Origin of the sequence: Bradyrhizobium sp. 132 (assembly GCF_023074185.1) — a bacterium.
Lineage (GTDB): Bacteria > Pseudomonadota > Alphaproteobacteria > Rhizobiales > Xanthobacteraceae > Bradyrhizobium.
Genome location: NZ_JADPKY010000114.1, coordinates 1 through 56,407, shown reverse-complemented (window position 1 = coordinate 56,407; position 56,407 = coordinate 1). Strand labels below are relative to the sequence as shown.

At 63.8% G+C, this 56,407-nt stretch carries 51 protein-coding genes and 1 pseudogene (1 of these 52 cut by a window edge); 27 read left to right on the top strand and 25 right to left on the bottom strand.

Annotated features, from left to right (window positions below):
* Positions 1–1,008 carry the 5' portion of a type II toxin-antitoxin system HipA family toxin gene (locus tag IVA74_RS24275; protein ID WP_247348822.1) on the bottom strand. 237 nt of this gene lie to the left of the window's left edge, so the window shows 1,008 of its 1,245 coding nt (coding positions 1–1,008); it begins with the start codon at positions 1,006–1,008; its stop codon lies beyond the left edge, outside the window.
* Positions 1,001–1,312 (bottom strand): helix-turn-helix transcriptional regulator, encoded by a 312-nt coding sequence (locus IVA74_RS24270; protein ID WP_247348820.1) that lies wholly within the window; start codon positions 1,310–1,312, stop codon positions 1,001–1,003. The genes IVA74_RS24275 and IVA74_RS24270 overlap by 8 nt, the downstream gene beginning before the upstream one ends.
* Before the next feature lie 827 nt (positions 1,313–2,139).
* Here IVA74_RS24270 and IVA74_RS24265 point away from each other — a divergent pair.
* Positions 2,140–2,466, top strand: a complete 327-nt coding sequence (locus IVA74_RS24265; protein ID WP_247348817.1) for a hypothetical protein — start codon at positions 2,140–2,142, stop codon at positions 2,464–2,466.
* On the opposite strand, the gene IVA74_RS24260 is transcribed toward IVA74_RS24265, so the two are convergent.
* Positions 2,411–3,769 carry an integrase arm-type DNA-binding domain-containing protein gene (locus tag IVA74_RS24260; RefSeq protein ID WP_247348859.1) on the bottom strand — a complete coding sequence of 453 codons (1,359 nt, stop codon included), beginning with the start codon at positions 3,767–3,769 and terminating at the stop codon, positions 2,411–2,413. The genes IVA74_RS24265 and IVA74_RS24260 overlap by 56 nt on opposite strands.
* A gap of 577 nt (positions 3,770–4,346) precedes the next feature.
* Here IVA74_RS24260 and IVA74_RS24255 point away from each other — a divergent pair.
* The gene (locus IVA74_RS24255; RefSeq protein ID WP_247348815.1) at positions 4,347–4,619 is read left to right on the top strand and encodes an AbrB/MazE/SpoVT family DNA-binding domain-containing protein; all 273 of its coding nucleotides are present in this window, start codon (positions 4,347–4,349) and stop codon (positions 4,617–4,619) included.
* 159 nt (positions 4,620–4,778) lie between these two features.
* On the opposite strand, the pseudogene IVA74_RS24250 reads toward IVA74_RS24255, so the two are convergent.
* The 7 genes and pseudogenes from IVA74_RS24250 to IVA74_RS24220 all read right to left on the bottom strand — a co-directional run bounded on the left by IVA74_RS24250 (position 4,779) and on the right by IVA74_RS24220 (position 11,541).
* Positions 4,779–6,628 (bottom strand): annotated as a pseudogene (locus tag IVA74_RS24250) (caspase family protein).
* 122 nt (positions 6,629–6,750) lie between these two features.
* A complete protein-coding gene (locus IVA74_RS24245; protein WP_247348811.1) occupies positions 6,751–7,428 on the bottom strand; it encodes a hypothetical protein in 678 nt (225 codons plus the stop codon).
* Positions 7,429–7,608: 180 nt separating this feature from the next.
* Positions 7,609–8,169 carry a hypothetical protein gene (locus IVA74_RS24240; RefSeq protein WP_247348809.1) on the bottom strand — a complete coding sequence of 187 codons (561 nt, stop codon included), beginning with the start codon at positions 8,167–8,169 and terminating at the stop codon, positions 7,609–7,611.
* 23 nt (positions 8,170–8,192) lie between these two features.
* The gene (locus IVA74_RS24235; RefSeq protein WP_247348807.1) at positions 8,193–9,779 is read right to left on the bottom strand and encodes a hypothetical protein; all 1,587 of its coding nucleotides are present in this window, start codon (positions 9,777–9,779) and stop codon (positions 8,193–8,195) included.
* Between the two features lie 200 nt (positions 9,780–9,979).
* Entirely contained in the window at positions 9,980–10,462 is a 483-nt protein-coding gene (gene greA, locus IVA74_RS24230) for a transcription elongation factor GreA (protein WP_247348805.1), read from the bottom strand.
* Between the two features lie 91 nt (positions 10,463–10,553).
* Complete coding sequence (locus tag IVA74_RS24225) at positions 10,554–11,042, bottom strand: hypothetical protein (RefSeq protein ID WP_247348804.1); 489 nt, start codon at positions 11,040–11,042, stop codon at positions 10,554–10,556.
* Positions 11,043–11,202: 160 nt separating this feature from the next.
* Positions 11,203–11,541 carry a hypothetical protein gene (locus tag IVA74_RS24220; RefSeq protein ID WP_247348802.1) on the bottom strand — a complete coding sequence of 113 codons (339 nt, stop codon included), beginning with the start codon at positions 11,539–11,541 and terminating at the stop codon, positions 11,203–11,205.
* Between the two features lie 245 nt (positions 11,542–11,786).
* Here IVA74_RS24220 and IVA74_RS24215 point away from each other — a divergent pair, with 245 nt between their 5' ends.
* Together IVA74_RS24215 and IVA74_RS24210 are read left to right on the top strand one after the other, a co-directional pair.
* Entirely contained in the window at positions 11,787–12,020 is a 234-nt protein-coding gene (locus IVA74_RS24215; RefSeq protein ID WP_247348800.1) for a DUF3551 domain-containing protein, read from the top strand.
* A gap of 316 nt (positions 12,021–12,336) precedes the next feature.
* Positions 12,337–13,872 carry a heme peroxidase family protein gene (locus IVA74_RS24210; RefSeq protein ID WP_247348798.1) on the top strand — a complete coding sequence of 512 codons (1,536 nt, stop codon included), beginning with the start codon at positions 12,337–12,339 and terminating at the stop codon, positions 13,870–13,872.
* A gap of 64 nt (positions 13,873–13,936) precedes the next feature.
* On the opposite strand, the gene IVA74_RS24205 is transcribed toward IVA74_RS24210, so the two are convergent.
* The 3 genes from IVA74_RS24205 to IVA74_RS41010 form a co-directional block, all read right to left on the bottom strand.
* Complete coding sequence (locus IVA74_RS24205; RefSeq protein WP_247348796.1) at positions 13,937–14,455, bottom strand: hypothetical protein; 519 nt, start codon at positions 14,453–14,455, stop codon at positions 13,937–13,939.
* Positions 14,456–14,638: 183 nt separating this feature from the next.
* Positions 14,639–16,186 carry an acetolactate synthase large subunit gene (locus IVA74_RS24200; protein ID WP_247348794.1) on the bottom strand — a complete coding sequence of 516 codons (1,548 nt, stop codon included), beginning with the start codon at positions 16,184–16,186 and terminating at the stop codon, positions 14,639–14,641.
* A 47-nt stretch (positions 16,187–16,233) separates the two neighbouring features.
* Entirely contained in the window at positions 16,234–16,359 is a 126-nt protein-coding gene (locus IVA74_RS41010) for a hypothetical protein (protein ID WP_256467659.1), read from the bottom strand.
* Positions 16,360–16,452: 93 nt separating this feature from the next.
* Between IVA74_RS41010 and IVA74_RS24195 the strand changes: the two genes are divergently transcribed.
* Both IVA74_RS24195 and IVA74_RS24190 read left to right on the top strand, forming a co-directional pair.
* Positions 16,453–17,031 carry a L,D-transpeptidase gene (locus tag IVA74_RS24195; protein WP_247348793.1) on the top strand — a complete coding sequence of 193 codons (579 nt, stop codon included), beginning with the start codon at positions 16,453–16,455 and terminating at the stop codon, positions 17,029–17,031.
* Positions 17,032–17,114: 83 nt separating this feature from the next.
* Complete coding sequence (locus IVA74_RS24190; protein ID WP_247348792.1) at positions 17,115–17,930, top strand: DUF2927 domain-containing protein; 816 nt, start codon at positions 17,115–17,117, stop codon at positions 17,928–17,930.
* Positions 17,931–17,964: 34 nt separating this feature from the next.
* Here IVA74_RS24190 and IVA74_RS24185 read toward each other — a convergent pair whose 3' ends face one another.
* Positions 17,965–18,771, bottom strand: a complete 807-nt coding sequence (locus tag IVA74_RS24185) for a class I SAM-dependent methyltransferase (RefSeq protein WP_247348791.1) — start codon at positions 18,769–18,771, stop codon at positions 17,965–17,967.
* 89 nt (positions 18,772–18,860) lie between these two features.
* Positions 18,861–19,988 carry a threonine synthase gene (locus IVA74_RS24180; RefSeq protein WP_247348790.1) on the bottom strand — a complete coding sequence of 376 codons (1,128 nt, stop codon included), beginning with the start codon at positions 19,986–19,988 and terminating at the stop codon, positions 18,861–18,863.
* Positions 19,989–20,098: 110 nt separating this feature from the next.
* On the opposite strand from IVA74_RS24180, the gene IVA74_RS24175 reads away from it, so the two are divergent.
* The 4 genes from IVA74_RS24175 (at position 20,099) to upp (ending at position 24,247) form a co-directional block, all read left to right on the top strand.
* A complete protein-coding gene (locus IVA74_RS24175) occupies positions 20,099–20,734 on the top strand; it encodes a VOC family protein (RefSeq protein ID WP_247348789.1) in 636 nt (211 codons plus the stop codon).
* Between the two features lie 281 nt (positions 20,735–21,015).
* A complete protein-coding gene (locus IVA74_RS24170) occupies positions 21,016–22,272 on the top strand; it encodes a GTP cyclohydrolase II (RefSeq protein ID WP_247348788.1) in 1,257 nt (418 codons plus the stop codon).
* A gap of 7 nt (positions 22,273–22,279) precedes the next feature.
* Complete coding sequence (locus IVA74_RS24165; protein ID WP_247348787.1) at positions 22,280–23,518, top strand: URC4/urg3 family protein; 1,239 nt, start codon at positions 22,280–22,282, stop codon at positions 23,516–23,518.
* A 99-nt stretch (positions 23,519–23,617) separates the two neighbouring features.
* Positions 23,618–24,247, top strand: a complete 630-nt coding sequence (upp, locus tag IVA74_RS24160; RefSeq protein WP_247348786.1) for a uracil phosphoribosyltransferase — start codon at positions 23,618–23,620, stop codon at positions 24,245–24,247.
* 8 nt (positions 24,248–24,255) lie between these two features.
* On the opposite strand, the gene IVA74_RS24155 is transcribed toward upp, so the two are convergent.
* Both IVA74_RS24155 and IVA74_RS24150 read right to left on the bottom strand, forming a co-directional pair.
* On the bottom strand, positions 24,256–25,365 hold the full coding sequence (locus IVA74_RS24155; protein WP_247348784.1) for a M48 family metallopeptidase: 1,110 nt from the start codon (positions 25,363–25,365) through the stop codon (positions 24,256–24,258).
* A gap of 3 nt (positions 25,366–25,368) precedes the next feature.
* On the bottom strand, positions 25,369–26,523 hold the full coding sequence (locus IVA74_RS24150) for a YjgN family protein (RefSeq protein ID WP_247348782.1): 1,155 nt from the start codon (positions 26,521–26,523) through the stop codon (positions 25,369–25,371).
* Between the two features lie 302 nt (positions 26,524–26,825).
* Here IVA74_RS24150 and IVA74_RS24145 point away from each other — a divergent pair, with 302 nt between their 5' ends.
* Entirely contained in the window at positions 26,826–28,091 is a 1,266-nt protein-coding gene (locus IVA74_RS24145; RefSeq protein ID WP_247348780.1) for a cytochrome P450, read from the top strand.
* 31 nt (positions 28,092–28,122) lie between these two features.
* Complete coding sequence (locus IVA74_RS24140) at positions 28,123–29,397, top strand: cytochrome P450 (protein WP_247348778.1); 1,275 nt, start codon at positions 28,123–28,125, stop codon at positions 29,395–29,397.
* 242 nt (positions 29,398–29,639) lie between these two features.
* Here the strand turns inward: IVA74_RS24140 and IVA74_RS24135 are convergent, their stop codons facing one another.
* Entirely contained in the window at positions 29,640–30,560 is a 921-nt protein-coding gene (locus tag IVA74_RS24135; RefSeq protein WP_247348776.1) for a LysR substrate-binding domain-containing protein, read from the bottom strand.
* A 125-nt stretch (positions 30,561–30,685) separates the two neighbouring features.
* On the opposite strand from IVA74_RS24135, the gene IVA74_RS24130 reads away from it, so the two are divergent.
* The 4 genes from IVA74_RS24130 to mdlC all read left to right on the top strand — a co-directional run bounded on the left by IVA74_RS24130 (position 30,686) and on the right by mdlC (position 35,591).
* Positions 30,686–31,855 (top strand): acyl-CoA dehydrogenase family protein, encoded by a 1,170-nt coding sequence (locus IVA74_RS24130; protein ID WP_247348774.1) that lies wholly within the window; start codon positions 30,686–30,688, stop codon positions 31,853–31,855.
* A gap of 9 nt (positions 31,856–31,864) precedes the next feature.
* Positions 31,865–32,968 (top strand): CaiB/BaiF CoA-transferase family protein, encoded by a 1,104-nt coding sequence (locus tag IVA74_RS24125; protein WP_247348772.1) that lies wholly within the window; start codon positions 31,865–31,867, stop codon positions 32,966–32,968.
* A gap of 15 nt (positions 32,969–32,983) precedes the next feature.
* The gene (locus IVA74_RS24120; RefSeq protein WP_247348770.1) at positions 32,984–33,835 is read left to right on the top strand and encodes a MaoC family dehydratase N-terminal domain-containing protein; all 852 of its coding nucleotides are present in this window, start codon (positions 32,984–32,986) and stop codon (positions 33,833–33,835) included.
* Positions 33,836–33,968: 133 nt separating this feature from the next.
* Entirely contained in the window at positions 33,969–35,591 is a 1,623-nt protein-coding gene (mdlC, locus tag IVA74_RS24115) for a benzoylformate decarboxylase (RefSeq protein WP_247348768.1), read from the top strand.
* 172 nt (positions 35,592–35,763) lie between these two features.
* Here mdlC and IVA74_RS24110 read toward each other — a convergent pair whose 3' ends face one another.
* A complete protein-coding gene (locus tag IVA74_RS24110; RefSeq protein WP_247348767.1) occupies positions 35,764–36,558 on the bottom strand; it encodes an SDR family oxidoreductase in 795 nt (264 codons plus the stop codon).
* 55 nt (positions 36,559–36,613) lie between these two features.
* A complete protein-coding gene (locus IVA74_RS24105) occupies positions 36,614–37,309 on the bottom strand; it encodes a hemolysin III family protein (RefSeq protein ID WP_247348766.1) in 696 nt (231 codons plus the stop codon).
* Positions 37,310–37,493: 184 nt separating this feature from the next.
* On the opposite strand from IVA74_RS24105, the gene IVA74_RS24100 reads away from it, so the two are divergent.
* Positions 37,494–38,963 (top strand): YcjX family protein, encoded by a 1,470-nt coding sequence (locus tag IVA74_RS24100; RefSeq protein ID WP_247348765.1) that lies wholly within the window; start codon positions 37,494–37,496, stop codon positions 38,961–38,963.
* On the top strand, positions 38,960–39,988 hold the full coding sequence (locus IVA74_RS24095) for a TIGR01620 family protein (RefSeq protein WP_247348764.1): 1,029 nt from the start codon (positions 38,960–38,962) through the stop codon (positions 39,986–39,988). Before IVA74_RS24100 ends, IVA74_RS24095 begins: the two co-directional genes overlap by 4 nt.
* A 33-nt stretch (positions 39,989–40,021) precedes the next feature.
* Here the strand turns inward: IVA74_RS24095 and IVA74_RS24090 are convergent, their stop codons facing one another.
* Complete coding sequence (locus IVA74_RS24090) at positions 40,022–41,551, bottom strand: glycosyltransferase family 39 protein (RefSeq protein WP_247348858.1); 1,530 nt, start codon at positions 41,549–41,551, stop codon at positions 40,022–40,024.
* Positions 41,552–41,894: 343 nt separating this feature from the next.
* On the opposite strand from IVA74_RS24090, the gene IVA74_RS24085 reads away from it, so the two are divergent.
* From IVA74_RS24085 to IVA74_RS24070, 4 genes are all read left to right on the top strand, one after another.
* Positions 41,895–43,628, top strand: coding sequence for an adenylate/guanylate cyclase domain-containing protein (locus tag IVA74_RS24085; protein WP_247348763.1), 1,734 nt, complete (start codon positions 41,895–41,897; stop codon positions 43,626–43,628).
* A 322-nt stretch (positions 43,629–43,950) separates the two neighbouring features.
* Positions 43,951–45,150 (top strand): molybdopterin-dependent oxidoreductase, encoded by a 1,200-nt coding sequence (locus IVA74_RS24080; RefSeq protein ID WP_247348762.1) that lies wholly within the window; start codon positions 43,951–43,953, stop codon positions 45,148–45,150.
* A gap of 11 nt (positions 45,151–45,161) precedes the next feature.
* Positions 45,162–45,470 (top strand): cytochrome c, encoded by a 309-nt coding sequence (locus IVA74_RS24075; protein ID WP_247348761.1) that lies wholly within the window; start codon positions 45,162–45,164, stop codon positions 45,468–45,470.
* Positions 45,471–45,678: 208 nt separating this feature from the next.
* A complete protein-coding gene (locus IVA74_RS24070) occupies positions 45,679–45,879 on the top strand; it encodes a cold shock domain-containing protein (RefSeq protein WP_007596519.1) in 201 nt (66 codons plus the stop codon).
* Between the two features lie 171 nt (positions 45,880–46,050).
* On the opposite strand, the gene IVA74_RS24065 is transcribed toward IVA74_RS24070, so the two are convergent.
* Complete coding sequence (locus IVA74_RS24065; RefSeq protein WP_247348759.1) at positions 46,051–46,512, bottom strand: Lrp/AsnC ligand binding domain-containing protein; 462 nt, start codon at positions 46,510–46,512, stop codon at positions 46,051–46,053.
* A 114-nt stretch (positions 46,513–46,626) separates the two neighbouring features.
* On the opposite strand from IVA74_RS24065, the gene putA reads away from it, so the two are divergent.
* The 3 genes from putA (at position 46,627) to IVA74_RS24050 (ending at position 51,924) form a co-directional block, all read left to right on the top strand.
* Entirely contained in the window at positions 46,627–49,626 is a 3,000-nt protein-coding gene (putA, locus tag IVA74_RS24060; protein ID WP_247348757.1) for a bifunctional proline dehydrogenase/L-glutamate gamma-semialdehyde dehydrogenase PutA, read from the top strand.
* A 300-nt stretch (positions 49,627–49,926) separates the two neighbouring features.
* Complete coding sequence (locus IVA74_RS24055) at positions 49,927–51,132, top strand: CoA transferase (RefSeq protein ID WP_247348755.1); 1,206 nt, start codon at positions 49,927–49,929, stop codon at positions 51,130–51,132.
* A 144-nt stretch (positions 51,133–51,276) separates the two neighbouring features.
* Positions 51,277–51,924, top strand: a complete 648-nt coding sequence (locus IVA74_RS24050; RefSeq protein WP_247348754.1) for a glutathione S-transferase family protein — start codon at positions 51,277–51,279, stop codon at positions 51,922–51,924.
* Positions 51,925–51,933: 9 nt separating this feature from the next.
* On the opposite strand, the gene IVA74_RS24045 is transcribed toward IVA74_RS24050, so the two are convergent.
* The 3 genes from IVA74_RS24045 to IVA74_RS24035 all read right to left on the bottom strand — a co-directional run bounded on the left by IVA74_RS24045 (position 51,934) and on the right by IVA74_RS24035 (position 54,769).
* Positions 51,934–52,104 carry a hypothetical protein gene (locus IVA74_RS24045; protein ID WP_247348861.1) on the bottom strand — a complete coding sequence of 57 codons (171 nt, stop codon included), beginning with the start codon at positions 52,102–52,104 and terminating at the stop codon, positions 51,934–51,936.
* 21 nt (positions 52,105–52,125) lie between these two features.
* Positions 52,126–53,676, bottom strand: a complete 1,551-nt coding sequence (locus tag IVA74_RS24040) for a hypothetical protein (protein WP_247348752.1) — start codon at positions 53,674–53,676, stop codon at positions 52,126–52,128.
* A 94-nt stretch (positions 53,677–53,770) separates the two neighbouring features.
* On the bottom strand, positions 53,771–54,769 hold the full coding sequence (locus tag IVA74_RS24035) for a hypothetical protein (RefSeq protein ID WP_247348857.1): 999 nt from the start codon (positions 54,767–54,769) through the stop codon (positions 53,771–53,773).
* Between the two features lie 289 nt (positions 54,770–55,058).
* On the opposite strand from IVA74_RS24035, the gene IVA74_RS24030 reads away from it, so the two are divergent.
* Positions 55,059–55,430, top strand: a complete 372-nt coding sequence (locus IVA74_RS24030; protein ID WP_247348750.1) for a Crp/Fnr family transcriptional regulator — start codon at positions 55,059–55,061, stop codon at positions 55,428–55,430.
* Entirely contained in the window at positions 55,427–56,239 is an 813-nt protein-coding gene (locus IVA74_RS24025) for an MBL fold metallo-hydrolase (RefSeq protein ID WP_247348749.1), read from the top strand. Before IVA74_RS24030 ends, IVA74_RS24025 begins: the two co-directional genes overlap by 4 nt.
* Positions 56,240–56,407: the final 168 nt, after the last annotated feature.

Genomic DNA, 56,407 nt, shown 5'->3' with positions numbered 1-56,407 from the left:
ACCATCTTTCGGGATATACGAAATTGTTGAGAGCACGTCGTAGATTGGCGCCAACGTAGGCCTCCGTCCGTCTCCAGGATACAGTAACGACCAATTCTTGAGATGCATGTCGCCATTGCCGGTGATCGCGGTGAGCGCAAGACGACGGACAAATTCGATCGCGGAATCGAACGAGACACCGCTGTTCAGCGCGGCCGCGATATTGTGATACGCCGCACCGGTATATTTCTCGGACGGATAGCGGCCGAAGACCTGTGCAAAGTCCTCCATATGCACGCGCGCTGCATCGGCACCGCGATCGAAGCGACGGACAAGAAGCACTTTGCCCGTGGACATGGTGTTAAACTCTTCCGGAATGCCGGCGAAATCCGTCTTTTCGACGAGCTCACGTGCAGGCACTTCCATCCCTAGCGCTTCCGCTAAGGCTAGGATCGCGAATTCGTTTTCCGAAAGCCCAATGTGGGTGAGGGAGGGAAATTTCGCGATGTACTGCCCTTGCTCATCGTCGACGGCCAGCGTGATCCCCCCTTCTTTTCCGGTATTTTTGATGACGGAGAGCTTCATCTGGACACCGGCGAGCGAAAAGCGCGCCTTCTTCTTGCCTTCTGATTCTGGCCCGGCCAGAACGGGAACGCCGTCGCTCGGCAACGCTCGTACCGCTCCCGGTAGATTTGTCCCCAGTGCTGCCAAGAGATCGAAGTCGTTTCCAGGTCTTACTGACGCTGCGTGGTGCTTTTCCATTGCTTCGCGCAGTTTCTCTTCGGGCAGCAAGTTCGCGAAGAACGGCGGCAGCGCGCCGCGTATGGGTTTGGGATCCCGGCGGAGGCTGCCATCCGCCGAGCGAAGCGACAGGCTGAAAATCGGAGGGTCGTTCAAGCTCCGATACGCGGGCAAGAGATTGAATGCGCTGTAGTCGCCCGGCGTTCGCACGAGCGTGCCGACGGCAAGATCGTTTAATGAGATGTCGAGCGATTGGATACGTTCAGCCGCGAGGACAGGCTTATTCATGCTCCTCCTCAACATCTGACGTGAACGCAGGATGGTCATCATCGCCCGTAGCTGGCTGCAGCATTGATTGAATAGCCGGTACCATCGCTTGCGGAATCAGCATCATTTCCATGCCAAGGGCGCGAGCAACGTTGACGAGTGTCGTTGCGCGCGCTGCAGCGGCACCCGTTTCAATGTCGCGATAGCGGGGCCTGCTAATGTTCGCCCGGAGGGCGACTTGCTCCTGGGACAGGCCAGCAGCCCTTCGCGCTCTGCGAAAGTGCAGGCCAAGTTCCTCGAGCAGCGGGCTTGGAGCCGAAGCCATGATATGTTCCCGGATCATTAACCCCGAAATGATATGTAAACAGATCGCAGATCGCAGTCAAGCGAAACGTGAACAGATCTTCTTATCGATAATGATCCTTAAACATATCTTGTTCCAGCGGCATTGTCGTCTAAACTGTTGACTCTGCTGCCAGAATGGCCCTTGGGGCTAATGCGCCTGACGCGATGAAGGAGCCAGATCTTATCGCCAGGTTGACACAGATTCCCATGGCGCTCGCGTGCATTGGGCGCATAGGAATGGCAGCCAGGGAACGAACCCGATCCTGGACCGCGGTGCGTCGCTTTTATGGAACGCCAGTTGAAAGCGGTCGGTAGATGGATCATCGAAGTTCTTCCATGACGCGCCGTCCTAGTGGCGTCGTGCCGAGTCGTTTCCGTGAGGCGCCTTTGGCGCCAAGCAAGTCCGTATTGCCAAATCAATTCCGATGTCCGCCGGCCCGCCTCGATGTAGCTACGAAGCGTCGAACTACCTATCAATTCGTTTTTCATTCTTCGACATGCTTCCCATGACGGCCAATAGCCTGCGGGCGTGACCGGGCCGCTGACGTGGCCACTCGCAGGGCCGCAATGCGAGCGGAGTGGTCTCGGCTAGCTACCAGCAACTTTTCTTCTATTCGCGTTGATATCCAATCCTACGACGCGCAATTAACGTGTTCCTATGCAACATCAACCGGAGCATGATGGTCAAATCGGCGGCACTCGACAGGGAAAGTTCGACGACTGCGTTGATTCTCTTGACGTCCCCGCCCAAGAAGCGACCAGGCGAATACACAAGAGCCTCGCTCGCTTCAATCGTGAGAGTTGACGATGGGCCACTTGAAGGAGACGCTCCGCACCATGAAGCGACCTCGGAAGAATCGCGGCATGCCGCCGCCCGCGACGTTCGATATCGATTCGCTGCCGGGCAGCTCAAACTTAACGGCATTAGAAACGGCCGCCGTGATCCGGCGCACGCCTGGAGCCCTGGAGCTATGGCGGCGCAATCCGAACCACCCGCTGAAATGGCGCTACGTCGATGGCCGCCCGCTTTACCGAGTTGATGCGGTGCGCGACTATCTGGCCGGACGCGATGAGACAACTAAGTCGTTGCAGCCGCATAATGCTCGCGAAGACGGCCAAGCAATTCGGCCTTGATGGGATCGAGCGGATTCGTCCGCTGCAGGCGCACGACCTTGCCTCCCCGTTTAGCGCCGACCAACTCCGCGATGTAGTCATGAGCAGCTTCGAACGCCATCTTGCGGATGATCCACTGTTCGTCGTGATTGTAGACCTGATCGATCCCGCGCGGCTTTTGCCCGACACACAACCGCTGGATTTCGTTGTCATAGCCGCAGCGTGACATGATGGTTCGCAAGCTGCGCCTTAAGTCATGCATTGTGAACTTGGCGACACCCGCTTCCTTGACCAGGCGGTCGACCAAGTTTGTGAAGCCCGACATCTGGCCGCCGGTCTTCGGTGACGGGAAGACATAGTCCGACGTCGCACGCTGGAAATGTTTTGCGGCCGTAAGCACCTCCTCAACGAGGTGGGTACGCGGCACGTCGTGGTAAACGCCCATCTTGGTCCATGCTGCCTCGAAAGTGATGCGGTCATCCATGACGTGATTTTGCCACTCGATCATGGCTGGCTCGCTGCGGCGCGGGCCGCCAAGTAGGCACATTCGTGTCAATAGCCCAAACGTCCCAAGCTTGCCGGATGCGTGCCAGACTTTGATGATCTCCTCGTCGAGCAGCGCCCGGCCCTTCGTTCGGCGCCCGACCCGCTGCGCGCGCGTCTCCTTGGGCACGCGATAGCCGGCGAGCACGTTGTGCTCGACGTAGCCTTCGCCGACGCACCATTCGAGGAACGTGTGCGTGTGCTTGCGCAAGTCCTTTGCTGCGCCGCGCTTGCCGGTCTTGCCGATCCTGTCCACCGCCGCCATGATTTGCCGTCGCGTGAGCTCGGCGATGGCGAGGTCGAAATGATCTTTCAGACCGCGTCGGAGTGCCGACATAGCCGGTTTCCAGTTGACGACCTGGCGCCCGGTCAGGGACATTTCGTAGGGGCCATCTTCAACGATCAAGGTCGCCAGTGTCGTGCACTGCCGCTCGGCCAGCGCTTGCCGCTTCGCCTCGCGCTTGCCCTCATTGGGATCGATCCCAATGACCACCTCCCCAGCGACGACGGTGGCGGCCCTGCGCGCGGCCTTCTCATTGAATTTGGGCCATGCACCCAGCGTCTTGCGTTGGGTGCCTTTCGTCCCAGGCTTCGTGAACATGAAGACCCAGGTCCTGCCACCCGTCGCGCGCATCCTGATCGCGAGCCCCGGCTGCTCTGTGTCGTGCAGATAGTGCTGCGATTTGCCCGGCGGCAGCGTCGCCGCACGGATGGCCGCGTCAGTGAGTCTCAGGTAGTTCGTCGTTCCTTCAGCTCTGAGAGATTCTTTACTCTTTTCCATCGTTTGTGCTCTCGCTCCTTGCGCCCTGAGACGGGTCGCGGCGATCCTAGAAGAAATGGACCACAAGCCATTGCCTTCGCGTTCCCAGTTAATGTGCCCTAAGGGAAATCCTCCGAAGGGCACAGCAGGGACATACAACATGTGGTAAGGCCAACCCAGGCCACGGATGGTCCAATATGGCAACAAGTCCTTACCTTACAAGGACTTTTGCAATAAAACTATGGCTGGATTAGGTTGGCTACAGTCCACCAGTTGTGGTTCACACGGGAGAGGTCCAAGGTTCGATCCCTTGTGCGCCCACCATCCACCTTCCTGAACCTTCCAGGTTCGAACAATCCGGACACCTGACTGCTCACTGCGGCTGTCTGACCCGTCCGATTCAGAAATTCGAAAAACAACCCCATGCACAGTAGCCGACGTGAGCGAAAACAATAGGTTACGCATTTTCCGAATTCAAATTTGACTCGTCGGGCAAAACACGGGCAGGATGTGACCATCCGCTGCGATCGAAGGCTGCTCGCCCTTGCTTGAAGCAGCGAGCCGACCTGTCTTACTTGGGTCTTACCAGCGATACCTCATGGCTGCCGCCAAGCTGACAACGGCCGTCTCGACCAAGGGCCAAGTCGTCCTGCCGAAGGCGATCCGTGATGAGCTCAGCTGGCGGGCGGGTACGCAGCTCACGATCGAGAACACGCCGGACGGAGTGCTTCCAAAACCGTCCTCGCTGTTCCCCGCGGCCAGGTCGGCGGACGTCTTCGCGTCGCTCCCCTATCGGGGCAAGCCAAAGAGCGTGGCAGAGATGGAGGCGGGTATCGCCGCGGAGGCGCGACGACGTCATGCTCGCGATTGATACTGATCTCGTCGTTCGCTACCTGACGGGCAATCATCCCCAGCAATCGAAGAAAGCGAAAGCCGTGCCTTCCTGACGTTTGATCAACGCTTCGTCAGATCAGCGAAGGCGATGGGCTTCGCAAAGGTCTGGTTGCCGTAGCCGCATTCGAACGGAAGCTCAGCCACAGATCTCCATCATCGCTTTCGATCTACCGTCTCCGGAAGCGAGACCGGAGCCACCCGGGACTAGCTTACAACCTGATCGAACCGGCCTGCATCCCGCACCGTTGCAAAACATCTGGCCGGTAGCTTGCGGCTTGGCCGGCGCCGACTCGACCTGCTTCCGTTGCTCGTCCCGTTTCTTGGAGTCCTCACGCGCGGTGGCGGGCTTCCTGTCAGGGACCTTTTCACATTCGTTGTCGTCGTTGACGCGGGACCCTGCCCTGCATGTGATCCTAGAACATTGATCGCCGTCAGCTCTGAAGCCGCGATCGCACACCAGCGGACAGACGCGGCCGGGCTTGGTCTTGATCGCGTCCAGCGCGTCGAAGCTCGCAAGCTTGGCGTCAAACTTCGTCCCGGCGTGCTTGTTGAACAAGATCAGCGAGCGCTGCGACGAAGCGTTCCAGTCGCCGTCGGCTGCTGTTGCCAGACAACCGACCCGGCGCAATTCTGACTGCAGCAGCTTTGCCGTCTCCTGAGGAGACCGGCTGGGCTGTGATGAAGCGGGAGCGACGGCTGCGACTTTCTGTTCGCCCTCCACCTCCGCCTTCTTCTCCGCCGCCTGTCGGGCCGCCAGCTCGGCAGCCGCCTTGTCATTCGTAATTCTGTCGGCGAGCGCCTTCTCGGCGGCTTGCTTTTCGGCCAACGCCTTTGCGACAGCGCCTTCGGCCTCCTTGCGCCGCTGCTCGGCAGCAGCTGCTTTCGCCGCCTCGGCCCGATTGGCCTTTTCTGCCGCAAGCTTGGCGTCCTCGGCAGCCCTGGCTGCGGCGGCCGCCTTGTCCTGTTCGGCCTTCTGGGCGCGCTCGGCCACGAGCCGGGCCTTCTCATCTTCAGCCCGCCGGGCCTTGTCGGCAGCAGCAGCGCGGGTGTCCTCGACCGCTATCCGGTTCAACTGCCCCTTGGCGAGGCTCGCGTAAAAACCATCGGGATATTGCCGAGAAAAGCGGTCCAGACCTCTCGGGTGGCGATCTGGAGCGCGAGTTCGTAATCTCGGCGGATCGCGTCCTGCGGGCTCGCCTGCGGCCCTTCCGCGACCGGCTTGGCCGGGACCAGTGACACGTCATCGCCGCCGAGCGAGCCATAGACGTAAGGCTCCTGCTTGTAGCCGGTGTTCTTGGGAACATCGTCGCGGACGAAGCCGAAGGCCTTGCGCAGATCGAGTCCCGGCGTAGGGAGGCGTTCGACCAGCGCAGCCGCAAACGGACTGTTCTTGGAGTCGCCGTCCGAGGCCGTCGACCCCGCCTTCGCGGCAAACGCGATCATCGTGTTCGGGCTCGTAGGCTCGATCTTGGCGAGGCCGCGACCGATGGCGCGCGCGGCGACGGTCCGCTTCATGGTCTTGGCGAACGGGTTGTCGCGGCAGGCATCGAGAATGACGAGGCGAAGCTGCTTTGCAGGCTCGACTGCGAACAGCGCCCGGTCAAGCGCCACCGTCTCGTCAAGAACGTCACTGTCAGTCTCCAGCGCTGCGTCGGTCGGAATCAGGTAATTGGTGCCGTCCAGCTCGATGCCGTGCCCCGCATAGTAGATGACGGCCACCTCGGCATCGCGCGCTCGACCGCCAAACTCGCGCAGAGCTTTTCGTATCTCGACGGCATTCAGATCCAACTTGATGTCGACGCTGTCGAAGCCCGCCTTCTTGAACATGCCGCCGACCAGCGTCGCATCGTTCACGGGGTTGGCGAGCCGGGGAACGCTCTTGTAGGCAGAATTGCCGATGACGAGCGCAACCCGACGTTCGGCCTGCGCCGCTCCGCAGGTCAGCCAGATCAAAAGGAACACTGAAAACCAGCGAAAAGCGCCCATCGTAGCCCCAAACAGCAAGCGCGCAGCCTATGCGGAGCCTGCCGAAAGGCAAGCATCCAATCCGTGAGGCTAATCACACTCCGGGCGCAAAGAACGAAAGCCTCTTCGCACTCATCAAGCTGTTACGCGGCCCGCGCCGGTCGCCAGGCCGCGTAGAGACCGACTAGTGTCCCGATGACGACCAGCGCTGCCGCCAGCAGGACCTGCAATTCCCCATCGTCGGTCGTGCCTACGGACGACACAAGTCTGGTCACGACGACGAACAGAACGCCCACGGAGGCCGCTGCACCCACGCCGAGATAGGCGAGCTCCCGCGTCAGGTCGCGGCCGAGAAGTCCGAGTGCGGTGAAATACATCGCGCAAGCGTTGGGATGAACGAACAGGGCAACGCGCGCGTAAGGACCGTAGGCGTCGAGGAGGGACCCGCACCGTCTCAGTGCCGCTTTCGAGGCCACCCGCTGCAGGAGCGGTCTGAAAAAACGAGCCTGTCCGTAACTCAGAACGGCGCCCACGATGATGGCCAGCCACGCCACGATAAAAACCGAGACATCAGCGGGCTTCGGATTGAGCGCCACGGACATCAGGATGAGGGCGGTTCCGGGAAAATAGCCAAAATACGGGAAGACCGACTCCAGGAGCACGCAGACGAACACGAAGACCGGAAACCATGACGAAGCCGTTGCATCGTGGACGATGGCGTTCAAGTCGAAGAGGTCAGTCTTGTACAGGACGAGGTACATGCACATGGCCAATCCGGCCAGCGCGTAGAACGGCAACGCCCCCGAGAGAAATCGTCTCATCCAGCCGCCATGCTTTGCTTCGCGGACACGGCGGAGACCTTTGATATCAGCACAAGACAACGGAAACGCATGGTTTATGTTTAGGCGAATGAGATTGCCCCTGTCGATAGCAATCCTCGCCTCAGCTGCGCGGGCCATTCGCCGCATTGAAATGCCCGCCGATCGGGAAGGCGCAGTCAATCACAGACCCAGTGTGACTTCGGCCCAGTGCATCGCAGTGCTGCCGCCCAGAAACTCGATCACGCGGGGTTCGATGGTCTCCGGCCGATCGTGGCCAATGACCGCGGCCGCTGCGATCATGTCGCAACGCTCGTTGTAGACGACCGACACCAGCGTTTTGCCGGGAGCGCCACGTGAGTTGAGCGTGTAGGCGCGGCTGCGACCTTTCATCCACCCAATCGTGATGGGATGGCCGGAACCGAGTGGAGAGACTTCGCCCAGGAGAACGGTATCGCCCATACGATCGAGGTCATCATCATCGGCGACGCCCGTCGTGCAATTGCAGAAACCTATCTTGGCACGCAGGTACAGCGTCACCTCGACACCGCAGTCGGCCGCCTTGCAGCGGAACGACTTTCCTTTGCCCCATTGGTCAATCGAGAAGGGCCACGTCACCTCCTGCCACACCGGCGTGGCGGAATTTGCGGCGGCATGCCGTGGCACATAGAGCCACAACAGCGATGCCGCCAGCGTGCTTCCCAGCGCGATTGCGGCGACGGCGACGGCGGCTGCCCTTCTCATCACTCCACCGTTCTCGTTCCGGCTCAGTTGCTGGCGAGATATCTCTTCGCCGCCGCAACCTCGGGGCGCTCCGAATCGGCACTGGCCGTCAGCGTTACGAGCTGTTGACAGTTCTGTCGTGCCGCTTCCTTGTCACCAAGGGCTTCGGCCGCTTTGGCCGCTCCCGCGAAAGCGTGCAGGCGGTTCGGCTCCTTCGCCTTGGTTGCCTCGAATGCAGCAAGCGCCTCCCTGGCCATGCCGCGATCGAGCAGCATGAAGCCGTAAAGCTCGCGCGCCGGCGCCAGTGGTCCGGGCGTGATCACGTGCTTTTCCGTCTTGTCCTCGGCATCCGCCGCGGCACTCATCGCATTGAGGGCCTCGTCATACTTGGCCTCGGCGTAAAGCACCCAGGCGACGGCGACCTGACGCTGGACGTCGACGATTCCGGACCAATAATTGTCTTTGGCGTCCTGCAGCTTGTCGCGCAATTCCGCCAGCTTCTGGATGTCGGCCTTGGCGGCTTCCGGCTTGCCGGACCGTGCCGCGCCGAGGGCGCGCGCGAAATGCGATACTGCCATCGCGAAGTTGAGGCCGCTCGGCCTGACCGGCAGCTGCGATGCATCATCCCAATCGCTACGATCGATCGCATAACGCGCCGGCGAAGCCGCCAGCGCGTAATCTGCCGCTGCGACTGTCGCCTTGAAGCCGGTCTCCTTGATCATGTCGTCGATGACGGCGCGCGCCTGCTTGTCCTGGCCGAGCTGCAGGTGAGCATAAACCATGTAGTCTTGCGCGTGCAGGTAGTTGCCGACCGACTTTTCGGCCATCGCGGCTTTCACGGAAGCGGTGTTGGACTCGATCGATTCCTTCCAATAGCCGACGCGTGTGTAGATGTGGGAGGGCATGTGCTGGGCGTGCGGCGCGGCCGGTGCGATCTTGGCGTAACGATTGGCTGCATCGAGCCCTTTCTGCGCCAGCGCCGGGTAGTCGTAGAGGTGGATCAGATAATGCGTCACGCCCGGATGCTGCGGCAGCCGCCTGGAAATCGGCTCGAGGATCGCCGCGCCCTTGGTCTGCTGCGCGTAAGTCTTGTCGTTCAGATCCGCCGACGTATTGAGCGTAATGGCGTAGGCGATCTGGGCTTCCTCGTCGTCTGGAAATTTTGCCGCGACGCGCGCCTGCGCGTCACGCAGCATGCGCATCCGCTGGGCGTGAGGGATGTTGTCGTAATCGGCATACATCACCATCAACGCATCGATGTAATCGCGTTCGCGCTCGGTCGCGGCTCCGATCTCCTTGGCCTTCATGATCGCGGCGAGGCCCGGCGCCAGGTTCGGCTTTGGAATCGCATTGTGCGGATTGTCCATGTAGGTGAGCGCAATGCCCCAATAGGCCATGCCGCATGTCGGGTCAGCCTTGATGGCATCCCCGAAGATCTCCTTGGCGTTGAGATACCAGTAGGAATGCTGATAGCGCATCCCGCGATCGAAGCGGCGCTGGGCCACATCGTTGCAAGAGGTCTGGAAATGAACGCTGCCGAGCTGCTGATCTACATCGTCTTGCGCGGCCAGAGCCTGCGGTCCTGATAGGCCGAGACCGGCTACGATGACGAAGAACAGGGACTTTCGCATGGATCCCTCCCTTTGCCTGACACGCAATGTATTGGTCTTGATAGCCCTCACTATATGACGTTCGCGGCTTTTGAACAGCGAAGTAAATCGCGGCAGCGCGACTGACCCAGTGGCGCCTCGGAGTTGGCGAGACCGGTCCGAAGCCAGAGCTGTCGGGGTTCGATCCTTATACGCCCACCATTAGGCCTCAGATCGCATCCCTACCCGATCGACAGAATCTCGATCTCCTGCGCGCCCGCCCCCACGACGTCACCAACGGCCTTTCCCATCAGCGACCTCGCGACAGGCGCGACGAACGAGATCGAGCCGGCCTTGGGATCGGCTTCGTCCTCGCCGACGATGCGATAGGTTTGCACGCGGCCATCGGTGCGGCTGAAGGTCACGGTGCTGCCGAAGGCGACGATATCGGTCGACACCGGGGCGGGAATGACATGCGCCGTGCGCAGCCGTTCGGTGAGATAGCGGGCGTCACGCAAGGGCACCGCCGATTGCCTGCGCTTTTCGTTGACGTCCTCGATGCGCTGCGCGGCTTCATAGGCCTCGCGCGCATCCTGAAGCTGCGTCTGCAATGCCTGCAAGCCTGCTTCCGTCACGAGATTTGGATGCGGCGAGATCGGCCGATCCGGCAATAGCGTCTCGGCGGCGGTTTCCGCGCTCTCTTCTTTGGTAAAGGCGACGCTCAAGTCGAAAATCCTGTCGAACTGTTGGGGCTCACCGCTTGCGCTTTCCCGCCGCGAGGAATCGCCCCGGACGGCCGCTGGCGATTATCCCGGACTATATCTCAAGTTCGACGAACCGGCGCAGCTTGAAGACGAGGTCCGGCATGGCCTGGCGGAACCGCGTTGCATTCCGGAACGTGGTCGAGAACGGCGCGAAGGTGATCATCGCGTTCCAGTGCCTGTAACCGTAGACCGTCACGGAGGCGCCGGTCGCCGGAAAATTCTCCATCTTGCGCAGCTCGCCGAGCACGAGATCGGCGATCGCTTCGGCAGGGAGCAACTGCTTGCCATCCGGCGTGGTGGCGATCTTCGCCGGCGGCTCGGCCGGCTTGGTGACAGCCGGCACCGCATCGGGCTCGTTCTCGGGTTTGGCCGGCGCAAGATCGGGAGTTGACGGCTCGGCCAGTTCAAACCCGTTCGTCGGCGCTGTCGGCGGAACCTCAATGAGCGGCGGCGGTGCAATACTGTCTGCTGCGCGCTTGTTGCCTCCCAGGATGCTGCTGATCATGGCCACAAGGCCAGCATCCTTCACGTCGTCACTCATTACTCCCCCCGGGCTTCGGCCTACTCTAGCACCGCTCGCGCGGACCGCCACTGGGGACGTATGACCGGATTCCGCCCGGCCAAGGTCCTGGTTTCAAGACTGTCACGCGGATGGCAGCGGCGGCGCAACGGCTGATCCCCTCGCGCGGCCGTGCGATCCGTCACCGTTTATCGAACGGAACGTATTGCTGGTACTGCTTGGGCACCGAACTGCGGTAGCGCGCGGGCACCGTGCCGCTGTCGACCGAGTGATCGATCTCCTGCTGCCGCGTCATCTTCTTCTTCGCCGGCTTCTTCGACGCACTCTTCTTGGAGTCTGTCGGCTGGCTGGAAGCGTCATTGGTTGCGCCCGGCGCTGTCGTCGTCGCTGCCGGCGCGGCGGCTGTCGCCGCGGGTGTCGCGGTTCCGCCGGCGGCCGGTGCGCCCTGCGCCAGCGCGAGCGGTGTTTGCATGAGAAGCGCCAGCGCTGCTGTCGCAGCCAGCAAGTATGACCTCTGCATCATAATCTCCAAAATTCCTGATCCAAATGAGGCAAGCGTAGTTCGCCGGGATCGACGCGTGCAAGTCTGCTCACAATAGGCCGGAACCCCATCGTGAACTGTGGCCGAGATCACATTGCCGGCGGCCGGCTGCGTCATGATGTACCTTGTCGCGAACGCAAGGCGTTCCGCCGACACCAACACAGGCATGATCCTGCATCAGACGAGCTCATAGTCCTATCCACTCGCTCTCGAAGGAGACTGAAATGCGTCGCACCATCCTCACTCTCGCATCGCTCGCGGCCCTGATCGCCGTGGCATCCCCGGCCGCCCAGGCACATCCTGCAAACGATCGATATTGCCTGCAGGGGCGCATGTGGGGCTATCCCGGCAACTGCCAGTTCACGAGCTATCAGCAGTGCCAGGCCACCGCCTCCGGGACGTCCGCTTATTGCGGCGTCAATCCGCGCTACGCGTTCTCGCAGCAGCGCGACTACTGACAGGTTCGCGGCGTGCGCGCACCACGCGCGCGCCGCTACAATTTTTACGTGAAGCCGATCCGCTTCGCCAACGCCCCGGCGAATTGAAACTGTGCGAAGCCGCCTGCGTCCGTCGATGACGAGAATGTTATCCGTCGCCGCGACGGAGAAATTCACGATGCGCGGCCGTGGCTTGCGGGCAAGGCGGCTCCTGCGAAGATTCCGATGCCCGGCAATTGTGATCCATCTCGCTCGTGGCACGCGTGATCGCGCTTAGGCTGCAAACTCCAGCGCAAGAAACTAGCCCGTTTCATTCGATTTTCAGGGAGGTGTTTCAATGAGCAGCCGCCACGCAATTGTCCCGCGCGGTCTGAACGCAACGCGTTCGCCGCTTTCGCAAGGCCGCTTCGGCCGCATGTTCCGCAAGATCAAACCGGCGACATTCGGCCCGAACGATTCCGACAATGTCGCGAACCTGTCGGCGCTGGCCGACAAGATGGTCGCGGGCTTCGATGGACCGAAGGACGGCTCGGACGCCGAAGAGAGCGGCATTCCCGCGCTCTACACTTATTTCGGCCAGTTCATCGACCACGACATCACCTTCGACCCGGTAAGCTCGCTGACCAAACAGCAGGATCCCGACGGGCTCGTCGACTTCCGCACGCCGTCGCTCGATCTGGATAATCTCTACGGCCGCGGTCCGAACGACCAGCCCTACATGTATGACGGCATCAAATTCCGCCTCGGCGAGAAGGTGACCGGCGCGGGCGTGCCCGATGCCAGCGACCTGCCGCGCTTCAAGGGCCGCGCGCTGATCGGCGATCCCCGCAACGACGAGAACAGCATCGTCTCGCAGTTCCAGGCCTTGATGCTGCGCTTTCACAACCGCATGGTCGACGACAATGACGGCCTGTCGTTCGAGGACGTGCAGCAGCGTGTCCGCTTCCACTATCAGTACGTCGTACTGAACGACTTCCTGCCGCGCATCGTCCATGCCAGCGTGCTGGACGAATTGAAGACCGCGGGCAGCTACGACCGCGGCAAGCTCGCCCATTACCACTGGAAGACTTATCCGTTCATGCCGGTCGAGTTCTCGGTCGCGGCCTACCGGCTCGGGCACTCCATGATCCGCCCCGGCTACCGGATGAACGATGCGGCCAACATGCTGTTGCAGATCTTCCCCGACCCCAACAATCCCGACCACAACGCGCTGACCGGTTTCCGTGCCATGGGCCCGGGACGCGCCATGGACTGGGGCCGCTTCATCGATCTCGACACGCGCGCCTATGGCGTCGAGGACGACGACACCAATGCCGACAACAAGCGGCGGCTTCAGTTCGCCTATCGCATCGATGCCTCGCTGGTGGACCCGCTGCGCAAGCTGCCGCCGGAAGTCGCGTCCAATCCGGCGTCCCTCGCGCTGCGCAATCTCGAGCGTAGCTGGCGGCTCGGATTGCCATCCGGCCAGGACGTCGCCAAGGCGATGAATCTGATCCCGCTGACAGACGACGAGATCATCATCGGCAAGGCCGTTGACGAGCCCGGCACGGGCGATCCGCAAGTCAAGATCGCGACCATCGCGAACGGCGTGTTTGCCGGCAATTGTCCGCTCTGGGCCTACATCCTGGCCGAGGCACGGCAGTTCCAGACCGCCGTCACGATCCCCGTCACCGGCGCGCCCGGCCCCATCAACACGCCGCAGCTCGGCCCCGTCGGCGGTCGCATCGTCGCCGAGGTCTTCCTCGGTATGATGTTCGGTGCAAACTCCTCTATGCTGTCGCTCGACCCGCAATGGACGCCGGTGACCGGCTCCAGCTTCGCGCTGAAGGATATCGTCGCCTACGCGCTCGGCCAGGGCGATCCGCTGCATTGAGCTTGCGATCCGTCGAAGACATAAGGCCGTCCGCGTTCCCGGGCGGCCTGTTTCCGAGGTCTGCTCAATGAGCCGTCCCGAGGCCGCTCTCCTCGAGCCGCGTCGCGAACCAGCGCGACAGCGGTTGATCGACGACGCCGCTGACATAGACCTCCGAGATCGTCACATGGTGCCTGTCCAGCACCAGCAACACGCCGATCCAGTAGGCGAACCAGACATGCACATCCGTCAGCGCCATCAGCTTGTGCTGGTCGTGCTCGAGCGAGGTGTGATTGCTCGCCTTGCGGATCTCCACGGCGAGCAAATTGTTCGGAATCACGCGCTGATGCACGACGACGTCAGGATAGATCGACTTGCCCAAATGATCGTCGGTCGAGATGATGGTGCCGTGCGGCAGGTGCAGCGTGCGCTCGCCGAGCCGGTCGTAGTTGCAGTCGACCGACCAGCCGGAGAATTGCTTCTCCAGATGCACGGCGAAGCGGTGCGTGATCGCACGCTCGCCGATATCCTTCTCGAACAGGAATCCTTCGTGCGCGTAAAAGTCCCGGAGCGCCGCGATCACCTTGTTCAGCTCGGTCTGCATCGTGCTCCCCGGCCCATCACGCGCATTCCGATGCGCCGTCACCAGACCCTCATGGTGAGGAGCGCGGAACGCGCGTCTCGAACCATGAAGGCCCGTATCCCGCCTGTCACCATCCTTCGAGACGCCCGCGCAGCGCGGGCTCCTCAGGATGAGGCCGGAATTCGCGGCGCGATCGACCAGATCCTACATCTGGACTTCGATCAGCCGCGGTCCGGGCTCGGCGACGGCTTCGGCCAGCGCCTTGTTGAACTCGTCCGCGTTGGTGACGGCGCGGCCGGGGACGCCCATGCCCTTGGCCAGCGCCACGAAATCCAGCGTCGGCCGGTCGAGGCGGAGCATGTCGTTGGCGCGCTGGCCGGGCTCGCCGGCGCCGACATTGTCGAACTCGCCGCGCAGGATCTGGTAGATGCGATTGGCGAATACGATGGTGACGATGTTGAGATTCTCGCGGGCCTGCGTCCACAGCGACTGGATCGTGTACATCGCGCTGCCGTCGCCGACCATGCAGATCACCTTGCGGTCCGGGCAGGCGATCGCGGCACCAATCGAGAGCGGCGTCGAGAAACCGATCGAGCCGCCCATGTTCTGGAGCCAGTCGTGCGGAGCGGCGGCCGCCGTCGGCGGGAAGAAGGCGCGGCCGGTGGTCAGCGATTCGTCGATCAGGATCGCATTCTCGGGGATCGCGTAGGCGATCGACTGGGCGATCGAGGCGTGGGTGAGCGCGCCGGTCGGCTTGAGCAGCTCCTGCGCGGCCTGCGGCTTGACGTCCTTCGCACTGGCCTTCACCGCGCCCGCAAGTGCTTCCAGCGCTGCGACCGAATTCTCGCCCCAGGAGGTCATGCGATGCACGTCGCAGCCCTCGGGCTTAAGTATGCTCGGCTTGTTCGGATAGGCGAAGAACGCCACGGGATCGTCGGACTCGACCAGCACGATGTGACGGAACTTCGCCAGCATCTGCAGCGCGTTGTCGATCACGTAATGGATGCGATCAATCGAAAAGCGGCCGCGGCCGCGCGCCATCCTGGGACGGAAGGTCGGGCCCATCACGGTGCAGCCGGTCTTGGCGGCGATGCGCTCGGCCAGCGCCAGCCCCTGCTCGCTCAGCGCACTGCCGGTCATCAGCAGCAGCGTGCCCTCGCCGTCGCCGTGCAGGATCTTTGCGGCTTGCTCGACCGCCTGCGGCGAATAGCTCGCGCGCTGCTGCTCGGCCGGAACCTCGGCGATGCCGTCGGCTTCGTTCCAGGCGGTGTCCGCGGGCAGGATCAGGGTCGCGATCTGCGGCGGCGCGCTTCTGGCGGCAGCGATCGCCGCGGCACCATCGGCGGCGACCGATTTGGAGTTCGGCGAGGTCCGCACCCAGGACGACATCGGCCGGGCCAAACCCTCGATGTCGGAGGTCAGCGGCGCGTTGTAGGCGATGTGGTAGACGGCGTGCTGGCCGACGATGTTGACGATGCCGGAATTCGCCTTCTTGGCGTTGTGCAGATTGGCAAGGCCGTTGGCGAGACCGGGACCGAGATGCAGCAGCGTCGAGGCCGGCGTGCCCTTCATGCGGAAATAGCCGTCGGCAGCGCCGGTCACCACGCCCTCGAACAGGCCGAGCACGCAACGCATCCCCGGCACGCGGTCGAGCGCTGCGACAAAATGCATCTCGGAGGTGCCGGGGTTGGAGAAGCAGACGTCAACCCCGCCCTTGACCATCGTCCGCACCAGACTTTCCGCACCGTTCATCCGTCAGCTCCCGTAACCGGCAATTTTCCAACAATCCGTCCGATCAATCATTGTTCGCTCGTCTCGTCAAAGCAATAGCCGGCATCGCCGCCCTGCCCCGCGCGGCGATGCGCCGGTTTGGCTAATGCTTTTCGCCAAATTGGCGTGGTTGCCGATTTGGTAACTTCCTTCATTAAGGATGGCCTGCCTCACGGGGCCGTGGCTTGCGGAAAGCCCGCAAATATGGCCTGTGACTTCAGTTGAATCGATTTTTGCTGGGGGAAACAATGATCCGGTTTTTTGCCGCACCGATCGTCGCCATCGCACTGCTGTCGGCCACCGCCGGCGGCGCCTTCGCCGAAGAGTTCGACACGCGCGACATCATGGGCGGCGGCCCGAACTTCTTCCGCGGCGGCTCGAGCCCGGTCCCCCGGACCACCGTCGTGTATAACGGCAAATACGCCCCCGGCACGATCGTCGTGAACACCAGCGAGCGCCGGCTCTACCTGGTGCTCCAGAACGGCCAAGCACTGCGCTACGGCATCGGCGTCGGCCGCGACGGCTTCCGCTGGGGCGGAGTGCACAGGATCACCGCCAAGAAGGAATGGCCGGATTGGACGCCGCCGTCGCAGATGCTGGCCCGCCGGCCGGACCTGCCGCGTCACATGAGAGGCGGCATAGAGAATCCTCTCGGGGCACGCGCGATGTATCTGGGCTCGACGCTCTACCGCATCCACGGCTCCAACGAGCCGGAGACGATCGGCCAGGCGGTGTCCTCAGGCTGCTTCCGCATGACCAATGACGACGTCAGCGACCTCTACGGCCGCGTCGGGGTCGGCACCACCGTGGTCGTGCTCAACAACTAGCGGGCGACGAATCGCGCGAAACCGCGAGCGCGTGAATATGCGGTCTTGTGCGTCGCTTGCGAATACGGCAGCGTCGCCCGGCAATGAGCGCATTGGCCCCGTCTTCGTCCGGCTTTCGCATCGCCCTGCTGGCGCTCGCCACCGTCGCGTTCGTCCCTGACACCGCTACCATCGCCGTCGCGGGCGAATTGCCCGCGATCGCCTCGCGCCAGCGCGCCGAGAAGAAGAGCTTTACCGACGGCGAGATCGTCGATGGCTTTCTGAAGACGGCGTTCGGCGCCGAATACCACCTTGCCGGCCGTGTCGACCGCATCCGCAAGTTCGACGGGCCGGTGCGCGTGTTCGCCGAGAGCAACCGCGCCGACCGCAAGGCGCAGCTCGCAAAAGTCGTGGCCGACATCGGCAAGCGCGTGCAGCATCTCGACATCGCCATGATCGACACCAGCGAGGCGGCGAATGTGCGGGTGAAGCTCGTGCGCGACAGCGATCTGTTTCGCACCATCTCGAGCTTCTACGGCGCGGCGAAGGCCCGCGAGATCCGCACCTCGCTCGATCCGCAATGCCTGTCCGGCTTTCGCAAGAACGACAATTACGAGATCGAGCATTCCGACGTCATCCTCACCGTCGACAACGGCGATTTCACCTTCCTCGACTGCGCCTATGAGGAGCTGCTGCAATCGCTCGGCCCGATCAACGACACCGCGAGCGTGCCCTGGACCATGTTCAACGACAACGTCTCGATGGGGTATTTCGACGTCTACGACCAGTACATCCTCAACCTGCTCTACGATCCCCGCATCAAGGCCGGCATGACCATACAGGAGGTCAAGGCGGTGCTGCCCGACGTGCTCACCGATGTGCGCATTTGGGTGACGCGCGTGAATGATCTGAAAGAGTGAGGCGCCTTTCCCACAAAGGGAGAAGAGAAAGCAGTCACACTTTCCTCGCCTTCGTCATCAGGAATTGCTGGCGCATCACGTTGTTGCTTCCGTCGAAATATTCGGAGATCAGCGCCTCGAACTCGCTGCGCAAACTTCGCAGCTTGTCCGGCTCGTCCTTGTACTGGGCCACGAGCTTGATCAAAGGCCCGATCGTCGTTTCCATGGTGCGGCGGAAATGCTGCGGGCTGAGTGCGGACGGATTCATGATGTCCATCTCGAACGAAATATCCTTCACCTTCCCCGCGAGACGTTCGGCGACGATCTTCGGATCACCCCACGACACCGGTGAGGCCACGCCCTCGGGCGGCGGCAGATGGCGGCCGATCAGCGCGAACATCCGTCCGACATAGAGATGCGGCGGCCAGGTGGAGAAGGCGATGGTGCCGCCGGGCTTCAGCACGCGCAGCATCTCGCCGATGGTGACCTCGGGGCGCGGCGCGAACATGTGGCCGAACTGGCTGAGCACCACGTCGAACTCGTTGTCGCCATAGGGCAGGCTTTCGGCGTCGCCTTCGGCGAAGTCGAGATCGAGGTTCGCCAGCTGCGCGTGCTCGCGGGCGCGCTCGATCAGGACCGGAGACAGGTCGAGGCCCCTGACCTTTGCACCGCGGCGCGCCGCCGTGATCGCGGCAACGCCGGTGCCGCATCCGACATCCAGCAGCCTTTGGCCGGTAGCGACCCCGGCGAAACTCACGAGCTTGGCCGCCGCGGGCGTCGTGAACACTTCCATTGGCGTGAATAGCGACCAGGCCTCCTTCTGGACTGCCTTGAAACCAGCAAACGGGTCTTGCGCGGTCATGGAACTCTCCCTTCGCTCGACGTCAGTTTTCATGAGGCTAACCAAGGATGCCAAAGGTTCAACGCACCGCAAAGGCGGTCGCGCCAGCCCTACTGCACGAGATCGGCAACTGTGGTCGCGGCCTTCAGGCCGGTGCCGGTCAGCACCGCGACCGTGGTCTCGTTCGCCTTGATGGCGCCTGTGGCGGACAGTTTTTCCAGGGCCGCGGCCGCGCTGGCGCTGGTCGGCTCGGCGAACAGGCCCTGCCGTGCCAGGCGGCGCAGGGCGGCGACGATCTCATCCTCCGTGAGCGCAACGGTGCCGCCGCCGCTCTCGCGTAAGGCGCCGATGATCTCGCGCAGGCGCAAGGGATTCTTGATGGCGGTGCCTTCGGCGATGGTCTTGTTCACCTCGCGCGCGACAGGCGTGTCAACGCCCGCCTGAAAACTCGCATCGATCGGCGAGCAATTTTGAGGCTGCGCCGCGAACAGCCGCGGCAGTTTTGCGATCTGGCCTGCCCTCAGCAGCTCGCGGAAGCCGAAGGCGCAACCGAGCAGAGAGCTGCCGGCGCCGACGGGGACGATGACGTTGTCGGGGGCGCGAAAGCCGAAATCTTCCCATATCTCATAGGCGAGCGACTTGGTGCCTTCGAGAAAGAACGGCTGCCAGTTGTGGCTGGCGTAGAAGGTCTGGCTGGACTGGCGGATGGCCTCGGCCTCGGACTCCTCGCGCGGGCCCTCGACGAGCTGCACCGCCGCGCCATAGGCACGCACCTGCGCGATCTTGGCAGGCGACGTGGATGCCGGCGCCAAAATCTTCACGCGCATGCCGCCGGCGGCACCCAACCCCGCCATCGACGAGCCGCCATTGCCGGACGAATCCTCCAGAATGGCGTCGACACCGATCTGGCGGAGGAAGGACAGCATCACCGCCGAGCCGCGGTCCTTGAAGCTGCCGGTCGGGTTGAACCATTCGAGCTTGAAGAACGGGCGCAGGTCGCCCCAATCCTGCTGCACCAGCGGCGTGCAGCCTTCGCCGATCGTGATCGGCTTTGCGATCTCGACCGGCAACGCCGCCCGGTAGCGCCAGAGCGATCGGGTGCGGGGCTCGATGTCCTCGCGCGATATGCCCGCCCCCGGCGTCACCAGCAGAGGCGTGCGCTCGTCCGAGCACCAGCGCGGCTGGTCCAGCGGATAGAGCTTTGCGTTGCGGGGGTCTACGTAGCTGGCGGCAGGCATGGCGTTCTCCGGAGACAGAGCCGATCCGTCGATATGTCCGAATATGCGGATTCTATCCAGTGACCTGTTTGGATGGTGTGGACGCGGCCAATTTATGCAAGATGTTGACCATGCTTCGTCTTGACCACATCACCGTCGCCGCCAACGACCTTGCCGAGGGCGTTGCCTATGTCGAGCAGGCGCTCGGCATAGCGCCGCCGGTCGGCGGTGCGCATCCGCTGATGGGGACGCATAATCATCTGCTGCGGCTGAGCGAGACGGCGTTCCTCGAAGTCATCGCGCCGAACCCGTCGGCCCCGGCGCCGACCCGGCCGCGCTGGTTCGCGATGGACGATCCGCGAACGCATGCAGCGCTCGCATCCTCGCCGCGGCTGATGACCTGGGTCGTGAGCACATCCGATATCGCATCAGCGCTTGCGAAGATCCCGCAAGCCGCCCGGCCGGCGATCCCTGTGACGCGCGGCAATCTCGAATGGCTGATCTCCGTCCCGCCCGACGGCTCGATGCCGTTCGATGGCGCGTTTCCGACCGTGATCGAGTGGCCGGCCGGCCCGCATCCGGCCTCGCGCATGCCCGACCTCGGCTGCGCGCTGGTGGCGTTCGAGATACGGCACCCCGAGGCGGACACGATCCGGTCGTCGCTGACGGGCTTTCTGGACGATCCGCGTATCCGTTTCAGCCGTGAGCCCGAGCCGTCGTTTCGCGCGGTGATCCGGACGCCCGGGGGCGAGCGGCAACTGGCTTAGGCGCGCCACGGGACGCCCGCCCTTTAAAAATACAAACAATTACATAGATATAGCTCAAAGCCCGTGGCCCGTGCCGGCGTCGCGCGCCGGTCATAGCGCGCGAATACCTGGATGAACAGCATCGGCAAGGGCGAGCCTGCGCGGGCACGATTAACTTGTCTGTCGCAGCTCACAGCTACAATATGTCGGATTGATCTTGCGCCGCTGGTGTTCCGCACCGGCAACGCGACCGAGCCAGGCCCGTCCGAGCGGCGGGCCGTTGGCTTTTTGGGAGTTTGGTCATGAGCCGCGCGAACCGTACCGACCACATCCGCCTGACCTCTCATCCGGAGCCGGGCCGGAAGGCCGCCTTCCCGATCCACTGGGGCGCCGCCGACGCACGCGCTCGCGGGCCGATCATCGGCACGGTGTCGCGCGCAGGGGATCGCAACGTGATCGGCAGCCATGGCGGCTCCTATGCGATGTACCGGGCGCTCGCAGTGTCCGCCGGCGCGCTCGATCCTATCCGGCGTCCCGATCTCACCAACACCTTTCCCGCGGCGACCATCGGGCCGTTTCCGCAATGGAGCGATCCCGCAAAAATCGTCGCGCTCGATCCTTGGGGGCATCTCGTCGCCGAGAATTTCGGCAAGGACATCGCCGAGGGCATCGACATTCGACCGAGCATCGCGGTAACGCGCGCGCGGCTGGACCTGCCAGAGATCCGCGAGGCGCTCGCCGCCAAGCGCCTGCGCGCCGACGGCGATGTCGTGCACGCCAATGGCAGCGTGTCGGTGGTGAAGATCGCGATCGATCCGGTCTGGTATCTGCCCGGCCTTGCGGAACGCTTTGCGACCAACGAGACCGAGCTGCGGCGCACGCTGTTCGAGCAGACCGCCGGCATGTTCCCCGAATTGGTGACGCGGCCGGACATGAAGGTGTTTCTGCCGCCGATCGGCGGCACCACGATCTACATGTTCGGTGACGTCACCAAGCTGCCGGACCATCGCACCAAGATCACCTGCCGCGTGCATGACGAGTGCAACGGCTCCGACGTGTTCGGCTCCGATATCTGCACCTGCCGGCCCTATCTCATCCACGGCATCGAGGAATCCGCGCGCGGCGCGCAAGAGGGCGGGCTCGGGCTCGTGATCTACAACCGCAAGGAAGGCCGCGCGCTCGGCGAGGTCACGAAATTCCTGGTCTACAATGCGCGCAAGCGCCAGGAGGACGGCGATGCGGCTGCCGCTTATTTCGAGCGCACCGAATGCGTCGCCGGCGTCCAGGACGCGCGCTTCCAGCAATTGATGCCGGACACGATCCACTGGCTCGGCCTGAAGCGCATCGACCGCTTCTTGTCGATGAGCGACATGAAGCACGACGCGCTGACCTCGCAGGGAATCGACATCGTCGAGCGCGTGCCGATCCCACCAGAGCTGATCCCGGCCGACGCCTATGTCGAGATCGCCGCGAAGAAGGCCGCCGGCTATTATTCGGACGACATCGCGCCGGCGAAGGACGTCGACGACGTGGTCGGGCGTTCGCTGGAAAAATACTGATCAATTGATGGCAGACGCTTTGGAATTGCAGGCCCGTTCGCTGCTCAGCGCAGCAGCGGTTCGCGCGCGTGCCGGCGAGATGCTCGAGATCGGCCTGAACGGCGGGCTGACGCATTTCACGATCGATCTCGATCGCATGGACGGCGTTGCGGAGGCCGTGCTCGCGGTGACGCGCAAGGCCTATCCGACGCTTGAGATCCCGTTCCACGCGCGGTGGCGGCATTTCGTGTTCGGCGGCATCGACCGCTGGGCGCGGCTTGCGGACGCGGCCTCATGGCCCGATCGCGCGGCGCGAGCGCGTGCGGAGTTTGACCTTGCCATCGTCAGCGTGCTGCTCGATGCCGGCGCGGGTGCGGCGTGGCGATACCGCGACGCCGTGACGGGACAGGGCATTGGCCGATCCGAAGGGCTTGCGATCGCAAGCCTCGACATGTTCGCGAGCGGCCTCTTTTCCCGCGATGCCAGCGTACCGTTCAGGACCGATGCGGACGTGCTCGCAAAACTGCCGCTCGCCGCGCTCACAGCCGCCTTTCAGGTGAGCGATGCCAATCCGCTGCTCGGGCTCGAAGGACGCACCGATCTGCTACGGCGTCTGGGCAAGCTGGTGGCGGAGCGAGCGGACGTGTTCGGCTCGCACGACACACCGCGGCCGGGCGGCCTGTTCGATCACATCGCGGCGCAGGCGAATGGCGGCGCGCTTCCCGCAGCCGCGATCCTGTCCGCCGTGCTGAACCAGCTCGGACCGATCTGGCCTTCGCGGCTGGAACTTGCGGAAATTCCGCTCGGAGATTGCTGGCGCCATCCTGCAATCAAGACGGACGATGCGACTGCGGGCCTTGTGCCCTTGCACAAGCTATCGCAATGGCTGAGCTACTCGCTGATCGAGCCGCTCCAGCGCGCCGGATTCAATGTCACCGACATCGACGGCCTGACCGGGCTTGCCGAATACCGCAATGGCGGCCTGTTCGTCGATCACGAGGTGCTGCGCCTGCGCGATGCGGCTGACGCCGAGCGCGCGCATGCGGTGGATTCAGCTCTCGTCGTGGAGTGGCGCGCGCTGACCGTGGCGCTGCTCGACCGGCTTGCCGAACTGGTTCGCGCAAAACTCGGCCGCACCCCCGATACATTGCCGCTCGCCAGCATTCTGGAAGGCGGCACCTGGGCCGCGGGCCGCGCCATCGCGTTCTCCCGCCGGCCCGACGGTTCGCCGCCGCTCAAGGTGATCAGCGACGGCACGGTGTTCTGATAACCAGATCGTTTGAATTCGCGGAAACAGACCTCTCATCCGGCGCTTCGCGCCACCTTCTCCCACAAGGGGAGAAGGGAAAAAGCAAGAGCATCCACTATGGAAGGCGTCACGATCGTCGATCATCCGCTGGTGCAGCACAAGCTGACGCTGGTGCGGGACAAGTCCATTTCGACAAAGTCATTCCGCGAGCTGATCAAGGAGATCGGCATGCTCCTGTGCTACGAGGTGACGCGCGACCTGCCGCTCACCGACGTCGTGGTCGACACGCCGCTGGCACGGATGCACTCGGCCAAGATCGCGGGCAAGAAGCTGGTGTTCGTTCCCATGCTGCGCGCCGGCACGACTTTCGTCGACGGCATGATGGATTTGGTGCCGACCGCGCGCGTCGCGCATATCGGGCTCTACCGCGAGCCGCACAGTTTTGCCGCGGTCGAATACTTCTTCAAATCGCCGTCCGACCTCGGCGAACGCCTCGCAATCGTGGTGACGCCTGTGGTTGCGACCGCCAACACGGCCGTCGCCGCAATCGATCGGCTGAAGGAGCGTGGCGCCAAGGATATTCGGCTGGCCTGCCTGATCGCCGCGCCGGAGGGACTGGAACGGCTGCGCGGATTGCATCCAGACGTCCCGATCTGGACGGCCGGGGTGGATGAAGGTCTCGACGAGAACGGCTTTATCCTGCCGGGCCTCGGCGACGCCGGCGACCGCGCCTATGGGACGCGATAAGGCGAAGCTCAGATCTTCCCGCTGCCGCAAATCAACTTCAGCGACTGCCACTCCGTATCCGTGAGAAGCGGCGGGCCGCTGGCGGGGCGGCCTTCTTTCGTCATGCGGGCGAGGCGGTCCTCGGTCAGCGGATGGCTCGCGAGGATCGACGTGAGGCCGCCGCCTTCCTTGCCGGTGATGCGGAACATCAGTTCGGCCGCGGGCTTCGGCGAACGGCCGAGCTTGTGCATGATCTCGATGGCAAACGTATCCGCAGCGGTCTCGGCCTCGCGCGAATAGGAAGCCTCGACCACGCTGCGCGAGGCGAAGATCACGGCGCTCGAGCCGGTGACGTCGCCAAACAACAGGCCGATCAGGAACGAGGTGCCGCCGTTGTAGATCAGGCCGCGCATGTTGTCGTAATGCTTGAGATGACCGAGCTCGTGGGCGAGGATGCCGGCGAGCGCGTCCGGGCTTTCGGCTTTGTCGAGCAGGCCCTTCAACACGAAGACCTTGCCGCCCGGCAGCGCGAACGCGTTCGGCACCGGGGTCGGCAGCACGCCGGCCGTCATGGAATCGTCGTCGAGACCGGCGGCATCGCGCAGCCGATTGACGAGTTTGATGAAGGCCGCTTTCCCCGCCGCATCGTCGCACACGCTGCGGCCGAAGATGGTCTTCACCTGGACCTCTGACGCATCGCCGATGCGCCGCTCGATTGGTTTCGGCACCAGCGGCGCGAGGCGGTCGGCAGCGAGGGGCACGCCGAACAGCACGACGCAGACGATGGAGACGGCGGCAGCCATCGACCAGCCGACGATTTTTGCGACGCTGCGGCGCGAAGTCTGGTGCTCGTCGAGCCGTACGCAGCGGGCGGTCACGTCCGACGCGAGCAAAGCGTCGCGGATTTCCAGCCGCGCCAGCGTCGGCGCGGAAGCGCAGGCGAGCCGCAAAATGCCGGCCGGGCTGTCGGCGCGGCGGATGTCGGTATAGGGCCAGACAACGGGCGTCCCGCCCTCTTCGAGGATCTCCAGCGCGTCGCCGAGCACCAGCGTCACCTGCCGCCTGCGGCTCGACACGCCGTCGAAGAAGATGGTCGGCTTTGCGGACTGCGCCGGGACATCGGTGGGCAACTCACTCACAGCTCAAAATCCCGCGACATCGAGTCCATCGGCAAAACCTTCGCCGAGTGCGCTGGCGAGCTCGCCGCTCCCACGCACATCCGCCGCGGCCGCGATGTTGTGCACATCGACGGTTTCCAGCAGCTTGGCCCAGAGATCGCGCTGGAGATAGACGCGCATGACGATGTTAAGGGCAAGGGCGAGTGCGAAATAGCCGACGACCATCATCACCAGCGTCGGGATGCTCTTGGCGGCATTGCCGGGCCCCAACGCCTGCTCGACCGAAAGGCCGCTCAGCGTAACGACGAGCATGGTCGCTCCGCCGATATAGGCGCCGAAGATGGCGGAGAGCAGCGTCCACCAGCCGATCACTTTCCAGTACAGTCCGTAGAATGCGTTGTGCGGCAAATCCGAGGACAGGCTGACGCCACCGATGCGGATGCCGTCGAGCCACCAGCGCCATTCGCGCGCCTTGAACTCGGCATAGAAGAACGGCGCGAGCGGGAAGATCACCAGCGCGATCGGGCTGAGCAGCCACAGCCACCAGCCGCGCTTGAAGAACGTCCAGCCGTCGCCTGCGAATTCGCCGCGCAAATCGCCGAAATGGGTGTGCCGCATCTTGTAGCGTTCGAGCGACGCCTCGCGCCACGGCAATGCGAGACCAAGCGTCAGGAACACCAGCAGGCCCCACAGCATGGCGCGGAACGAATAGGCCCAGCCAGATCCGTCCATCCAGAACCGCACGCCGCGCCAGACCGTGCGCGTCAGGCGATAGCGCCGCGCGCGAAAGATCGCGAACTGGCCGAAGGCGTAGAAACTGATGAACAGCGGCGTCGAGGCAAAACCCTGCCAGCGCTCGAACTCGATGCCGACGAGAAAATAGGCGAGATAGATCGGCACCAGGATCGCGAGCGCGAACAGAAAGCCGACCAGCAGCTCCTTGGCCCGGCCGGTATACTCGGCGGCATCGCCATCGATCGCAGTGTTCGCCCACAGATGACGGCGGATGTCGGTGACGAGCCAGAACCGGTAGAAGCCGAAGGTGACGAGCTCCAGCAGGGCACCCTTGGTGACCAATTTGCGAAACTCGGTGCGGTTGCCGGTGAAATCGACCCGTGTGGACGGCAGCGGCGGCGGTAAGGGTTCGGAGCCGATGGGGGCCCATTGCATATCGTTCACGGCAGCAACCTCGGGGTGCGGACCTGGTTCGATCAAACTATAGATCAGAGATTAGTCGATCCCCAAGATGGCCGGGTTCGATTTGGCTCGATTCCAGTCGATTTCTTGCACGATTCCCCGCCCAACGGAGTGCGCGAGATCACGTTCGCGGGGCGGCGTGACGGCCGTCCGACGCTTTCGTGAAGGTTGGATGTGGCAAAACTCTCCCTTGCTCCGACGCAGACAACCGGCTGTAATTGCAAATCAAATACCGCAGCGCAAAATTCAACGAGAACGCGCGGTTCACGCCAGGGAGAACGGTCATGCACGGGACCATCGAGAGCGCGGCAAAGCTCGACGCATTGCGCGAGCGTGCGACGTCACTGCCGCTGGAGCAATTCGACCCGGGCGATCCTGAGTTGTTCAGGACCGATACGTTCTGGCCCTATTTCGATCGCCTGCGCCGCGAAGATCCCGTGCACTACTGCAAGGACTCGATGTTCGGGCCGTATTGGTCGGTGACGCGCTACAACGACATCATGGAGATCGAGACCAATCATTCGGTCTTCTCCTCGGCCTCCTCGCTCGGCGGCATCACCATCCGCGACATCGATCCGGAACTGCGCCGCGAGAGCTTCATCTCGATGGACCCGCCGCGCCACGCGGCGCAGCGCAAGACCGTGGCGCCGATGTTCACGCCGACGCATCTGGACAATCTGGCGCTGAGCATCCGCGAGCGCTCGGCCGAGTGCCTGGACAATCTGCCGCGCGGCGAGGTGTTCGACTGGGTGGACCATGTCTCGATCGAGCTCACCACGCAGATGCTCGCCGTACTGTTCGACTTCCCCTGGGAGGATCGCCGCAAGCTGACGCGCTGGTCCGACATCGCGACCACCATTCCCGGACCCGACGGCCTCGTCGCCACAGAGGACGAGCGTCAGGCGGAGCTGACCGAATGCGCGGGCTATTTCGCGCGGCTCTGGAAGGAGCGCATCGCACAGCCGCCGAAGAGCGACCTCCTGTCGATGATGGCGCATGGTGCCGCGACGCGCGACATGGACGCGAAAAACTTCCTCGGCAATCTCGTCCTTTTGATCGTCGGCGGTAACGACACCACTCGCAACACCATGTCGGGCTCGCTCCACGCGCTGAGCCAGCATCCGGAGCAATATCGCAAGCTGCGCGAAAACCCCGCACTGCTGGACAGCTTCGTGCCGGAAGTGATCCGCTGGCAGACGCCGCTGGCTCATATGCGCCGCACCGCGCTTGCGGACTTCGAGTTCCGGGGCAAGCAGATCAAGAAAGGTGACAAGGTCGTGATGTGGTACGTCTCGGGCAACCGCGACGCCGACGCGATCGAAAAGCCCTACGAGTTCATCATCGACCGCCCCCGTCCGCGCACCCATCTCTCGTTCGGCTTCGGCATCCACCGCTGCGTCGGCTTGCGGCTTGCCGAACTCCAGCTCAAGATTATCTGGGAAGAGATCCTCAAGCGATTCGACCATATCGACGTGGTCGGCGAACCCAAGCGGGTCTATTCGAGTTTCGTGAAGGGACTCGAGACGCTGCCGGTGAAGATTACGGCGTGAGGCGAAGGAAGAACCAACTGGAGCCACGACCATGAACATCCAAGCGCCGGTTAACGTGGACAAGGCCGAACGCATGCGCAGGGCCCGCGAGGAGGCCTATGCGACGCCGCTGGCGCAGTTCCATCCCGGCGCGCCCAGGCTGTTCCAGGACGACACGCTGTGGCCGTGGTTCGAACGGCTGCGCCAGGAAGAGCCGGTGCACTACTGCACCAATGCGCCGATCGACCCGTACTGGTCGGTGGTGAAGTACAACGACATCATGCATGTCGACACCAACCACAGCCTGTTCTCTTCCGATTCGACGCTCGGCGGCATCGGAATCCGCGACGTGCCTGAGGGTTATGATTGGCCCAGCTTCATCGCGATGGACCAGCCGCGGCATTCGTCGCAGCGCAAGACGGTGTCGCCGATGTTCACGCCGACGCATCTGGACGAACTGGCAAAATTGATCCGCCAGCGCGCGCAGACCGTGCTCGACAACCTGCCGCGCAACGAAACCTTCAATTTCGTCGAGCGCGTCTCGATCGAGCTGACGACGCAGATGCTGGCCACCTTGTTCGATTTCCCCTGGGAAGAACGGCGCAAGCTGACGCGCTGGTCGGATGTCGCGACCGCCCTGCCCAAGAGCGGCATCGTGGCCTCGGCCGAAGAGCGCCGCCGCGAGATGGACGAATGCTATGCCTACATGTCCAAGCTGTGGAACGAGCGCGTCAACTCCGCGCCGCGCAACGATTTGTTGTCGCTGATGGCACACAACGACGCCACGCGCTTCATGGACCCCGACAACCTCATGGGCAATATCATCCTGCTCATCGTCGGCGGCAACGACACCACCCGCAATACCATGACCGGCTCGGTGCTGGCGCTGAACGAGAACCCGGACCAGTACGACATGCTGCGGCAGAATCCGGCGCTGATCGATTCCATGGTGCCCGAGGTGATCCGCTGGCAGACCCCGCTCGCGCATATGCGGCGCACCGCGCTTGAGGATACCGAGATCGGCGGCAAGCACATCAAGAAAGGCGACCGCGTCGTGATGTGGTACGTCTCGGGCAACCGTGACGAGGGGATGTTCGAGAGGCCGAACGATTTCGTCATCGACCGCCCGCGGCCGCGCACCCACCTCTCCTTCGGCTTCGGCATCCACCGCTGCGTCGGCATGCGCCTGGCCGAGCTGCAGCTCAAGATCGTCTGGGAGGAGATGCTGAAGCGCTTCGACCGCATCGAGGTGGTGGGCGAGCCGAAGCGGATCTATTCGAGCTTCATCAAGGGGTACGAGTCGCTGCCGGTAAGGATTCCGGGGTAGGCGGCTACGCCGTCATTGCGGCGCGTTCAACTCTATCCCCTCACCCTGAGGAGCCTGCGAAGCGGGCGTCTCGAAGGGCGAGGCCGAGAGCGGGGCCTGCATCCTTTGAGACGCGCGCAAGAGCGCGCTCCCCAGGATGAGGATGAACACCTTTCGCGCGGATATAAAATTCCGGCATGACAGCTCGCACAATATGCGATGGGTCGCACACGGCCTTCTGTCCTAAACCGCACTGAAAGCATCTAGCTCAACTTAATGTCCCACACGCCGTCCTTGCGGCAGGCGGCGACCTCCTCGCGCAGGAGGGCGGTGACGGCGAGCGAGGCCGTCGAAACCGGACGGTCGATCGGAGAGGCGAATATGAGCTCGCGCGTCATCGGCTTCGAGACGACAGCGGTTTCCAGCCGCCCGTCCGCGACCTCGCCATGGACCGACGAGGGCGGCAACAGCGCGAAGCCGAGGCCTTCCTCGACGAGACTCGTGAGCACGCGGAACGAATCCGCCTCGAGCTGGATGTTGAGCTTGATCTTGCGCTGGGCGGCCGCGTGCTCGATCAGCGCGCGGAGGCCGTGGGAATGACTGGGCAGCACCAGGCGTTGCCGCAGCAGCCAGCCGACATCGACGCTCTTCTTGCGCGCGAGACCACAACCGCGCGGCCCGACCGCAACGATGTTGTCGCGGCCGAGGCTTTCGACGTTGAGATGCAGATCGGCGGAGCGGCCGTAGAGGATGGCGAGATCCATCTCGCCGCGATGCAGCCATTCGACCAGATGACCGCTGTAGCTCTCGACGATGCGCAGCGAAATGCCGGGAAATTTTTCGACGCAGCGCCGTGCGAAGCGCGCCGACAGCACGCAGCTCACGGTCGGAACCAGGCCGAGCACGACCTGGCCAGATGGCGGCCCCTTGGACGACTGGATGTCGTCGCGAATCTGGTCGATCTGCCGCACGATGCCGGAGGTGCGCGCCAGCAACAGGCGGCCGGCGTCCGTGAGCACCATGCCGCGGCCGTTGCGAGTGAACAATTCGATGCGCAGCTCGTGTTCCAGCAGCTTGATCTGCCGGCTGAGCGCCGGCTGCGCCACGCGCAACGTGTCGGACGCCTTGGAGAGGCTGCCGAGCTCCGCCACGCAACTGAAGGTCCTGAGCTGACGGAAATCCATGCTTGCCAATCCTGGAAGGCTACTCCATACGCTATAGCAAATGAGCATAGGGGGCTGGCATTGTTTTCACAACGCCAGAGGATCGGCCGGCGTTATCTTAACTGCCGCACCCAACGGAAAACGCCATGAGTGAAGAACACCACAGCGAAGATCATGCCGACATCCGCGAAGCCGTCGCAAAGCTCTGCGCGCAGTTTCCCGGCGAATACTGGCGCAAGCTCGACCGTGAGATGGCCTACCCCAAGGCGTTCGTCGATGCGCTGACCGAGGCCGGTTATCTCTCGGTGCTGATCCCCGAGGAATATGGCGGCGCAGGGCTCAAGCTTTCTGCGGCCGCCGCAATCCTCGAAGAAATCCAGCGCGCGGGCTGCAACGGCGGCGGCTGTCATGCCCAGATGTACACAATGGGCACCGTGCTTCGGCACGGCAATGACGAGCAGAAGGCAAAATACCTGCCGAAGGTCGCAAGCGGCGAACTGCGGCTGCAGGCGTTCGGCGTCACCGAGCCGACCAGCGGCACCGACACCAGCTCGCTGAAGACTTTTGCGCGCAAGGACGGCAATGCCGGCTACATCGTCAAGGGCCAGAAAATCTGGACCAGCCGCGCCGAGCATTCCGACCTGATGCTCCTGCTGGCGCGCACCACGCCGAAGGACCAGGTCAAGAAGCGCACCGACGGCCTTTCCGTGTTCATCGTCGACATGCGCGAAGCCAAGGACAAGGGTCTCGAGATCCGTCCGATCCGCACCATGATGAACCATGCCACCACCGAAGTGTTCTTCACCGACATGAAGGTGCCGGCGGAAAATCTGATCGGCGAGGAAGGCAAGGGCTTTCGCTACATCCTCTCCGGCATGAATGCCGAACGCATTTTGATTGCGGCCGAATGCGTCGGTGACGCCAAATGGTTCATCGCCAAGGCCACCAACTACGCCAAGGAGCGCAGCGTTTTCGGCCGGCCGATCGGCCAGAATCAAGGCGTCCAGTTTCCGATCGCCAAGGCCTACGCCGCGATGCGTGCGGCCGAGCTGATGGTGAAGGAAGCGACGCGGAAATACGAAGCCGGGCTCGACTGCGGCGCTGAAGCCAACATGGCGAAGATGCTGGCGGCCGATGCGTCCTGGGAAGCAGCGAATGCCTGCGTCCAGACCCATGGCGGCTTTGGCTTCGCCGAGGAGTACGACGTCGAGCGCAAGTTCCGCGAGACGCGGCTCTATCAGGTCGCCCCGATCTCGACCAACCTCGTGCTGTCCTTCATCGCCGAGCACGTGCTCGGCATGCCCCGCTCGTATTGAGGCCGCATCATGGGAGCTCTTGACGGGATCAGGGTGATTGCGGTCGAGCAGGCCGTGGCAGCGCCGTTCTGCTCGTCGCGCCTGGCGGACGCCGGCGCGGAAGTCATCAAGATAGAGCGGCCGGAAGGCGATTTCGCCCGCGGCTATGACGCGGCGGCCAAGGGGCAAAGCAGCTACTTTGTGTGGCTCAACCGCGGCAAGCAATCGGCGGTGGTCGATCTCGCCACCAAGGAAGGCTGCGCTGAGCTCGAGAGGCTGATCGCGAGCGCCGACGTGCTGATCCAGAACCTCAAGCCGGGCTCGATGGACAAGCTCGGCTTTTCGCGCGAGCGGCTGCTGAAGGATTATCCAAAACTGATCTCGTGCACGATCACCGGCTATGGCGACGAGGGCCCCTACGCGCACCGCAAGGCCTATGATCTCTTGATCCAGGCCGAGAGCGGACTGGCTTCGATCACGGGCAATCCCGACGGCGCCTCGCGCGTCGGCATGTCGATTGTCGACGTCGCGACTGGTGCCACGGCGCATGCGGCGATTTTGGAAGCGCTGATCGGGCGCGGGCGCACCGGCAAGGGCGCCGACATCCGTATCTCGATGTTCGACGTGATGGCGGACTGGTGCACCGTGCCGCTGCTCAACTCCGAAGCCGGCAATCCACCGAAGCGCATGGGCCTGCGTCATCCCTCGATCGCACCCTACGGCGTGTTCACCTCCAGCGACGGCAAGGACATTCTGATCTCGATCCAGAGCGAGCGCGAGTGGAAGACGCTTTGCGCAAAAGTGCTGGACCAGCCGGATTTGTCCTCCGATCCCCGTGTCGCCAACATGGTCGAGCGCGTGCGCAACCGCGACTTCACCGACCAGACGGTCGCGGATGCCTTCGGCAAGATGACGCGCGATGAGCTGTTGAAGCGGCTGTCCGATGCCGATATCGCCTTTGCCGAGGTCAACACCATGGCCGACCTCACCAACCATCCGCATCTGCGCCGCATCGAGGTCGACACGCCGCAGGGACGTGTCAGCTATCCCGCGCCGGCGCCGATCATTGTCGGCGAGACGCGCGCCTATGGCGCGGTGCCCGGCATCGGCGAAAATCCCCAATCCAGGAAATAACCAGAGCGAGGCGTCATGACCGGGAAGCTCGACATCGATCATCTCAGGCAATGGATCGGCCGCAGCGAAGAAGCGACCGACACCGTCACCGCGCAGCTCGTGAAGGGTTTGCGCGCGACGCTGTTCCAGGAGGTCGGCGCGCCCAAGGCTGGCGATGCGGCGCCGTTTACGGTGCATTGGTGCCTGGCCCAGCCGGTGTTTCCGATGTCGATGCTCGGCCCCGACGGCCACCCCACCCGCGGCGGCTTCCTGCCGCCGGTGCCGCTGCCGCGCAGGATGTGGGCCGGCGGCGAGATCAAATTTTTTCAGCCCCTGCGCGTCGGTGACGAATCGACGCGGACCTCGCGCATCGCCGATGTGCAGGTAAAGACAGGATCGACCGGCACGCTGTGCTTCGTCTCGGTCGAGCACAACATCTCCTCGCCGCGCGGCGTCGCCATCCGCGAGCGCCAGGACATCGTCTATCGCGAGATGACAACCACGCAGGCCACGACCACAAAGGCAACGCCTCCGTCGCCGCAGGCGCAGCATCGCGAGACCTATGTGTCGGATCCCGTGCTGCTGTTTCGTTATTCCGCGCTGACCTTCAACGGCCACCGCATCCATTACGACCGCGATTACGTCACTGCGGTCGAGGGCTATCCGGGCCTGATCTTCCACGGACCGTTGCAGGCCACGTTCATCATCGAGATGGCGGCGAAGCTGCGCGGCGGCAAGGCGCCGACGAAGTTCACCTATCGCGGCGTGCAGCCGCTGTTCGAAGGCAGCGAGTTTTCCATCAACGCCAACGAGACCGAGGCCGGCATGGAGCTGTGGACCGCGAACGCGGAGGGACAGTCGACCATGAAGGGCACGGCGGTGTGGTAATCCTCGTCATTGCGAGCGCAGCGAAGCAATCCAGAATCTTTCCGCGGAGATAGTCTGGATTGCTTCGTCGCAAGGGCTCCTCGCAATGACGGTGGGGCTGGGAGCGTCGATAAATAACAGGGGACGGAAACCAATGTCCAAGAGCGGCAAGACCGGCAACAAATCCGTCACCGTCAAGCAGGCCACGCTCGACCTGCTGCGATCCTTTGGCATTAAGAAAGTCTTCGGCAATCCCGGCTCGACCGAGCTGCCGTTCCTGAGCGACTGGCCCGATGACATCGACTACGTGCTGGCGCTGCAAGAAGCGAGCGCCGTCGGCATGGCCGACGGTTACGCGCAGGCAACACGCAATGCCGGCTTCGTCAATCTTCATTCGGCGGCCGGCGTCGGCAACGCGCTCGGCAACATCTACACCGCGCATCGCAACCAGACGCCGCTGGTGATCACCGCGGGCCAGCAGGCGCGCTCGATCCTTCCCTTGCAGGCGTTCCTGTTTGCGGAGCGCGCGTCCGAATTTCCGCGGCCCTACGTAAAGTACAGCGTCGAGCCGGCGCGGCCCGAGGACGTGCCGGCGGCGATCGCGCGCGCTTATTACACAGCGATGCAACCGCCATGCGGGCCGACCTTCGTGTCGATCCCGGTCGACGACTGGGCCCATGCGGCAGCTGCCGTCGAAGCGCGCAAGGTCAGCCGCGAGATCGGCCCTGAGCCTGATGCAATGAAGGCGCTGGTCGCAGCACTGGCCTCGGCCAAGCACCCCGCCCTCGTCGTCGGCCCCGGCGTCGACCGCGCCGGCGCCGTCGACCTGATGGTGCGCGTCGCCGAGAAGGCCAAGGCCAGCGTGTGGGTCAGCCCGTTCTCGGCGCGCTGCTCGTTCCCCGAGCGGCATCCGCAGTTCGCAGGTTTCCTGCATGCGTCGCCGGCGCAACTTTCCGACGCGCTGCGCGAGCACGATCTCGTCGTCGTCATCGGCGCGCCGGTTTTCACCTTCCACGTCGAAGGCCACGCCGCGATCTTCGACGGCGGCGCGACGATTTTCCAGATCACCGACGACCCGGATGCCGCGGCGGTGACGCCGGTCGGCACCAGCATCATCGCGACGATGAAGCCGGCGCTCGCAATGCTGCTCGACCTGTTGCCGGAGAGCAAACGCGCCGCGCCGACGAGCCGCACGCTGCCGCCGGCGCCACAGGCTGCCGATCCGCTGCCGGTCGAATTTCTGTTGCACTCGTTGTCGCAGGCGATGCCGGAAGGCGCGTCACTGGTCGAGGAAGCGCCCTCGCACCGGCCGGCGATGCAAAAATTCATGCCGATGCGCGGCCAGGACAGCTTTTACACCATGGCAAGCGGCGGCCTCGGCCACTCCCTGCCCGCCGCTGTCGGCATGGCGCTCGGCAAGCCGAACAGCCGCACGGTGTGCCTGATCGGCGACGGCTCGGCGATGTACTCCATCCAGGCGCTGTGGACCGCCGCGCAGCGCAAGCTGCCGCTCACGATCGTCGTCATCAACAATTCCGGCTACGGCGCGATGCGTTCGTTCAGCCAGGTGATGCAGGTGCGCAACGTGCCGGGGCTCGAGCTGCCGGGGATCGATTTCGTGCGGCTCGCCGAAGGCATGGGTTGCCATGCAGTGCGGGTAAGCAAGGCGGCGGAGCTTGGCGAGGCGCTGAAGCGCGGGCTGGCGTTTGCGGGGACGAGCCTTGTGGAGGTGGTCGTGGATTCGGCGGTGCCGGTGCTGTACGGGCAGAAGCATTAGCAGCGCGCTGCGATTTCATGTCGTCGTCCTGGCGAAAGCCAGGACCCATTACCCCAAGAGGTAGCTTGGCGAAGGCTTTTCATTTGGTATTGCGACCGCGCGCTCCAGTTAGATCACGCGGTATGGGTCCTGGCCTTCGCCAGGACGACACTGAAGTTGTCGTGCGCGCTCCCTACGTCCCGAACTCGTCCCGCATCTTCGCCTGGATCTTGGCCATGCCGCCGATCCAGCGGTCGTAATTCTCAGTCTTCTTGCGCATGTAGCCGAGCACCTGCGGGTGCGGCAGGATCAAAAAGGTCTCCTGATCGAGGCCGGCGAGCACGTCCTTCGCGACCTGCTCCGGCGTGAGATCGCCGTCGCCGGATTGCGGGCCCTTGGGGATCGCGCGCAGCATGTTGGTGTCGACGCCCTGCGGGCAGAGGATCGAGACGCGGATGTTGTGGGCCTTGTGCGAGATCGCGAGATTTTCGGCAAAGCCGACCGCCGCATGCTTGGTGGTGGAGTAAGCGGGACTGCCGACCTGCGACAGCAGGCCTGCGGCCGAGATCGTGTTGAGGAAATAGCCGCCGCCGCGCGCTTTCATGCGGGGGATCAGATGCCGCGCCGCATAGACATGCGCCATGACGTGGATAGCCCAGCTTCGCTGCCACGGCTCGTCGGACGCGCCGCCGGCATTTTCCGACATCGGATCGAAACCGCCGCCGATCCCGGCATTGGAGCAGAACAATTCGATCGGGCCGAACTGCCGCTCGGTCTCCTCGATGACGTGGGAAATATCCTTTTCCTGCGCGACGTCGCATTTGAAGGCCGCGCCATCCATTGTGGCTGCGACCGCCCTCGCGTTGGCGGCGTCCATGTCGGCGACGACGACCTTGGCCGCACCAGCCCTGTGAAACGCCTCGCACAGCGCCTTGCCGATGCCGTTGGCGCCGCCCGTGACGACCACGACCTTGCCGGTCACCTGCATGCGACGTCTCCTCTTGTCTTATACCGCTTCGCTTATTCCGCTTCGCAGATCTTGCTCAGCTCAACACGAGGTCGAGCACCGCGGTATAATGGCACGCCGCCCCGGCCAAGACAAAGCCGTGCCAGATCGCATTCTGGAAGCGCAGCCGCCGCCAGGTATGGAAGATCACGCCAAAACTGTAGAGCAGGCCGCCCGCCAGGATGAAGCTCAGCACCAGCGCAGGCAGCGCCTTGACCACGGAATCGTAGAGCATCACGCCGCTCCAGCCCATGGCGAGGTAGATGCCGACCGCCACGCGGTCGAACCGGCCGGGATAGAGAAGTTTCAGCACGATGCCGAGCATCGCCACGCACCAGACGCCGGCGAGCAGCACCAGCGCGAACCCGCTGTCCTTCACCTCCAGGATGAACGGCGTGTAGGTCGCGGCGATCAGGAGATAGATCGCGGAATGGTCGAACCGCCGCAGCAGCCATTTTGCCGGCGAGACCGGCCAGAGATTATAGGACGCCGAAAACACCAGCATCGAGAGCAGGCCGGCGACGTAGATCGAGACCCCCACGATGTCGGTCGCGTCGGCATAGAGCACCGTCAGCACCACCAGCACGGTCGCGGCGATGATGCCGCAGAGCACGCCGATCGCGTGGACGACGCCATCGGCAATCAGTTCGGCGCGATCAAAATTCCGGCCGATCGCGTCGGCGGCGGCATGGACGGAGGTGGATGCGAGCTGTTTCAACTGGAAGACGGTCATGGCAATCCGTAAGGCGAGACAATACGCTCTTGTATGGGTGTTTCGGGATCGGCGCGTCGTTCAAACGGGTGATTTGCCGACAAAGGCGGTGAAAGTATGAAACTTGATTTTCCTCAGGCAGTTGCCACTTTTGTGACTAGTCCTTTTTGCGTATTCGCCCTCGCCCGGGATTCCCGACGTTCATATGGCATTTAGTTTCCAGGATATGGTCGAGGAGGCGCGCCTGTCGGCTCGGGCGCTGATCGACTACGGCGAGCATTTCTTCAATCCGACGGTACGATTGGGGGTTACCGGCCTGTCCCGGGCCGGCAAGACGGTGTTCATCACCGCGCTGATCCACGGCCTCACCCGTGGCGGCCGGTTTCCGGTGTTCGAGGCCTATTCATCGGGCCGGATCGCGCGGGCGCATCTGGCGCCGCAGCCGGACGATGCCGTGCCGCGCTTTGCCTATGAGAGCCATTTGCGCGCGCTGATCGAGGAGCGGCGCTGGCCGAACTCGACGGTCGACATCAGCGAGCTCAGGCTCGTGATCGACTACCAGCGCCAGAACGGCGCGGATCGCACGCTGACGCTCGACATCGTCGATTATCCCGGCGAATGGTTGCTCGACCTGCCGCTGCTCCACAAGAGTTTTGAGCAATGGTCGGCCGAAAGCCTGGCGCTGTCGCGCGAGGCGCCGCGCGCGCATCTGGCCGCGGATTGGCACGCGCATCTCGCAACGCTCAAGCCCGACGCTTGCGAGGACGAGCAGGCGACGCTGACGGCCGCAAAGCTCTTCAGGGGCTATCTGCAAGGTTGCCGCGACGAGCGGTTTGCGATGAGCCTGCTGCCGCCCGGCCGCTTCCTGATGCCGGGCAATCTCGCCGACACACCGGCGCTGACCTTTGCGCCGCTCGACGTCTCGATTGGCGGCCAGGCGCCGGAGGGATCGCTGTGGGCGATGATGGTGCGCCGCTTTGAGGCCTACAAGGACGTCGTGGTGCGGCCGTTCTTCAGGGATCATTTTGCCCGGCTCGATCGCCAGATCGTGCTGGCCGATGCGCTCGCGGCATTCAACTCCGGCCCCGAAGCGCTGCACGATCTCGAAGCCGCACTCGCCGGCATTCTCGACTGCTTTCGCATCGGCCGCAGCACGTTCCTCTCCGGCCTGTTCAGGCCGCGCATCGACCGCATCCTGTTCGCGGCGACCAAGGCCGACCATCTGCATCATTCCAGCCACGACCGGCTTGAGGCGGTGCTGCGCCGCGCCGTCTCGGGTGCCGTTGCGCGCGCGGAAAATACCGGCGCGGAGATCGACGTCGTCGCGCTCGCCGCCGTCCGCGCCACGCGCGAGGCGCAGGTCGCGCATGGCCGTGATAAATTGCCGTCGATTTTGGGGACACCGGCCGCGGGCGAAAGCACCGGCGGCGAGTTCTTCGACGGCAACACCGAGGTCGCGACCTTTCCGGGCGACCTGCCGCTCGACCCCGAGCCGCTGTTCAACGGCATCGATGCGTTCCGCGGGCTCTCGACCGAGGCCGCCGCGAAGAGCGATTTCCGCTTCCTGCGCTTCCGCCCGCCAAAGCTCGACCGCGAGGGTTCCGACGCGCCGGTGCTGCCTCACATCCGCCTCGACCGTGCCTTGCAGTTCCTGATCGGAGACAAGCTGTCATGAACGACCGATCGAAGCCACGGCGGCCGGCGACGTTCCGGCTCGACGATCCCGGCGTCGTCATCACCAAAGGCGACGAGACGGCGCGCCTCGGCCGCACCACCATCCAGATCACGCCGGAGCCCGATCCGGCGAACTTGCCGGTGCCGATCGCGCCGGCGCTTCCGGCGCGACGCGGCCTGCCCTGGGGCGCATTGTTCTGGTCGGGCGTCGCCGGGTTGACGCTGCTCGGCATCGGGCTCGGCGTGGTGCATCTGATCGAGGATTTGTTTGCGCGCAGCGAGAGCCTCGGCTTTGTCGGACTGGCTCTTGCGTTTGTCACCGCGCTTGCGCTCGCGGTGGTGATCGGACGCGAGGCGTTCGGGCTGGCGCGCCTCGCAACGATCGAGAAGCTTCATGAGCGTGCAACCGCCGTGCTCGCCAGCGACGACCGCAAGGAGAGCCGCATCATCGTGCAGGATCTGCTCAAGATCGCGCATCAGAACCCGCGGCTCGCGCGCGCCCGCGCCGCGCTGGAGAGCCATGCCGGCGAGATCATCGACGGCGCCGACATGATCCGGCTCGCCGAGCGCGAATTGATGTCGCCGCTGGACATCGAGGCACGGCAGCTGGTGTCGTCGGCTGCGCAAAAAGTCTCGATCGTCACAGCGGTCTCGCCCCGCGCGCTGATCGATGTGCTGTTCGTGTTCGTGGCGTCGCTGCGCCTGATCCGCCAACTTGCCCGGCTCTATGGCGGCCGCCCCGGCGCGCTCGGCATGATCCGCCTGCTCCGCCACGTCATCGCTCATCTCGCCATCACCGGCGGCATGGCCGCTAGCGACAGCCTGGTGCAGCAGATGCTCGGCCACGGGATTGCGGCGAAGCTGTCGCAGCGGCTGGGCGAAGGCGTGCTGAATGGATTGCTGACGGCGCGGCTGGGCCTCGCTGCGATCGACGTCACACGGCCGCTGCCGTTCGCGGCACTGCCGCCGCCGAAGTTGTCGGATCTCGCGACGGATCTGTTGCGGAAGAGGGACGACGAGGAGTAGCGCATTGCTTGCGCGGCGCGCTCGCTTCCCTCGTCAGGCTAACACGCGCTTCTCGAACTCGCCCGCCAGCACGCGCCACTGGAATAGCGGCGAGTCCTTCGGCGGCGACAGCTCCGGGGTCCAGCCAGTCAGCTTCTCCACCACATAATTGTCCATCACGAGGCCGCGCCAGCGTCGTTCGACCTGGCCGAGTTGCTCGCGCTTGGCCGGGATCGAATCCCATAGCGATGAGCGATTGTCCGGCTCTCGCCCGACATAAATGCCCGCGTGGTCACTGATCCGGTCCATGCCGGGATCGCGGAAATCCTGGAAGCGGCCGCGCTCGTTGATCTCGATCACGGGCACGCGGCCCCTGAACAGCCAGCGCATCATGGCGTAGGTGCGGTAGTCCGTGGTTGCGATCCAGGTTGCGCCGGTCTCATCCAGCGCGGCCTGCGCGCGCGCTGCGACCTGCTCGTAACCGGACTCGGCACCGATCGGATCGATCTTGCCGAGCAAATTCCAGGGCGCGGCGACGTAATAGAGGAACACGACCACGACGAAAGCGATGCCCGACACCACCGCCGTGTTGACCCAGAACAGCGACGATCTGAGCATCCGCGCCGACCATTTTTCACGCGTCATCATGGTGAGGTTGACAGCGGCAGCGGCGAAGCCGACCGGCCACATGAACATCGGCCAGGTGTCGCCGACCCGAAGCGTCAGCGATTTCGCCAGGAAATAGAAGAACGGCACCAAGACCGCGGTCGACAGCAAAATCGCGACCGGCTCGCGCGTGCGATAGCCGCGCCAAGCCGTCAGCACCAGCCCCGTCAGCACCACCGGCAGCATGACGAAACCGACCAGCCCGAATTGCAGGCCGATGTAATCGCCGAAGGTGCGGAGCGAGATGCCGTAGCTGGTGGTGGCGCGCACGCCCTGAAAGCGGATAGCGGCCCAGTCGTGCTGCACGTTCCAGATCAGGACCGGAGAGAACACCGCGATTGCGATCAGGACCGCGAGGTACGGATAGGGGCTGCGCAGCCAGCGCCAGCGCCAATCCGGCACCAGCAGAAAGGCGGCAACCGCCGGCGCGAACATGATCACGGTGAATTTCGACAGCATCGCCAACCCGGCGAACAGGCCGGCCGCAAGCCACCAGCGGCCGTCGCCGCCCTGCGCAAGCCGCACCAGGGACCATATCATCGCCACCGCAAACGGGATCATGGCGACATCGGGCGCGACCTTGGCCATCAGCAGACCGTAGTAGAGCGCGGCCTCCGGCATCAGCACCGCGAGCACGACGGCGCGCACATCATGGGTGAGGCGGCGGACGATATCGGCGAGCAGGAGCTGCGTCACCAGCATCGCGACGATGCCGCCGAAGCGCACACCGAGCGTGGTGTCGCCGAAGATGGCGGTGCCGAACCGGATCAGCCAGGCGATGCCCGGGGGGTGATCGAGGAAGCTGAGCGCTGTCTCCTGCGACCAGGTCCAGTAATAGGCCTCATCCGTGCGCAGCTCGATCGCGGAGGCGTAGACGATGCGCAGCAGCGTCATCGCGGCAATGATCGCAGCGGCCATGACGAGTGGCCAGCGCGCGGCGCCATTGGGGAGCACGGTGATATCGGGAGCTGTCGTCACGGCCGCGCTTTTCGCCAACCTGGGACGGGGAGTCAATGCGGGGGTACCGTGCACCTGGTGTCGCGCCGGACAAGCGAGCGACGATCCCAGCCCCGACGAGGAGACCGGTGGGCAAAGCGAAGCGCGGCCACCCTAAGTGCCGATTAAAGGGCACGGCGCCAAGGCGCCTCGGCCCAACCTACGATTTCGTAACCGTGCCGCGTATGTGATCCCGCAAGCTGTCCAGCCCCGGAATTAAACGCGACGCTGGCTGTTCTCCTTCATGAACTGATAGAACAGAATCATGGCCGCCACCGCATCCTCACGATTTTTCGAGCTTTCCCGCGCCATCAGCTTGCGGCAGGTGCGGCTGGTCTGCGGCGTCATTTTGTTCGCCTATGTGGTCAGCCATTTCCTCAACCATGCGCTCGGCAACATCTCGGTCGATGCCATGGAGATCGGAGTCTATTACCACACGCTGTTCTGGCAGTTCCTGCCGGTTGCGATCGTGTTCTACGCGGCGGCGCTCACGCATATGGGGCTCGGCATCTACGCGCTGTATCAGCGCCGGCAGTTCCGCTGGCGGACGGTCGAGCCGCTGCAACTCGTGCTGGGCTTAAGCATCCCCGCGCTGGTCATGGCGCATGTGATCGGCGTGCGGCTCGGCCAGACGCTGTACGGACACCAAAAACTCTATCCGCAGGAACTCTATCTGTTCTTCGTCGCGTCGAACCGAATCTGGACCATGACGATCCTGCTGATCATTGCCTGGGTGCACGGCTGCATCGGCATCTTTTTCTGGCTCCGCCTCAAATCATTCTTCACGCGCGCGGCGCCCTATCTGCTCGCGGCGGCTGTGCTGATCCCGACGCTGTCGCTGCTTGGTGTCTACCAGGGTGGCCGCAGCGTCGAGGTCGAGGCCGACGACGGGGAATGGCGGACGCATAATCTCACGCACCGCCAGGTCGGCACCGCCGCCGAGGCCGCGACGCTCGACCGCATCACCGGCGGCCTCACCGCCGGCTATCTCGGACTGCTGGGGCTGGCGCTGCTGGCGCGCGGCGCACGCGCCTTGCGCGAGCGGCGCGGTGGCATGATCGCGCTGTCCTACGGCAACGGCAAGACGGTGCGCGTTCCCAAGGGCCTCTCCGTGCTGGAAGCGAGCCTGCGTCACAATCTGCCGCATGCGAGCGTCTGCGGTGGCCGCGCCCGCTGCTCGACCTGCCGCATCCGCATCATCGGCGATCATGGCGCCCTGCCCGAGCCGTCGCAGCGCGAGGCGTTCGTGCTCACCCGTGTCGGCACCAGCGATCCATCGATCAGGCTGGCCTGCCAGCTGCGGCCGACATCGGACCTCTCCTTCTTCCAGCTCTTCACCTCGCATACTCTATCGGCGAACGCGCAGGCCTCGACGCCCGCCAGAATCGGCCAGGAGCGCTATCTCGTCAGCCTGTTCGTGGACATGCGCGGCTCGACGCAGCTGGCCGAGAAGCGGCTGCCGTTCGATACCGTGTTCATCGTCAACCGCTTCCTCGGCGCCGTCTCGCAGGCCGTGATCGAGAACGGCGGCCAGCCGAACCAGTTCGTCGGCGACGGCATGCTGGCGCTGTTCGGGCTCTCCGCCGATCCGCAGAACGCCTGCCGGCAGGCGCTGAAGGCCGCCGCCGGGATCGCCACGCAAATCGACGAGCTCAACGAGCTGCTGGGCCACGATCTGCGCCAGCCGATCCGCTTCGGCATCGGCATTCACGGCGGCGAGGTCATCGTCGGCGACATCGGCTATCGGGATCACATCGTCTTCACGGCACTGGGCGATGCCGTCAACGTCGCGGCCCGCCTCCAGGACATGACCAAGACACTGGCCTGCGAAGCGATCGTCTCGGAGGAAGTCCGCCGCACCGCGGGCCTCGCCGACGACGCGCTGCCGCAGCACGAGGTCGCGATCCGTGGCCGCGACGAACCGATGGCCGTGCGCGTCGTCGCGGACGCCAGGGAGCTGTCGGCGCTCGTTGACCGGAGCGAGCGCGTGGCCGCGTAAGCCGCGCGAGAGGTGCGCTCCCTCTCCCGCTTGCGGGAGAGGGTTGGGGAGAGGGTGTCTCCGCGTAGGGACAATCCCTGAGAGGAGAAAGCCCTCACCCGCGCCTTCGGCGCGACCTCTCCCGCAAGCGGGAGAGGTGCACCGTCGCCTGCGGCTACGGCTCGGCTCAATCTCGTTACAAACGTAACACCGGCTTGCTGCAACGCAGCGGCATGGGCCTGCTGCGAAAGCACGAATTGACTTCAACTGAGTCGTTGCGACAGATGAGCGCAGGAACGCGGTGATGACCGCGATCCAACGACAAGCTCCGGGAGGAGACCACATGTTCGATCGACGCGACCTGCTCAAAGGAGCGGGCCTTGCCGCTATTACGGCCGCACTGAATTCAAGCAAGGCGCTGGCACTCGACACCGTCACCCTGCCCTTCGCCAATGGCGACCGGCCGTTGGTGAAATATCCACAGAAGCGGCCGATGATCGGCCTGACCGCCCGGCCGCCGCAGCTCGAGACGCCGTTCGCGGTGTTCAACGATGGCCCGATCACGCCGAACAACGCGTTCTTCGTGCGCTATCACCTTTCCGACCTGCCCTACAATCTCGACCCCGACAAGTTCACGCTCGAGATCAAGGGCAAGGTCGACAAGCCGCTCAAGCTGTCGCTCAAGGACATCAAGAAAATGAAGGCGAGCGAGATCGTCGCCGTCAACCAGTGCTCCGGCAACAGCCGCGGCCTCGTCGAGCCGCGCGTCGCTGGCGGCCAACTCGCCAACGGCGCGATGGGCAATGCGCGCTGGCGCGGCGTGCCGCTAAAGGCCGTGCTGGAGATGGCGGGCGTGCAGGCCGGCGCCAAGCAAGTCGTGTTCGGGGGCTTGGACGGCCCGGTCAGCGATAAGACTCCGGATTTCGCCAAGGCGCTCGACCTCGACCATGCCACCGACGGCGAGGTGATGCTGGCCTATGGCATGAACGGCGAGGATCTGCCGTTCCTCAACGGCTTCCCGCTGCGCCTGATCGTGCCCGGTTATTACGGCACCTACTGGGTCAAGCATCTCAACGAGATCACCGTCATCGACAATGTCTATGACGGCTTCTGGATGAAGTCGGCCTATCGCATTCCGGATACCCCGAACAATGCGATCGAGCCCGGCACCGCGCCGAAGGCGACGATCCCGATCAACCGCTTCACCCTTCGCTCCTTCATCACCAGCGTCAGTGACGGAGCCAAGCTGAAAGCTGGCGGCACGACGCTGCGCGGCATCGCCTTCGATGGCGGCAAGGGCATCAAGGAAGTCGCGGTCTCCACCGACGGCGGCAAGACCTGGACCAGCGCCAGGCTCGGCAAGGATATTGGCAAATACTCGTTCCGTGAATGGAAGCTGCCGGTGAAGCTCGCGGCCGGCTCCCACGAGCTCAAGGTGCGCGCCACCGGCAATGGCGGCGAAACCCAGCCGGATACACCGCGCTGGAATCCGGCGGGCTATCTACGCAACGTCGTCGAAACCGTCCGCGTCACCGTGGCCTGAGGGGAATGATCATGCAGCGCACCGTTTTCCCCGCCATCACGCTCGCCCTCGCCGCCGTAGTGGGTTCGGCAATTGCAGCACCGGTCAACTACAAGACCCCCGATGAGGTCGCGGCGTTCAAGCCCGGGCCCAATCTTGAAGTGGTTCAGGGCAATTGCACGGCCTGCCACTCCTCCGACTACATCAACACGCAGCCGCCGATGAAGGACAAGAAAGGTTTTTGGCAGGCCGAGGTCACAAAGATGATCAAGGTCTATGGCGCGCCGATCGACGATGCCGATGTCGGCAAGATCGTCGATTACCTGGCCGCGACTTATTGACGGATGGCGCGCGGCGCGCGGACCGATTGACCGCGAAACGGGCAAAACCGGCAAAAACGCCGCGAAGTTGAGCGGAATTCGGCGAAAGGCCGATGTGGTTTGAGCTACCAAGCCAACGACATTCCGCGTATCGTATTAGGACCGAACCGGCCGGTTGGCGGGGACTGGCGGTTCGATATCTCGGAGGAAGACCCGCGGAGAAGTCGTGATGGCTAAAGGTACGGTCAAGTGGTTCAACCCGACGAAGGGTTATGGATTTATCCAGCCTGCGTCGGGCGGCAAGGATGTGTTCGTGCATATCTCGGCAGTGCAGAAAGCCGGTCTGTCGTCCCTGAACGAAGGACAGACGGTGGAATACGAAGAGATCGCAAACCGAGGCAAAAGCTCCGCAGAGAACCTCAAAGTATAAGCCCGCCAGCTTTTGCTAGCTCCCGGGTCGATCCGGGAGCCGGGCCAAGAGAATTTTAGAAGACGGTCAGTGCATTCGACGACAGGCGTTGCGATTGCACACGGAGAACTATTTTCCCCGCGAACACCGCTCGTTCAACGCCGCAGCAATGACAATCGCGACAGCACTTCGTTAATCCACCGGCAACGGTGCGTCGCGCTTGATCTCTTCCATCACCGCATAGGTTCGCGTCTCGCGCACGCCCGGCATCGACAGCAAGGTCTCGCCGAGGAAACGCCGATACGCGGTCATGTCCGCCAGCCGCGCCTTCACAAGATAGTCGAAGCCGCCGGCAACCATGTGACACTCCAGCACTTCGGGCGCGAGTTTCACCGCGCGCGCAAAACGCTCGAAATTATCCGGCGTGGTCTTGTCGAGCAGCACCTCGACGAACACCAGGAGCCCGAGGCCGAGCCGGTGCGGGTTGAGCCGCGCGCCATAGCCCTCGATAAAGCCCTCGCGCTGCAACCGCTTCAGCCGTTCGCCGATCGAGGTCGGAGACAGCCCGATGCGTTCGGCGAGCTCGACATTGGCGATGCGCCCATCCTGCTGTAAAATATAGAGGATTTTCCGGTCGGTTCGATCAAGTTCCATCTTTTGTAAGGCCAAGTTGCTGGTATGCTTCATTTTCTAAGGCAAATCAGCTAATTTGTCTATCGAGCTATGGTAGCGCGGGCATTATCCTGGATTCCAGCCACAGGACACGCCATGCCGAACATTCCGCCTCCCTTCTCCGCCGCTTACGCGCCCGATGATGCTGAGATCGCCGCGCGGCTTTTGCCGGCTGCACATCTCAACCCGCCACAGGAGGCGCGGATCGATCGCACCGCGACGCGGCTGATCGAGGCCATCCGCAAGCGTGACGACCGGCTTGGTGGGGTCGAGGACATGCTGCGGGAGTTCGCGCTCTCGACCAAGGAGGGCCTCGCCTTGATGGTGTTGGCCGAGGCGCTGCTGCGCGTGCCGGACGCGCGCACCGCCGACCAGTTCATCGAGGACAAGCTGGGCGAAGGCGACTTCATCCATCACGAGACCAGGTCCACCGCCTTCCTGGTCAACGCCTCGGCCTGGGCGCTCGGCCTCTCGGCACGGGTGATCCAGCCCGGCGAGACGCCCGACGGCACCATCGGCCGACTGGTGAAGCGGCTGGGCGCGCCGGCCGTGCGCACCGCCACGCGCCAGGCGATGCGGCTGATGGGTAATCATTTCGTGCTGGGGGAGACCATCGAGCAGGCGCTGGAGCGGGGCCGGCCGCGCTCCGGCGAGACACCGCGCTATTCCTTCGACATGCTCGGCGAAGGCGCGCGCACGGCCACTGACGCCAAGCGCTATTTCGACGCCTATGCCAGTGCCATCGAGACGATCGGCAAGGCGGCCGGTAACCATCCCCTGCCCGACCGGCCCGGCATCTCCGTCAAACTCTCGGCGCTGCATCCACGCTTCGAGGCGATCAGCCGCGACCGCGTGATGCGCGAGCTGGTGCCGCAACTGCTGGACCTCGCGCAGCGCGCCAGGGCCCATGATCTCAACTTCACCGTCGATGCCGAGGAAGCCGACCGGCTGGAGCTGTCGCTCGACGTGATCGCGGCAACGCTCGCCGATCCCTCCCTTGCCGGTTGGGACGGGTTCGGGCTCGCGATCCAGGCCTATCAGAAGCGCGCAAGCGCCGTGATCGACTATGTCGATGCGCTCGCCCGCGCGCATGACCGCAAGCTGATGGTGCGGCTGGTGAAAGGCGCCTATTGGGACACCGAGATCAAGCGCGCGCAGGAGCGCGGGCTCGACGGCTATCCCGTGTTCACGCGCAAGACGATGACGGATCTGAACTACGTCGCCTGTGCTCAAAAGCTTTTGAGTCTGCGGCCGCGCATCTTCCCGCAATTCGCCACCCACAACGCGCTGAGCGTCGCGACCGTTCTGGAGCTTGCCGGCGAGAGCGGCGGCTTCGAATTCCAGCGCCTGCACGGCATGGGCGAGGCGCTCTACGAGCAGTTTGCCAAGGATCACCCCGACATTGCCTACCGCACCTATGCGCCGGTCGGCAGCCATCGCGACCTGCTTGCCTATCTGGTGCGGCGCCTGTTGGAGAACGGTGCCAATTCCTCCTTCGTAGCCCAAGCGGCCGATTATCGTGTGCCGCTCCCGGCGCTGTTGCAGCGCCCGGCCGACGCCATCGTCCGGCCGCAGCAGGCGGCCCATCCAAAAATTCCGCTTCCCTGCGATCTCTACGCGCCGGAGCGCCGCAATTCGCGCGGCGTCGAATTCGGCGCGCGCGCAGCGCTCGACCGGTTGCTGGCGGACGTCGAGGCCGAGACGGCCGACCTCAAGCCTGTCACTGAGGCAACGCCGGATCAGGCCAACGCGGCAGTGGCCGCGGCGCGCGCGGGCTTTGCCGCCTGGAGCCGGACTCCGGCAGCCGCGCGCGCGGCAGCGCTCGAGCAGGCCGCGCATCTTCTTGAGAACTGCGCGCCCCATTTCATTGCACTGCTGCAACGCGAGGGCGGCAAGACGCTCGACGATGCGCTGTCGGAGCTGCGCGAGGCCGCCGATTTCTGCCGCTATTATGCCGCGCAGGGCCGCAAGCTGTTCGGCAACGAGGTCGCGATGCGGGGCCCAACCGGCGAGAGCAACACGCTCGCCATGCGCGGCCGCGGCGTCTTCGTGGCCATCTCGCCATGGAATTTTCCGCTGGCGATTTTCCTGGGCCAGGTCACGGCCGCGCTCATCGCCGGCAACAGCGTGGTCGCAAAACCCGCCGAGCAGACCCCGCGCATCGCGGTTGAGGCGGTGCGGCTGCTGCACGAGGCCGGCATCCCCGCAAGCGCGCTGCAGCTCGTCACCGGTGACGGCCGGATCGGCGCCGCGCTGGCCGCGCACCCTGATATCGCCGGAATCGTCTTCACCGGCTCGACCGAGGTCGCGCGCAGCATCAATCGGGCGCTGGCGGCCAAGGATGGGCCCATCGTGCCGTTGATCGCGGAGACCGGCGGCATCAACACCATGATCGCGGATGCGACTGCGTTGCCCGAGCAGGTCGCAGACGACGTCGTCACCTCGGCGTTTCGTTCTGCCGGCCAGCGCTGCTCGGCGCTGCGGCTGCTGTTCGTGCAGGAGGACGTCGCCGACCGCATGATCGAGATGATCGCGGGTGCGGCGCGCGAGCTGAAGATCGGCGACGCGAGCGACGTCGCGACCCATGTCGGTCCGGTAGTCGACGTTGAGGCCAAGCAGCGCCTCGATGCGCATATCGCGCGAATGAAGACCGCGGCGCGGCTGCACTTTGCCGGCACCGCCCCGGAGGGCTGCTTCGTCGCGCCGCATATTTTCGAGCTCAGGGATGCCGGCCAGCTCACCGAGGAGGTGTTTGGCCCGATCCTGCATGTCGTGCGCTACCCAGCCGAAAATCTCGAACGCGTCCTGCAAGCCATCGAGCGCAGCGGCTACGGGCTGACGCTCGGCGTCCATTCCCGCATCGACGATACGATCGAGTCGATCATCGATCGTCTCCAGATCGGCAACATCTACGTCAACCGCAACATGATCGGCGCCGTGGTCGGCGTGCAGCCGTTCGGCGGCAACGGCCTGTCCGGAACCGGCCCGAAAGCCGGTGGCCCGCACTACCTCGCGCGTTTTGCGACCGAGCAGACCGTGACGATCAACACCGCAGCAGCCGGCGGCAACGCCGCCCTGCTCGCAGGGGATGAGTGAGGCTGCTTCTGGAGCCCTCACAACAACGCGCGACCTCAGTTCCGTCATCCTGAGGTGCGAGCCGTGGGGCGCGAAGTGCACCATGGGGAGCCTCGAAGGATGGACGGCCTAGATGCAGCCGGGCCGTCGCCCTTCGAGGGCCGCTAAAGAAGCGGCCACCTCAGGGTGACGGGACACCGCAGCAAAGCCCTGCGCCCGGCGCCGTTGCATCCCGGCAAAACATCGGTCTAATGCTGCCCATGACGTGCCCCGCGCCATTCCAGCGCGCGGAAACAACAAGAGTGAGGGAGCAACGCCGCGATGGAAAAGGGCATTTTTGCAGGGCTCAAGGTTCTGGACTGCGCGAGCTTCATCGCAGCGCCCGCGGCCGCGACCGTGCTGTCGGATTTCGGCGCCGATGTCGTCAAGATCGAGCCGCCCGGCGCCGGCGATCCCTACCGCAATCTGCCCAACATTCCGGGCTATCCGAGCAGCGAGCACAATTTCGCCTGGCTGCTGGAGGCCCGCAACAAGAAGAGCATCGCGCTCGACCTCTCCAAGCCGGAAGCGCAGGCCGTGCTCTACAAGCTCGTGGAAGAGGCCGACGTCTTCATCACCAACATGCCGCCGCCGGTGCGGACAAAGCTCGGCATCACCTATGATCACCTCGCCCATCTCAATGACCGGCTGATCTACGCCTCCTTCACCGGCTATGGCGAGAAGGGCGAGGAAGCCAACAAACCCGGCTTCGACAGCAACGCCTATTGGGCGCGCTCCGGCCTGATGGATCTCGTCCGCGCCGATACCGACACGACGCCGGCCCGTTCGGTCGCCGGCATGGGCGACCATCCCTGCGCCATGGCGTTCTATGGAGCCATCGTCACCGCGCTGTATCAGCGCGAGAAGACCGGCAAGGGCTCGCATGTCGCCTCAAACCTGATGGCGAATGGCGTGTGGGCTGCGAGCGTGCTGGCGCAGGCAAAGCTCTGCGGCGCCAAGTTCGCCGAGCGGCGGCCGCGCGAACGCGCGTTGAACGCGGTCGCCAACCACTATCAATGCAAGGATGGCCGCTGGTTGATCCTGTCGCTGCTGAGCGAGGAGAAGCAGTTTCCGACGCTGGCCAAGTGTCTGGGCCGTGAAGACCTCATCACCGATCCGCGTTTCGCCACCAAACCCGATCGTCACGCCCGCTCGGTCGAGCTGATCAAGATATTTGACGAGACCTTTGCGACCAAGGATCTCGCCGAATGGCGCAAGCTCCTCGATGGCAACGGCCTTGTATTCGGCATCGTGGGCATTTTGGACGACATTCCGAACGACAAGCAGATGCTCGACAACGAGGTTCTGGTGCCGTTCGAGAACGACACCATGCTCACCATCTCCAGCCCGATCTGGATCGACGGCGCCAAGAAAGTGCAGCCGCGCAAGCCGCCCGGCGTTGGCGAGCACAGTGACGAGATTTTGCGTGCCGCGGGATACGACGAGGCCGCGATCAAGCAGCTGCGGTCGAAGGGGGCGGTGGGGTAAGGGACGCCGGCGCCCGTCATTGCGAGCGCAGCGAAGCAATCCAGAGTCCCTCCGCGGATGCATTTCTGGATTGCTTCGCTGCGCTCGCAATGACGGCGTGGAGTGATCTCGCTATAACCTCACGGCATCATCCCCTGAGGTCCCATGCCCAGCTACCGCCTGCACTACTTCCCCGAATCCGGCAACAGCTACAAGCTGGCGCTGATGCTGACGCTTTGCGGCGAGAAATTCGAGCCGGTCTGGACCGACTTTGGCGGCGGCGTCACGCGTACGCCGGAATGGCGCAAGAGCGTGAACGAGATGGGCGAGATTCCTGTGCTCGAAGTCGACGGCGTGAAGATGACGCAGACCGCGCCGGTCCTGCTCAAGCTCGCCGAACAATACGGCCGTTTCGGCGGGGAGACGGCGGAGGAAAAATTTGATCTGCTGCGCTGGCTGTTCTGGGACAATCACAAGCTCACCGGCTACATGGCGACCTACCGCTTCATGCGCGCCTTCACGCAAAACAACGATCCGCAGGTGCTGAAGCACTTTCGCCGGCGGCTCGAGGATTTCCTCGGTATTCTCGACGGCCATCTTCAACACAATGAATTCGCGATCGGCGCCAGGCCCACGGTCGCCGATATCTCGATGATGGCCTATCTGCACTATCCGAGCGACGAGCACGGTTTTGATTTCGCGACGAGCTATCCCGCCATCCACGCCTGGCTCGACCGCATGGCCGCACTCCCCGGCTGGCAGCCGGCCTACGAGCTGCTGCCCGGCAAGCGGATGACGAATTACGCGAAGTGAAGGCGCTCGCTATCGCAGCGCCAGCCAGCCGAGCGTGAACAGAATCCCGCCGATGATGACGACGACCGCGACCGCCGAAATGCTGACGCGGACGCTGCCGGTGACCTGCTTGGCTTCCTCATTGCGCGCGATCTCGCGATTGCGCTCCTTGTTGGCTTCGCTGGAGTCCGTCATGGTCATCCAAACCGGCTGGAGATAGCGCTAACGCGTCTTGATGAAACACATGCCGATGCGGCGCGAGGCCGCGGCAGCCTGACAGGTCAAACCTTTAGCACAGCTCCATGACGTAAAACTCCTGTCGGCCGATCCCGATCCCGCATTTTCCAGGGAACAATGCGCGCCCCAGCCGTCCTGATACTCGGTCCCGGCCAACTCGCTATTGCCCCGGGTTTGCGGCCGGCTGGCAAATCCACGTGAGAAATCAGGACGTTTGCCCGCGGCAAACGCGGTCAGGATGTCGCGGCGGCGGACCTGGTCGCCGAGAAAATGCGGCGAGGCCGTCACGATGCCGGAGTTGGACGGCTTGTCCGCAAGCAAATCGACGCCCGGGAAATGGAAGCCGCCGATGCCGCGGGTCTGGTGGCAGCCGGCACAGGTGACGTCGTTGAGGCGGCGCTGGAAGCCTGCGACCGAGCGGACGTTCTGCAAGTCGATGCCGCGCGCAGCCGCCTGCTTCAGCGCACTGACCACGTCATTGTCGGTGAAAACAGGCTCGCCTTTGCCCTCTTCCTTGCGCTCCCCTTGCATCATGCCGAACTCCGGCTGCAACGAGGAAGCATCGAGGCCGGCGGGCGTCGGCACCACCGCAGCCTTGGCCAGGAATTTTTCAGGGATCATCACCGTGCCGCGGTCGAAGTCGCGAAGATGATCGGGCGCGAGCAGCCAATCCCTGAGGTCGCGCCAGAGATCGTGGTCGGCGAGGATGCGGTCACGGTCGATCTGGTTCTCCAGCGTCGATTCCTCGAACCGCTTTGTGGTCGCGTCGTATTTGAACACCTTGAGCAGATAGTCGGAGCGGAAATCATGCAGCGCCGATTTCGCTGCAACCGAGATCTGAATGTTGGTCTCGATGCGGTCGAGCATCGCATCGTAAGGATAGAAGCTGCTGCCGATCAGCCCCTGCCAGTCGCCATTGTCCAGCCACCGTCGCGCGACCTCGGCGCAGGTGACCGGCTTGCCGCTCTCGTCCGTCTGGCGCGCATCGCGCGCCTTCATCACCAGATTGAGCGTCATCGGCAGCCGCGTTGCTGCCCTGCTGCCGTCCGGTTTGGTCTCGAAACGCGCAAGACGGTAGATCAGCCTGATCTCGCCGCACGAGTCTTCTGCGACGTAGGCACGGTCCATGCGGTTGACGATGCCGGCCAGCACGAACCGGGTATCGCGGGATTTCAGATTGGCCCGATCGAACAATTGCACGTCAAAGCCTTCGCCGACCCCGATGGTCTCGGTCGGATAGGCCGCCTTTTGCCGGGCCACGTAGCGGTCGAGTTCCGCGTCGATTGCTGGGGGAATTTCCTTGAGCTGCGACAACCACGAAAACATCAGATCGGTCGTCAGCGGAAAGTTCGCGTTCCGCTCCGGCCACAGCAGGCGCGAGATCGTGAGTGCATCGTGCTGGTCGAGCTTGCGCAGGAGATCGGGATCGGTGATCGCCGTGCCGCGCGTGAGTGACGCGGTCTCTGCCGCCAAAAGCGAAACAACGCCGCCAAAAAATACGACGGCAGCAACGAGAATTCGCAACGCGCGGTTCATGCCTTAGGTAACACCGCGCGGGGACGGCTATTCAAGCAAAAAAGGCGCTTCACATCGTGGTGAAGCGCCTCTTTGGAATTCGGATATCAGTCGCTCAGCGCGCGACGATCAGCCCCTTGCTGGTGACGACCACCCAGCGGCCGTCCTGGCGGCGGATCGCATCGACGCGGCCGACCCCGGGGATGGGGTCACCGGCATAGACCTCGTAGAGGCCATTGTGGCCCTCGACCAGCGCGCCGCCGTTGGAGACGTCGCGCAGCACCCAGCCCTCAACCGTCGGCAGCCGGCCGATCTCGGTCTTGGGTGCGGCAGGAGCCGGCGCGGCTGCGGCGGTCGCAGCCTGGGTCGGCGCGATCGAGCCGGTGGTCTCCCTGGCGGGCACGGCGGCCGCGGCCTGGTTGGGCGCCGCGGGCGGGGTGGCACGGAGCTTGTCGACGGACTCGGACAGCTTTGCGATTTTGGCCATCGGCTCGGCCTGCGCTTTCTCGAGCTTCTCGAGACGGTCGTTGGTCCGGTTGAACTGACCCAGACCGGTCTTGGAGGTGTGCTCGACATTCGCCTTGAGCGCGACGACATCGGCGTCGATCCGGGCGACCGAGGATTCCAGCGCGCTGGTGTCGGCGACCTGCGCCGGCGCGGGGCTTGCGAAGTGCATCATGCCGGCGGTCGCGAGCGCGCCGCTGATCGCGCCGACGCTGGCCGCGATCGCCACCACAGCTGCCATAGCCGACAGGCGGCGCTTGCCGCCGGCCTCGCGCGGCTCGTCGGCCTTCACATGCGGGGCAAATTCTTCGCGGTCCCAGGACCGCTCCGCGGGCGCCATGACGATGAGCTTGCCGGGCTTTGGCTCGGGCTTGGTCTCTGCCCTGGGTTCGAGCTTCGGCACATCGAGCCTCGATGCCTCGATTTTTGGCAGCTCGACCCTGACCGGATCAGGCTTCACTGGATCAGGCTTCACTGGATCAGGCTTGGGCGGCGTCTCGTGGTCGGGGGCGATCGAGGGGGCCTCGATACCGGCAGCAGCCGCGACGGCCTGCGGCACGGTCGCTGCGGCTTCAACGGCGCCAGTATCCTGGACGGCCTGCTCGGGCATTGGTTCGCTCACGGCTCAAATACTCCAGTCTCGGTTGACTTTTTGGTAACTTTCATTGCTTGCGAATTCCTTACCTGCGGACCCGCTTACCAAAATTTTAGGAACTCATCCGGGGCCGAATTTGGCCGGCAAAGTGGAACCGGTGTGGCGGCGTGCAACAAATCGTCAGCGAATGCTGCCCTGCGGCAGGCCACGCTCTCTCCGAACGGGCTGTTTGCCCGCTCCTGTTACCCGGCTAACATGACTGTCCTGTCAGCCAGAACGGCTGCAGAAGGCCCTTGGGGGTGTCATGGCGATCGAGAAGTGCATCAACGAGTTTGGCGTCGATGACATCATCTTCGAGGAGGGCTCGACCGGCCGGGAGCTGTTCGTCGTGCTCGACGGCGAAGTCGAGATCGCCAAGCTGAGCGGCGCCAGCAAGACCACCATCGTCAAGCTCGGCAGGGGCGAATTCTTTGGCGAGATGGCCGTGATTGACGGCTCGGCGCGCTCGGCGACCGCAATCGCGGCAGCGCCGAGCACGAAAGTGATGAGAATCAATCACGCCCGCTTCGTCTATCTCGTCAGCCAGCAACCGGCCTTTGCGCTGATGGTGATGGATGCACTCTCCAAACGCCTGCGCGCGTCCAACGATGTCACCTACCGGGCAGCGCAGTCATGAGCGAGCGCAAGCCCACTTCGTTTCCAATCCTGATGAAGAACGACATCTGCTCGCTGATCCAGGCGGCGGACGACGTCTATCAAATTCGCTTCTCCAACCGCGCCGCCAACGTCTATCTCGTTCGCGGCTCGGCGCGCACCATCCTGATCGATGTCGGGCTGTCGTCGAATTACCCTGCGATGGTGGAATGTCTCAACTTCGCCGGCTGCCCGCCGGAGAAGATCGACATGGTGGTGCTGAGCCACGAGCATCTCGACCACATCGGTGCCGCTTGGCACTTCAACGAGCGCCGCACTTTTGTCGCCGCCCATCGGCTTGCCGCCAACAAGATCATGCTGCGCGACGACTTCTCGATGCTGCGGAAGATGTTCAACGAGCCGAACGTGCCGATCAATATCGACATCTGGCTAGAGGAAGGCAATCTGATCGACCTCGGCAATTTCCGTCTCAACGTGATGCACACGCCGGGGCACACCTCGGCCTGCATCACGCTGTACGACCAGGACAAAGGCCTGCTGTTTGCCGCCGATACGCTCATGCCCGGCGGCGTGATGGGCGGCGTGTTCGGCTCGGGCAGCATCGCCGACTACATCCAGTCACTGGAGCGGCTCAAGGGGCTGAATTCGAAGATATTGCTGTCGGGACACGGGCGGCTGTCGGACACGCCACAGGAGGACGTCCGCATTGCGATTGCGAGGTCACACGGCTTACTGGAGGACACCGCACAATTGTTCGACGCACTGGATGCGCGCTCGAACTTCGAGCCGATCATGCAGTCGGTGCGCGATTTGAACAAGCTGGATGATTAGGTGGGCGTGCGGTCACGTGTGCCTTTTCGCAAAAGAAGCACGGGGCTTCAACATCGTCATTGCGAGCGCAGCGAAGATTCCATGGGGAGTGGATAGCGACCAAGTCTGAGGCCAGACTGAGGTTGCAATACCACCCAACCTGGAGACGACGATGTTGCTCGATCATCC

Excerpts from the sequence above, each read along its gene's own strand:
- IVA74_RS24105 (WP_247348766.1), bottom strand. The coding sequence starts at position 37,309 with ATGACCGTCTTCCAGTTGAAACAGCTCGCATCCACCTCCGTCCATGCC.
- IVA74_RS24050 (WP_247348754.1), top strand. The coding sequence starts at position 51,277 with ATGCCCAGCTACCGCCTGCACTACTTCCCCGAATCCGGCAACAGCTAC.
- IVA74_RS24260 (WP_247348859.1), bottom strand. The coding sequence starts at position 3,769 with ATGGAAAAGAGTAAAGAATCTCTCAGAGCTGAAGGAACGACGAACTAC.
- IVA74_RS24065 (WP_247348759.1), bottom strand. The coding sequence starts at position 46,512 with ATGGAACTTGATCGAACCGACCGGAAAATCCTCTATATTTTACAGCAG.
- IVA74_RS24135 (WP_247348776.1), bottom strand. The coding sequence starts at position 30,560 with ATGGATTTCCGTCAGCTCAGGACCTTCAGTTGCGTGGCGGAGCTCGGC.
- IVA74_RS24095 (WP_247348764.1), top strand. The coding sequence starts at position 38,960 with ATGAACGACCGATCGAAGCCACGGCGGCCGGCGACGTTCCGGCTCGAC.
- IVA74_RS24130 (WP_247348774.1), top strand. The coding sequence starts at position 30,686 with ATGAGTGAAGAACACCACAGCGAAGATCATGCCGACATCCGCGAAGCC.
- IVA74_RS24185 (WP_247348791.1), bottom strand. The coding sequence starts at position 18,771 with ATGACCGCGCAAGACCCGTTTGCTGGTTTCAAGGCAGTCCAGAAGGAG.
- IVA74_RS24240 (WP_247348809.1), bottom strand. The coding sequence starts at position 8,169 with ATGAGAAGGGCAGCCGCCGTCGCCGTCGCCGCAATCGCGCTGGGAAGC.
- IVA74_RS41010 (WP_256467659.1), bottom strand. The coding sequence starts at position 16,359 with ATGAAGGAAGTTACCAAATCGGCAACCACGCCAATTTGGCGAAAAGCA.
- IVA74_RS24245 (WP_247348811.1), bottom strand. The coding sequence starts at position 7,428 with ATGAGACGATTTCTCTCGGGGGCGTTGCCGTTCTACGCGCTGGCCGGA.
- IVA74_RS24055 (WP_247348755.1), top strand. The coding sequence starts at position 49,927 with ATGGAAAAGGGCATTTTTGCAGGGCTCAAGGTTCTGGACTGCGCGAGC.
- IVA74_RS24205 (WP_247348796.1), bottom strand. The coding sequence starts at position 14,455 with ATGCAGACCGAGCTGAACAAGGTGATCGCGGCGCTCCGGGACTTTTAC.
- mdlC (WP_247348768.1), top strand. The coding sequence starts at position 33,969 with ATGTCCAAGAGCGGCAAGACCGGCAACAAATCCGTCACCGTCAAGCAG.
- IVA74_RS24190 (WP_247348792.1), top strand. The coding sequence starts at position 17,115 with ATGAGCGCATTGGCCCCGTCTTCGTCCGGCTTTCGCATCGCCCTGCTG.
- IVA74_RS24100 (WP_247348765.1), top strand. The coding sequence starts at position 37,494 with ATGGCATTTAGTTTCCAGGATATGGTCGAGGAGGCGCGCCTGTCGGCT.
- IVA74_RS24070 (WP_007596519.1), top strand. The coding sequence starts at position 45,679 with ATGGCTAAAGGTACGGTCAAGTGGTTCAACCCGACGAAGGGTTATGGA.
- IVA74_RS24195 (WP_247348793.1), top strand. The coding sequence starts at position 16,453 with ATGATCCGGTTTTTTGCCGCACCGATCGTCGCCATCGCACTGCTGTCG.
- IVA74_RS24075 (WP_247348761.1), top strand. The coding sequence starts at position 45,162 with ATGCAGCGCACCGTTTTCCCCGCCATCACGCTCGCCCTCGCCGCCGTA.
- IVA74_RS24145 (WP_247348780.1), top strand. The coding sequence starts at position 26,826 with ATGCACGGGACCATCGAGAGCGCGGCAAAGCTCGACGCATTGCGCGAG.
- IVA74_RS24215 (WP_247348800.1), top strand. The coding sequence starts at position 11,787 with ATGCGTCGCACCATCCTCACTCTCGCATCGCTCGCGGCCCTGATCGCC.
- IVA74_RS24140 (WP_247348778.1), top strand. The coding sequence starts at position 28,123 with ATGAACATCCAAGCGCCGGTTAACGTGGACAAGGCCGAACGCATGCGC.
- IVA74_RS24255 (WP_247348815.1), top strand. The coding sequence starts at position 4,347 with ATGGCTGCCGCCAAGCTGACAACGGCCGTCTCGACCAAGGGCCAAGTC.
- IVA74_RS24030 (WP_247348750.1), top strand. The coding sequence starts at position 55,059 with ATGGCGATCGAGAAGTGCATCAACGAGTTTGGCGTCGATGACATCATC.
- putA (WP_247348757.1), top strand. The coding sequence starts at position 46,627 with ATGCCGAACATTCCGCCTCCCTTCTCCGCCGCTTACGCGCCCGATGAT.
- IVA74_RS24035 (WP_247348857.1), bottom strand. The coding sequence starts at position 54,769 with ATGCCCGAGCAGGCCGTCCAGGATACTGGCGCCGTTGAAGCCGCAGCG.
- IVA74_RS24090 (WP_247348858.1), bottom strand. The coding sequence starts at position 41,551 with ATGGCCGCTGCGATCATTGCCGCGATGACGCTGCTGCGCATCGTCTAC.
- IVA74_RS24175 (WP_247348789.1), top strand. The coding sequence starts at position 20,099 with ATGCTTCGTCTTGACCACATCACCGTCGCCGCCAACGACCTTGCCGAG.
- IVA74_RS24120 (WP_247348770.1), top strand. The coding sequence starts at position 32,984 with ATGACCGGGAAGCTCGACATCGATCATCTCAGGCAATGGATCGGCCGC.
- IVA74_RS24200 (WP_247348794.1), bottom strand. The coding sequence starts at position 16,186 with ATGAACGGTGCGGAAAGTCTGGTGCGGACGATGGTCAAGGGCGGGGTT.
- IVA74_RS24110 (WP_247348767.1), bottom strand. The coding sequence starts at position 36,558 with ATGCAGGTGACCGGCAAGGTCGTGGTCGTCACGGGCGGCGCCAACGGC.
- IVA74_RS24125 (WP_247348772.1), top strand. The coding sequence starts at position 31,865 with ATGGGAGCTCTTGACGGGATCAGGGTGATTGCGGTCGAGCAGGCCGTG.
- IVA74_RS24265 (WP_247348817.1), top strand. The coding sequence starts at position 2,140 with ATGGGCCACTTGAAGGAGACGCTCCGCACCATGAAGCGACCTCGGAAG.
- IVA74_RS24225 (WP_247348804.1), bottom strand. The coding sequence starts at position 11,042 with ATGAGTGACGACGTGAAGGATGCTGGCCTTGTGGCCATGATCAGCAGC.
- IVA74_RS24235 (WP_247348807.1), bottom strand. The coding sequence starts at position 9,779 with ATGCGAAAGTCCCTGTTCTTCGTCATCGTAGCCGGTCTCGGCCTATCA.
- IVA74_RS24045 (WP_247348861.1), bottom strand. The coding sequence starts at position 52,104 with ATGACCATGACGGACTCCAGCGAAGCCAACAAGGAGCGCAATCGCGAG.
- IVA74_RS24170 (WP_247348788.1), top strand. The coding sequence starts at position 21,016 with ATGAGCCGCGCGAACCGTACCGACCACATCCGCCTGACCTCTCATCCG.
- IVA74_RS24085 (WP_247348763.1), top strand. The coding sequence starts at position 41,895 with ATGGCCGCCACCGCATCCTCACGATTTTTCGAGCTTTCCCGCGCCATC.
- IVA74_RS24025 (WP_247348749.1), top strand. The coding sequence starts at position 55,427 with ATGAGCGAGCGCAAGCCCACTTCGTTTCCAATCCTGATGAAGAACGAC.
- upp (WP_247348786.1), top strand. The coding sequence starts at position 23,618 with ATGGAAGGCGTCACGATCGTCGATCATCCGCTGGTGCAGCACAAGCTG.
- IVA74_RS24040 (WP_247348752.1), bottom strand. The coding sequence starts at position 53,676 with ATGAACCGCGCGTTGCGAATTCTCGTTGCTGCCGTCGTATTTTTTGGC.
- IVA74_RS24270 (WP_247348820.1), bottom strand. The coding sequence starts at position 1,312 with ATGGCTTCGGCTCCAAGCCCGCTGCTCGAGGAACTTGGCCTGCACTTT.
- IVA74_RS24180 (WP_247348790.1), bottom strand. The coding sequence starts at position 19,988 with ATGCCTGCCGCCAGCTACGTAGACCCCCGCAACGCAAAGCTCTATCCG.
- IVA74_RS24080 (WP_247348762.1), top strand. The coding sequence starts at position 43,951 with ATGTTCGATCGACGCGACCTGCTCAAAGGAGCGGGCCTTGCCGCTATT.
- IVA74_RS24210 (WP_247348798.1), top strand. The coding sequence starts at position 12,337 with ATGAGCAGCCGCCACGCAATTGTCCCGCGCGGTCTGAACGCAACGCGT.
- IVA74_RS24165 (WP_247348787.1), top strand. The coding sequence starts at position 22,280 with ATGGCAGACGCTTTGGAATTGCAGGCCCGTTCGCTGCTCAGCGCAGCA.
- IVA74_RS24220 (WP_247348802.1), bottom strand. The coding sequence starts at position 11,541 with ATGCAGAGGTCATACTTGCTGGCTGCGACAGCAGCGCTGGCGCTTCTC.